The organism is Paenibacillus sp. NPDC056722 (genome assembly GCF_042790635.1).
Classification (GTDB): Bacteria; Bacillota; Bacilli; order Paenibacillales; family Paenibacillaceae; genus Paenibacillus_AQ; species Paenibacillus_AQ agri.
The window spans coordinates 694,873-752,543 of sequence record NZ_JBHTYV010000002.1; the positions used below are offsets into that span (position 1 = coordinate 694,873).

The 57,671-nt window shown below is 47.0% G+C and carries 53 protein-coding genes, 1 tRNA gene and 1 pseudogene (1 of these 55 running past the window's edge); 15 read left to right on the forward strand and 40 right to left on the reverse strand.

The features are described 5' to 3' along the window. The 4 genes and pseudogenes from ACFRAM_RS07420 to ACFRAM_RS07435 all read right to left on the reverse strand — a co-directional run. The coding region (locus tag ACFRAM_RS07420; RefSeq protein WP_379465270.1) for an NHL domain-containing protein at positions 1-2,166 on the reverse strand (2,166 nt) is incomplete at its 3' end. Positions 2,167-2,427: 261 nt separating this feature from the next. After that, positions 2,428-3,132 carry a response regulator transcription factor gene (locus ACFRAM_RS07425; protein ID WP_379465272.1) on the reverse strand — a complete coding sequence of 235 codons (705 nt, stop codon included), beginning with the start codon at positions 3,130-3,132 and terminating at the stop codon, positions 2,428-2,430. A gap of 7 nt (positions 3,133-3,139) precedes the next feature. Further along, positions 3,140-5,287, reverse strand: a complete 2,148-nt coding sequence (locus tag ACFRAM_RS07430; protein ID WP_379465274.1) for a sensor histidine kinase — start codon at positions 5,285-5,287, stop codon at positions 3,140-3,142. A gap of 353 nt (positions 5,288-5,640) precedes the next feature. Continuing rightward, a pseudogene (locus tag ACFRAM_RS07435) lies at positions 5,641-5,815 on the reverse strand (RNA polymerase subunit sigma-70); the annotation flags it as partial. Between the two features lie 267 nt (positions 5,816-6,082). Here ACFRAM_RS07435 and ACFRAM_RS07440 point away from each other — a divergent pair. Next, on the forward strand, positions 6,083-9,268 hold the full coding sequence (locus tag ACFRAM_RS07440; protein ID WP_379465275.1) for a pentapeptide repeat-containing protein: 3,186 nt from the start codon (positions 6,083-6,085) through the stop codon (positions 9,266-9,268). A gap of 558 nt (positions 9,269-9,826) precedes the next feature. On the opposite strand, the gene ACFRAM_RS07445 is transcribed toward ACFRAM_RS07440, so the two are convergent. From ACFRAM_RS07445 to ACFRAM_RS07465, 5 genes are all read right to left on the reverse strand, one after another. After that, a complete protein-coding gene (locus tag ACFRAM_RS07445) occupies positions 9,827-10,633 on the reverse strand; it encodes a PP2C family serine/threonine-protein phosphatase (protein WP_379465276.1) in 807 nt (268 codons plus the stop codon). A 46-nt stretch (positions 10,634-10,679) separates the two neighbouring features. After that, positions 10,680-11,012 (reverse strand): hypothetical protein, encoded by a 333-nt coding sequence (locus ACFRAM_RS07450; protein ID WP_379465278.1) that lies wholly within the window; start codon positions 11,010-11,012, stop codon positions 10,680-10,682. 34 nt (positions 11,013-11,046) lie between these two features. Continuing rightward, entirely contained in the window at positions 11,047-12,426 is a 1,380-nt protein-coding gene (locus ACFRAM_RS07455; protein ID WP_379465280.1) for an MFS transporter, read from the reverse strand. A 16-nt stretch (positions 12,427-12,442) separates the two neighbouring features. Next, a complete protein-coding gene (locus ACFRAM_RS07460; protein WP_379465282.1) occupies positions 12,443-12,955 on the reverse strand; it encodes a PadR family transcriptional regulator in 513 nt (170 codons plus the stop codon). Between the two features lie 339 nt (positions 12,956-13,294). Then, positions 13,295-13,876, reverse strand: coding sequence for a TetR/AcrR family transcriptional regulator (locus tag ACFRAM_RS07465; RefSeq protein WP_379465283.1), 582 nt, complete (start codon positions 13,874-13,876; stop codon positions 13,295-13,297). A 260-nt stretch (positions 13,877-14,136) separates the two neighbouring features. Between ACFRAM_RS07465 and ACFRAM_RS07470 the strand changes: the two genes are divergently transcribed. From ACFRAM_RS07470 to ACFRAM_RS07480, 3 genes are all read left to right on the forward strand, one after another. Then, complete coding sequence (locus ACFRAM_RS07470) at positions 14,137-15,336, forward strand: MFS transporter (protein WP_379465538.1); 1,200 nt, start codon at positions 14,137-14,139, stop codon at positions 15,334-15,336. A 296-nt stretch (positions 15,337-15,632) separates the two neighbouring features. Continuing rightward, positions 15,633-15,851, forward strand: a complete 219-nt coding sequence (locus tag ACFRAM_RS07475; RefSeq protein WP_379465285.1) for a PspC domain-containing protein — start codon at positions 15,633-15,635, stop codon at positions 15,849-15,851. 54 nt (positions 15,852-15,905) lie between these two features. Then, the gene (locus tag ACFRAM_RS07480; protein WP_379465286.1) at positions 15,906-16,589 is read left to right on the forward strand and encodes a PspA/IM30 family protein; all 684 of its coding nucleotides are present in this window, start codon (positions 15,906-15,908) and stop codon (positions 16,587-16,589) included. A gap of 214 nt (positions 16,590-16,803) precedes the next feature. Here the strand turns inward: ACFRAM_RS07480 and ACFRAM_RS07485 are convergent, their stop codons facing one another. The 14 genes from ACFRAM_RS07485 to ACFRAM_RS07550 all read right to left on the reverse strand — a co-directional run bounded on the left by ACFRAM_RS07485 (position 16,804) and on the right by ACFRAM_RS07550 (position 30,054). Then, entirely contained in the window at positions 16,804-17,499 is a 696-nt protein-coding gene (locus ACFRAM_RS07485; protein ID WP_379465288.1) for a DNA alkylation repair protein, read from the reverse strand. 54 nt (positions 17,500-17,553) lie between these two features. Beyond that, a complete protein-coding gene (locus ACFRAM_RS07490; RefSeq protein WP_379465290.1) occupies positions 17,554-18,171 on the reverse strand; it encodes a DNA-3-methyladenine glycosylase family protein in 618 nt (205 codons plus the stop codon). Between the two features lie 679 nt (positions 18,172-18,850). Continuing rightward, positions 18,851-19,750 (reverse strand): alpha/beta fold hydrolase, encoded by a 900-nt coding sequence (locus tag ACFRAM_RS07495; protein ID WP_379465292.1) that lies wholly within the window; start codon positions 19,748-19,750, stop codon positions 18,851-18,853. 331 nt (positions 19,751-20,081) lie between these two features. Further along, positions 20,082-21,419 carry an LLM class flavin-dependent oxidoreductase gene (locus ACFRAM_RS07500; protein ID WP_379465294.1) on the reverse strand — a complete coding sequence of 446 codons (1,338 nt, stop codon included), beginning with the start codon at positions 21,417-21,419 and terminating at the stop codon, positions 20,082-20,084. Positions 21,420-21,470: 51 nt separating this feature from the next. Further along, positions 21,471-21,947 (reverse strand): DinB family protein, encoded by a 477-nt coding sequence (locus ACFRAM_RS07505; protein ID WP_379465296.1) that lies wholly within the window; start codon positions 21,945-21,947, stop codon positions 21,471-21,473. Continuing rightward, positions 21,947-23,119 carry an N-methyl-L-tryptophan oxidase gene (gene solA, locus ACFRAM_RS07510; RefSeq protein ID WP_379465297.1) on the reverse strand — a complete coding sequence of 391 codons (1,173 nt, stop codon included), beginning with the start codon at positions 23,117-23,119 and terminating at the stop codon, positions 21,947-21,949. The genes ACFRAM_RS07505 and solA overlap by 1 nt, the downstream gene beginning before the upstream one ends. Before the next feature lie 2 nt (positions 23,120-23,121). Beyond that, positions 23,122-24,297, reverse strand: a complete 1,176-nt coding sequence (locus ACFRAM_RS07515) for an amidohydrolase (protein WP_379465299.1) — start codon at positions 24,295-24,297, stop codon at positions 23,122-23,124. Positions 24,298-24,348: 51 nt separating this feature from the next. Next, positions 24,349-25,365 carry an LLM class flavin-dependent oxidoreductase gene (locus ACFRAM_RS07520; RefSeq protein WP_379465300.1) on the reverse strand — a complete coding sequence of 339 codons (1,017 nt, stop codon included), beginning with the start codon at positions 25,363-25,365 and terminating at the stop codon, positions 24,349-24,351. Between the two features lie 12 nt (positions 25,366-25,377). Continuing rightward, positions 25,378-26,130: an amino acid ABC transporter ATP-binding protein gene (locus ACFRAM_RS07525; RefSeq protein WP_379465301.1), complete on the reverse strand. Its 753-nt coding sequence runs from the start codon at positions 26,128-26,130 to the stop codon at positions 25,378-25,380. Beyond that, positions 26,127-26,837 (reverse strand): amino acid ABC transporter permease, encoded by a 711-nt coding sequence (locus ACFRAM_RS07530; RefSeq protein ID WP_379465303.1) that lies wholly within the window; start codon positions 26,835-26,837, stop codon positions 26,127-26,129. Before ACFRAM_RS07530 ends, ACFRAM_RS07525 begins: the two co-directional genes overlap by 4 nt. Continuing rightward, positions 26,834-27,619, reverse strand: coding sequence for an amino acid ABC transporter permease (locus ACFRAM_RS07535; protein ID WP_066373331.1), 786 nt, complete (start codon positions 27,617-27,619; stop codon positions 26,834-26,836). The genes ACFRAM_RS07530 and ACFRAM_RS07535 overlap by 4 nt, the downstream gene beginning before the upstream one ends. A gap of 36 nt (positions 27,620-27,655) precedes the next feature. Continuing rightward, on the reverse strand, positions 27,656-28,519 hold the full coding sequence (locus ACFRAM_RS07540; protein ID WP_175371176.1) for a transporter substrate-binding domain-containing protein: 864 nt from the start codon (positions 28,517-28,519) through the stop codon (positions 27,656-27,658). A gap of 17 nt (positions 28,520-28,536) precedes the next feature. Beyond that, positions 28,537-29,043 carry a GNAT family N-acetyltransferase gene (locus ACFRAM_RS07545; RefSeq protein ID WP_379465305.1) on the reverse strand — a complete coding sequence of 169 codons (507 nt, stop codon included), beginning with the start codon at positions 29,041-29,043 and terminating at the stop codon, positions 28,537-28,539. 117 nt (positions 29,044-29,160) lie between these two features. Then, on the reverse strand, positions 29,161-30,054 hold the full coding sequence (locus ACFRAM_RS07550) for a LysR substrate-binding domain-containing protein (RefSeq protein ID WP_379465307.1): 894 nt from the start codon (positions 30,052-30,054) through the stop codon (positions 29,161-29,163). 265 nt (positions 30,055-30,319) lie between these two features. Between ACFRAM_RS07550 and ACFRAM_RS07555 the strand changes: the two genes are divergently transcribed. Then, positions 30,320-30,865 (forward strand): GNAT family N-acetyltransferase, encoded by a 546-nt coding sequence (locus ACFRAM_RS07555; protein WP_379465308.1) that lies wholly within the window; start codon positions 30,320-30,322, stop codon positions 30,863-30,865. Between the two features lie 223 nt (positions 30,866-31,088). Here the strand turns inward: ACFRAM_RS07555 and ACFRAM_RS07560 are convergent, their stop codons facing one another. Beyond that, complete coding sequence (locus ACFRAM_RS07560; RefSeq protein WP_379465310.1) at positions 31,089-31,412, reverse strand: hypothetical protein; 324 nt, start codon at positions 31,410-31,412, stop codon at positions 31,089-31,091. Then, positions 31,412-31,618 (reverse strand): helix-turn-helix transcriptional regulator, encoded by a 207-nt coding sequence (locus ACFRAM_RS07565; protein WP_379465312.1) that lies wholly within the window; start codon positions 31,616-31,618, stop codon positions 31,412-31,414. The genes ACFRAM_RS07560 and ACFRAM_RS07565 overlap by 1 nt, the downstream gene beginning before the upstream one ends. Before the next feature lie 205 nt (positions 31,619-31,823). Between ACFRAM_RS07565 and ACFRAM_RS07570 the strand changes: the two genes are divergently transcribed. Then, positions 31,824-32,477 carry a 3'-5' exonuclease gene (locus tag ACFRAM_RS07570; protein ID WP_379465314.1) on the forward strand — a complete coding sequence of 218 codons (654 nt, stop codon included), beginning with the start codon at positions 31,824-31,826 and terminating at the stop codon, positions 32,475-32,477. Between the two features lie 70 nt (positions 32,478-32,547). Here the strand turns inward: ACFRAM_RS07570 and ACFRAM_RS07575 are convergent, their stop codons facing one another. Together ACFRAM_RS07575 and ACFRAM_RS07580 are read right to left on the reverse strand one after the other, a co-directional pair. After that, the gene (locus tag ACFRAM_RS07575) at positions 32,548-33,504 is read right to left on the reverse strand and encodes a 3'-5' exoribonuclease YhaM family protein (protein WP_379465316.1); all 957 of its coding nucleotides are present in this window, start codon (positions 33,502-33,504) and stop codon (positions 32,548-32,550) included. A gap of 269 nt (positions 33,505-33,773) precedes the next feature. After that, on the reverse strand, positions 33,774-36,146 hold the full coding sequence (locus ACFRAM_RS07580; protein WP_379465318.1) for an FMN-binding protein: 2,373 nt from the start codon (positions 36,144-36,146) through the stop codon (positions 33,774-33,776). A 457-nt stretch (positions 36,147-36,603) separates the two neighbouring features. Between ACFRAM_RS07580 and hemH the strand changes: the two genes are divergently transcribed. Then, the gene (gene hemH, locus ACFRAM_RS07585) at positions 36,604-37,653 is read left to right on the forward strand and encodes a ferrochelatase (RefSeq protein ID WP_379465320.1); all 1,050 of its coding nucleotides are present in this window, start codon (positions 36,604-36,606) and stop codon (positions 37,651-37,653) included. Between the two features lie 55 nt (positions 37,654-37,708). Here the strand turns inward: hemH and ACFRAM_RS07590 are convergent, their stop codons facing one another. The 3 genes from ACFRAM_RS07590 to ACFRAM_RS07600 form a co-directional block, all read right to left on the reverse strand. After that, positions 37,709-38,161 (reverse strand): IDEAL domain-containing protein, encoded by a 453-nt coding sequence (locus tag ACFRAM_RS07590; protein ID WP_175371184.1) that lies wholly within the window; start codon positions 38,159-38,161, stop codon positions 37,709-37,711. Between the two features lie 265 nt (positions 38,162-38,426). Continuing rightward, complete coding sequence (locus ACFRAM_RS07595; protein ID WP_379465322.1) at positions 38,427-40,244, reverse strand: adenine deaminase; 1,818 nt, start codon at positions 40,242-40,244, stop codon at positions 38,427-38,429. A 216-nt stretch (positions 40,245-40,460) separates the two neighbouring features. Beyond that, a complete protein-coding gene (locus ACFRAM_RS07600) occupies positions 40,461-40,838 on the reverse strand; it encodes a PH domain-containing protein (protein ID WP_066373304.1) in 378 nt (125 codons plus the stop codon). A gap of 179 nt (positions 40,839-41,017) precedes the next feature. Between ACFRAM_RS07600 and ACFRAM_RS07605 the strand changes: the two genes are divergently transcribed. The 3 genes from ACFRAM_RS07605 (at position 41,018) to ACFRAM_RS07615 (ending at position 44,009) form a co-directional block, all read left to right on the forward strand. Then, complete coding sequence (locus tag ACFRAM_RS07605; protein WP_379465324.1) at positions 41,018-41,182, forward strand: hypothetical protein; 165 nt, start codon at positions 41,018-41,020, stop codon at positions 41,180-41,182. 94 nt (positions 41,183-41,276) lie between these two features. Then, positions 41,277-43,253 carry a ribosomal protection-like ABC-F family protein gene (gene abc-f / locus ACFRAM_RS07610; RefSeq protein ID WP_379465326.1) on the forward strand — a complete coding sequence of 659 codons (1,977 nt, stop codon included), beginning with the start codon at positions 41,277-41,279 and terminating at the stop codon, positions 43,251-43,253. Positions 43,254-43,535: 282 nt separating this feature from the next. Further along, positions 43,536-44,009 (forward strand): ASCH domain-containing protein, encoded by a 474-nt coding sequence (locus tag ACFRAM_RS07615; protein ID WP_379465328.1) that lies wholly within the window; start codon positions 43,536-43,538, stop codon positions 44,007-44,009. A gap of 93 nt (positions 44,010-44,102) precedes the next feature. On the opposite strand, the gene ACFRAM_RS07620 is transcribed toward ACFRAM_RS07615, so the two are convergent. The 3 genes from ACFRAM_RS07620 to ACFRAM_RS07630 all read right to left on the reverse strand — a co-directional run bounded on the left by ACFRAM_RS07620 (position 44,103) and on the right by ACFRAM_RS07630 (position 46,075). After that, a complete protein-coding gene (locus tag ACFRAM_RS07620; RefSeq protein ID WP_175371189.1) occupies positions 44,103-44,255 on the reverse strand; it encodes a hypothetical protein in 153 nt (50 codons plus the stop codon). Between the two features lie 206 nt (positions 44,256-44,461). Then, positions 44,462-45,079 carry an NUDIX hydrolase gene (locus ACFRAM_RS07625; RefSeq protein WP_379465330.1) on the reverse strand — a complete coding sequence of 206 codons (618 nt, stop codon included), beginning with the start codon at positions 45,077-45,079 and terminating at the stop codon, positions 44,462-44,464. Positions 45,080-45,121: 42 nt separating this feature from the next. Then, on the reverse strand, positions 45,122-46,075 hold the full coding sequence (locus tag ACFRAM_RS07630; RefSeq protein ID WP_379465332.1) for a TRM11 family SAM-dependent methyltransferase: 954 nt from the start codon (positions 46,073-46,075) through the stop codon (positions 45,122-45,124). Between the two features lie 333 nt (positions 46,076-46,408). Between ACFRAM_RS07630 and ACFRAM_RS07635 the strand changes: the two genes are divergently transcribed. Beyond that, complete coding sequence (locus tag ACFRAM_RS07635) at positions 46,409-47,764, forward strand: dipeptidase (RefSeq protein ID WP_379465333.1); 1,356 nt, start codon at positions 46,409-46,411, stop codon at positions 47,762-47,764. Positions 47,765-47,880: 116 nt separating this feature from the next. Here the strand turns inward: ACFRAM_RS07635 and ACFRAM_RS07640 are convergent, their stop codons facing one another. From ACFRAM_RS07640 to ACFRAM_RS07665, 6 genes are all read right to left on the reverse strand, one after another. Then, positions 47,881-48,162 carry a hypothetical protein gene (locus ACFRAM_RS07640; RefSeq protein WP_379465334.1) on the reverse strand — a complete coding sequence of 94 codons (282 nt, stop codon included), beginning with the start codon at positions 48,160-48,162 and terminating at the stop codon, positions 47,881-47,883. 938 nt (positions 48,163-49,100) lie between these two features. Beyond that, the gene (locus tag ACFRAM_RS07645; RefSeq protein WP_379465539.1) at positions 49,101-49,979 is read right to left on the reverse strand and encodes a cation diffusion facilitator family transporter; all 879 of its coding nucleotides are present in this window, start codon (positions 49,977-49,979) and stop codon (positions 49,101-49,103) included. A gap of 264 nt (positions 49,980-50,243) precedes the next feature. Then, entirely contained in the window at positions 50,244-50,669 is a 426-nt protein-coding gene (locus ACFRAM_RS07650; RefSeq protein ID WP_379465336.1) for a DUF1878 family protein, read from the reverse strand. A 193-nt stretch (positions 50,670-50,862) separates the two neighbouring features. Next, positions 50,863-50,936 (reverse strand) — tRNA-Gly (locus ACFRAM_RS07655). A gap of 86 nt (positions 50,937-51,022) precedes the next feature. Further along, positions 51,023-53,149 (reverse strand): putative bifunctional diguanylate cyclase/phosphodiesterase, encoded by a 2,127-nt coding sequence (locus ACFRAM_RS07660; RefSeq protein WP_379465337.1) that lies wholly within the window; start codon positions 53,147-53,149, stop codon positions 51,023-51,025. 251 nt (positions 53,150-53,400) lie between these two features. After that, positions 53,401-54,360: an aldolase catalytic domain-containing protein gene (locus tag ACFRAM_RS07665; protein ID WP_175371195.1), complete on the reverse strand. Its 960-nt coding sequence runs from the start codon at positions 54,358-54,360 to the stop codon at positions 53,401-53,403. Between the two features lie 186 nt (positions 54,361-54,546). On the opposite strand from ACFRAM_RS07665, the gene ACFRAM_RS07670 reads away from it, so the two are divergent. The 4 genes from ACFRAM_RS07670 (at position 54,547) to ACFRAM_RS07685 (ending at position 57,286) form a co-directional block, all read left to right on the forward strand. Next, complete coding sequence (locus ACFRAM_RS07670) at positions 54,547-54,789, forward strand: FeoA family protein (protein ID WP_379465340.1); 243 nt, start codon at positions 54,547-54,549, stop codon at positions 54,787-54,789. Then, complete coding sequence (gene feoB, locus ACFRAM_RS07675) at positions 54,786-56,798, forward strand: ferrous iron transport protein B (RefSeq protein WP_379465341.1); 2,013 nt, start codon at positions 54,786-54,788, stop codon at positions 56,796-56,798. Before ACFRAM_RS07670 ends, feoB begins: the two co-directional genes overlap by 4 nt. 60 nt (positions 56,799-56,858) lie before the next feature. Continuing rightward, entirely contained in the window at positions 56,859-57,038 is a 180-nt protein-coding gene (locus ACFRAM_RS07680) for a FeoB-associated Cys-rich membrane protein (protein ID WP_379465343.1), read from the forward strand. Positions 57,039-57,145: 107 nt separating this feature from the next. Further along, positions 57,146-57,286: a hypothetical protein gene (locus tag ACFRAM_RS07685; protein WP_175371199.1), complete on the forward strand. Its 141-nt coding sequence runs from the start codon at positions 57,146-57,148 to the stop codon at positions 57,284-57,286. A 108-nt stretch (positions 57,287-57,394) separates the two neighbouring features. On the opposite strand, the gene ACFRAM_RS07690 is transcribed toward ACFRAM_RS07685, so the two are convergent. Continuing rightward, positions 57,395-57,671: the 3' end of a leucyl aminopeptidase gene (locus tag ACFRAM_RS07690; RefSeq protein ID WP_379465351.1), read on the reverse strand. The gene runs 1,250 nt beyond the window's last position; 277 of the gene's 1,527 nt are visible here — the last part of the coding sequence; the start codon falls outside the window, past its right edge; its stop codon occupies positions 57,395-57,397.

A 57,671-nucleotide genomic window follows, 5' to 3' on the forward strand; every position in this document is an offset into this window, starting at 1 on the left:
CGACCATGTGACAGCCGCTGTTGCATGGTTAAATGTATTCGTTCCGTCAGCTTGGGTCGCGCCTGTCACCGGTACAGCTGTTCCGATGGTCAGATCGGTTGCAGCTATTGTATTTACCGCTGTCGTTGGCCAGGTTGTGACAATGGTTAGCGTATCGTTTGTTTTAACCGTACTTGATACCGTTGCTGTAAATGTGCCTGCACCTAAATGGGTAATTCGCCCGGATAAATCTTGCGCTCCGTTTTTCCCGTATGCATTAGCCGTTGCGTCAAACACATAGCCTGTATCGGCTGTAAGTACATATTTCGTTTTATAAGCTGTACCTGACAAGTAGGTTCCGCTTGCTGGCGCATAAGCCCCTCCGCTCGACCATGTGACAGCCGCTGTTGCATGGTTAAATGTATTCGTTCCGTCAGCTTGGGTCGCGCCTGTCACCGGTACAGCTGTTCCGATGGTCAGATCAGTTGCTGCTACCGCTGTAGTTCCTTTTTGTGGTAGTGCACTTACTTCGTTAGAGTAACCGATGGCGCCTGTAGCGTTGCTTGCTTGTACTGCAAAATAGTAAGTTGTTCCGTTCGTCAGTTCCACTGCCTTGTAGCTGTTGGTTGCTGCGCTGACGGTCGCAATTGGAATCGGGCCATAATGCCCCGTTGTCGTTCCCTGGTAAATATGATATTCAGCTGCTTCCGGCACACTGCTCCAGTTCAACGTCACCTGTCCGTTGCCAGCTGTCGCTGTCAGTTCAATCGGTGCAGCAGGCTGTCTCTCAACCTTCACGTTATACATTTGTTTCGATGTACCATCCTGCGCTATCACCTTGACTGTAATCGTGTTATCGCTCCCCACGTTCAAGTCAATTGCTCCCGATGCTGAACCACTCGTCACAGGCATACCATTTACGAATACTAATGAGCTGCTGTCGCTCACCGTTGGTGTTACCGTGATGCTGCTCACGCTGTTTGCTACGCTCGCCGTGTAGCTTTTCTCGCCCGGCACAAATGCCGGACTCAGTGTTCCGCTCGACAGCGTCAATTTGCTCAAGCTGGCATTGCTTGCTAGTCCCACCTTGCGAATCCGGTTATTACTGGAATCCGCGATATATACATTGTCATTTCTGTCTACAGCTACCCCATTCGGGTAATACAATTGGGCCGACGTCGCGGCTCCTCCGTCTCCTGAATAGCCAGCCTCCCCCGTGCCCGCCACCGTGCCCATGATACCGGTCAGCCTGTCTACTTTCCGAGTCCGGTGGTTCGTAGTATCGGCTATATATATATTACCGCTGCTGTCCACAGCTACGTCAGTCACGTTGCTCATGGTGGTTAGTGTCGCTGGTTGTCCATCTTCCGTAAAGCCAGTACCCCCTGTACCCGCCACCGTGCCCATGATACCCGTCAACTTATCTACTTTCCGAATCGTGTTGCTTCCATTCTCCGCTATATATAGATTATCGTCGCTGTCAAAAGCTACTCCTGACGGGAAGCTCAAGGGGGCCGAGGTCGCTGCTTCTCCGTCTCCTGAGTAGTCAGCAATCCCCGTGCCCGCCACCGTACTGATGATACCCGTCAACTTATCTACTTTCCGGATCCGCTGGTTATAATGATCCGCGATATACATATTTCCGTTGCTGTCAAAAGCTAGTTTCTCCGGGTAGTTCAACTGGGCTAATGTCGCCGCTTCTCCGTCTCCCGAATAGCCAACATCCCCCGTACCCACTACCGTGCTGATGATACCCGTCGATTGTTCTACTTTTCGAATCGTGTGGTTTCCAGTATCCGTTATATACAGATCTCCACTGCTGTCAATAGCTACTCCCATCGGTAAATTCAACTGTGCCGAGGTCGCCATTCCTCCGTCTCCCGAATAGCCAATAGTCCCCGTACCCGCGACCGTACTGATGTACCCCGTCGACTTGTCCACCTTCCGAACGACTGCGTTACTTCTATCCGCTATATACACATCCCCGTTGCTGTCTATAGTCAATCCACGTGGATCGTTCAACTGAGATGACGTCGCTGCCTCTCCATCTCCCGAATATCCGGCGGTCCCTGTGCCAGCTATTGTGCTGATCGTTGTACCCTCGCTTGCCGTGTAGGCAACAGGGGGCAAAGCTAGTAGCAAGGCTAACGACAAACTCATCATGCGCCTTATCATGCGCCTTTTCATGGGTGTTGTTCCTCCTAAAGTATGATTAATCATAGCAATTTTACTGGTTGTATTTTATCATGATAGTTTAGCCCATTAATGAAACTCAAAGAAAACTTTAAGTTCGCGCTAGACCTGTTCTTAACACTATAAGAATTAAGGAATGTCCTTTCGTAATAGTGTATAAAAAAAGCGTCGTAAGGGAGATATCCCTACGACGCTTTTTTAATGAATCCGATCTTAAGTTTAGTGGTAGCTGTGGCCACACTACCCACCTTAACACTATGTTCTCGCTTGCAGCGCCATTCTGGCAACCAGCATATATCCGGCCCCCCGCACCGTAATGATTCTCTCCGGATGGACAGGGTCAGCCTCGATTTTTTTACGCAAATTACTGATGTGTACAGCGACCGTTCTCGTATCCTCCAGACTCTCCATTCCCCAGATGATCTGAAACAACGTATCGACACTGACGACATTATTAACGTTTTGTGCCATATAGGACAGCAGACTGAACTCTTTTTTCGATAAAAAGACAGTTTTACTCTCTATGTTGACGGACTGTGCGTAGAAATCCAGCGTCAAACCCGGTAACTCCAGCAGTTGTTCCCTTCTGCCCGCCGACACTCTGCGAAGGTGAGCCTTGATCTTGGCCATGAGTACTCCCGGACTGAACGGCTTGGTCACATAATCGTCGCCGCCATAGGATAAAGCACTGATTTTCACCTCGTCTTCCTCACGACTGCTCAGAAACATGATCGGCGCATTCGTGTAGCTACGTGCGTTCATGCACCAATCAATGCCGTTTTCATTAGCCAGCAATACATCCAATACAATCAAATCCGGCTCGAACGATTTAAGCAGCTTCATCGCTTCTGCCCCGTTATGACTGTAGGAGGATATGTAACCCTCTCTCTCGCAATACATCTGAACAATCTCGCATATATGGGGATCATCATCGACGATCATTATTTTGTGAGTGTCCACCACACCGTCACCTTCTTTCATCTACAATACAAGGAAGTGATACGTAGAATACCGCCCCCGTCTTGCCGTCACTCTCTGCTTGAACCGTCCCTCCATGCGCTTGTACAATTTCCCGGCAAATCGCCAGCCCGAGCCCGCTACCCTCTATACCATTCTCCACGCCCGGCCGATCATACTTGTAATTACGATCAAAGATTTGCTCGAGCTGATCTGGAGGAATGCCCGTGCCAGAGTCTTCTACGCTAATTATCGCATAGCGGGTATCTTTCACCTTGTCCACAGCTAGCGCAATACGCACCACCCCACCTCTAGGGGTGAACTTCATTGCGTTCGACACTAGATTGAACAACGCCTGATCCAGTCTTTGCGCATCCATCTCTACAACAGGCAAGCTTTGTCCTTGATCTTCCACATCTCCGATATCCAGCATGAAATCCAACCCTGCGTCAAGTACAACCAGCTCATATTGTTCATAGAATTGGTGCAAGAAGTGAATCACATGAACCGGCTCCATTCGGTACGAGACTTGTCCTGTCTCCAAATGCGACAAGAAGGACAACTCCTCGATCATACGGTTAACCCTTATCGTGTTATCCCGGATATACTTCAGGTACTGTTCATTACTTTCCGGCTTGATCCTGTCCTGCACAGCTTCTACATACCCAAGCATGCTGGACAGCGGCATACGCAGATCGTGTGTAATATAGGCAAGAAGCTTTTTTCTCCCTTGCTCGGAGCGAAGTAACCGTTCGTATGAAGTGCGAAGACCATCATGAGCTTCGGATAAGGCAGTTGTGCGTTCCTGCACGGTCCGTTCCAAATTCATATTCATTTCGGTCAGCTTGTTGTTAGCATCCAGCAGCTCACGTGCAATCCTCTCTTCGTTTGATGCCGCCCTCGTAAATCTTGAAGAAAGCAGCATCATCTGTGCAATCGTAAAAATCAACAGACCAACAGGAGATGTATTTCCGATTAGTGACCATTCGTTATAATATAAAAAATCGTTGATGACAGTAGCCAAAGCAACCACCGATACCAGCAGGAAGATCAGCGCTCCCTCCATACGCCGCATAGCCACTCGGGCCAGTCCAACCATCAGATAAACCATATGCAGAACAATCATGACACCGATCAGCAGTAATAATTTTGTATATATAAGTGCAGGGGCCACCACAATAATTATACAGAATGCGCCGGTGGGGATTCGCGTGCTAAGATGAAACCAACGCGACACATAATTGGGAAAAATGCAATCAAAGTACATCGTGATGATATAAGTACTGCTGCAAAGAATCAGGTACTCCATTTTGAACTGCAATTCCCACGGAATAGCTGGCCACAATTGTGTGATCAATAGCTCCCCAACCAGCAAGGATCGGATACCGAACAACAGGGTGAACAGCCCAAAATACAATGTCGCCCTGTCTTTGAGTCGCAGGGCGAACAACAGCAGGTGATACACGCCAATCACTAGCAGGCTTGCAGTTACGAACATCTCGGCAGCAATTCTCAGATTGGTCTTGACCGTTAACACATCACTGCCACCCAGCTCTATATTCTTGGTGATGCCCCCTCGGGCATGATGGAAGTTGGCGACTTGCATTACAAGCTCTACCCTGTCATTCTCGGGCTGGAAGAACACCATCTTCGTTGCCAGATGCGGTGTCACGCTGCTCTTATCCTGACCAACCACACCAACTTCCGCCAGTAACTCGCCATTAACCCATAATTTATACGCATGAAAGATGGTAGGCAGCCGCAGAGCAAGCCGCTCATTCCTATCCTGCTCGCTAAGCTTTATGACCAACCGAAAGGTTGCAAAGCCTGTACCGTCCAGCTGCTGACCATCTAACTGATACCCTAGCCAGGAGCTCGGGATGCTGATCCAGCGGTCATGATTTCCGTCCCTTGCTAAGCGATTCTGTATTTCCTCAGGCGACAGTAGCTCTTTCCAATAGAACGTCCACTCCCCTGCTAACTTTACCGGATTCTCACTTACATGAACCTGCGTTAAATTCAGAATGCCTTTTTCACTTTTAAGCTTAGGGGAATCCGGAGCAGAGATGACGGCATAGCTTACAACCAAACCAACAACAACGGCAGCAGCTATATAAAATAAGATAGTACGAGAACTAACTCGGAGAATACCCCTCATTATGAAACCGACCCCAATCTACAAGATGCCCGACAAGTTAGTTCATTATCTAAACAATAACATCATTAAAGGGAAACATCTTTCTTTGAAAATGATATGGTTATATTTCTACGAAATTCGACAAATATCCTGCAATTTACTTGCAATCTTCTTCAAATTCGGTGAAAGTGACCCATAGGTAAAGAAAAATCCTTTACAATGGAATGGAAGGTAGTACCTGTCCATAATCCATAGAAAAGGATTAGCGCATGGATAATAATACTTGTATCGCCGCAAGCTCTCCGATGTCCTCTTAGAGGAAATATAATAATTATGTTCTCTAATCTCCCTGTTATATTATCACATTAGGAATACAAGTTGTGCTCAATCAACAAGTTACGGGCCTTGCATCCCCTCTGCCATCCACCCCAGGTACCGGCTTTCCTCTTCTTCGGTCAGGGGCTGTGGAAATGCGTTGTTCCTTACATACGACACCAACAGCGTCAATTCTTTGATCAACAGGGCAATTGTACTTATGATTCCGGGCAATTTGCGACACCTCCCGCACGTATACAATGAAACCGATCAGCAATGAGAACTACGGGTTCATGGTCCTTTTATTCTGTGTGGGCAGAGGCCTAGAAGTGCATGTACGCGGGAAATAGGTACGAGCTTTAGAATTTTATATAATTATTACTCATAAGCGAAAATATTAGAAGCTTAATAAAAAAATCAAGAAGCCAAAAAGATTGGAAGGATTATTTAAACAAATTATAGAATAATTTATGAAAAAACGTTTCAAGGAGAACAAATTCAATGATACCAACTTGGACAAAAGCTAAAATCAGCAATATCAAAGAAACTATACCACTTATATCCAAACTTACAGTCGACAACTTTAAAAACAGCTTTAATGAAAATGGGCAGACAGTACTAAACAATCTCAATGGCACTATAGGCATTGTCGTTAGATTGTTCGGACAACAACTCATTGATAAATATTTTGAGAAAATGATTGAGGAAAAGCTTAATAACTTTGGAATAAGTATTTACCTTAAAGCAGCTTTCGAGCAAGCTGAAGCCTCACTAATGAACATTGAACATTACAATTTAGACATTACATCAAGAAAAGAAATTGTGGAACGATTTGAAGAGGAATTTAGAAAGAAACAAGACACCATTGTAGATTCAGATTTAATCATTGATTTTACTCCTAAGCGACATCCTGCAGTTTGTATTGTACGAGAAGTGTGCGCCTCCATTCTTGAAGTGTATACTACTTCTGGATCAACTAAAAATGAGGCGGTAGACTCCTTTATAAAAGAATTTAATACAAATATAGAAGGCCGAATTATTTCATCTTTTGGGGAGGACTACGAAAGGCATCTAAGAGAAGTCGATGAAAAATGGACAAAAAGTACTGAGGGAAAATTATTAAATGATATGTTGAAATTGCAACGGATCGGGTTTGCAGAAAATGAAGATTTAAAATACCAAGAAACATTTGCTTATTGGAATAAAGTTGATGACTATAGAAACATAACTGATGAGACCAATCCATTACATATACAGATCTTTGAAAATAAACTATCTCCGATTGAAGATTTAATTAGAGAGTATTTTGATAAGGACGAAGAAACTATTGAAAAAACATTATTTATTCTGGCAGACTTCGGTAAAGGAAAATCAGTGTTTTTAAAACAAAAAGCTTATACACTTGCAAAAAAGTACGAACAATATGGAGATGGATTGATTCCGATCTATTTTAATTTAAGGGATTTTGATAAATATGATCAAAGTAGCACTTTTGGCATTATTAGTGATTATCTAGGTAAAAAATATGGAATCGATGTACAAAAAGAGGATTTTCAAAAAAATCGATATTGCTTTCTAGTTGATTCTTTAGATGAATGTGGCAATCTTACAGAAGAAAGAATTGATAGAGTTTTAACATCAATTAAGAAGATACAGAACATTAATATCACAAATTGTAGACATAATCGATTAATTATTACGTCTAGACCTATTGAACATGGATTACTAAAACATTTAAATTCCGGAAAACCATATATAATTAATAATTCAGAAAAAAGACCAATCAATTATTACATCTCCATATACGGCTTTAAAAAGGAGCAATTTAATGATTCACTTATTGATTCATTACGTAATGCATTGCCTTTAGATCCAAATGACTTTACCGACATTTCAAAAAAGATAGTACTATCTGTAATTCATGAACATGAAATTGATATATATCAAGAGTTTATTGATATTGATTTACTAACTACTAGTGAATTGAGAAGACCTATATTCAATTACATGATTTATAAACTCATCATCAGTAAAGCAAATCTCTCGTTTTCAAATAAAGTAGGGGTGTTTTTATCTTTTATTAATGTATTAACTAAAGAAGCTAAGTATATCGACGACATTCAAGATATCAATTTGAGAGATGAGTATAAATTTAGAAATATCCTTCATTCTACTGCCGCGCTGTGGATGTATGAAAACCATAAAAGTAATCAAGGATCTTTAAAGAAACAAGATATAAGTAATACTATTGAGGGTGCAATTATAGATAAAAATGATGCAGGAACATTAAGAAAGTACGAAGAAGTGGTAAATGTAGAATTTTTATCTCAGTCTTATTTTGGACAGAAAGGGGATACTTTTTACTTTCAACATCAATCTTTCGCAGAAATACTGTTAGCAGAATATTATTTAAAGCTTTTTATTCATTATGCATTAGATGAATCGTTAAGAATTGATGATGTGAGAGTACGTTTATTGTTAGGAAATCCTACCGAACAAACAATAGACTTTCTTATAGGATTATTAAATCTTTTAAGAGAAAGCGTTTCGGAAAAAGAACAACCAGACCAATCAATCATCCAAAAGAGGAAGTTACTTTTTCCAATGTTAGCATCACTCTGCACTTCTGATTATAGTAAGGGACTCTATAGTCAAGAATTAAAATTCACTTGGTTTAATAATTCCCAAATCAATAACAATACTACTGAGCCTCCGATAGATTTGCTAATTTCATGGGCCATAACAGATACAGTGATAGACAAGATCATTAAACTAGCATATAACATTATAAATTCTAATTCTAGGTATTTGTTGGCTAAAGTAAATTCAAACCATACCTCACTATATAATAATGAAGTAATTCAATTAAATAACGACATAAGCAATATCCCACCTGATATAGATCGATGGATATCTTTCTTAATAGGTAATCAGTTGTTTAATAATGAGAAAGAGATGATATTTTTCTCAGCTAATATTTCTGAAACAAAAATAATCTTCGACATGATGAAAAATTGGAACTTTTTTTTAGATACTTCTTCACCAGCATGGGGGAAAAACTTATTTAAAGGGATGAACATGCGTTACGAACCAACATTAGAAAATGACAAAGAATTTGATATTGTTAAAAACAGTACACAAGGTAACTCAATCGAAATAAATGGTATGGACTTTAATGGTATGGATTTTTCATTTTCAACACTCTCAAGTCTTTCGTTTAATCAATGTAATTTTTATAATTCATCTTTCATATCTGCTAAATTAGTTCACGTAAGGTTTTCATATTCAGATTTTGCTGAAGCATCATTCAGGAGCTCTACCTTTATTAAAACGTCGTTTAGTGCATCTAGACTACATTCGATAGACCTTGTTGATATTAAATTTGAAACATTAGCATTAGATATATGTGAGATTTTACAAGGTGTAATTTTACCACAATCATTGACTTATATCCTTAAGGGAAGCACCTCGGGACTTGTAAATTTTGGCAAGAAATCTTATATAGGAGATTTAGAGCATGACCCATTTGATATTACAAAAGAGATGTTTGATGTACTTAAGCCCCTGATTAAATGGATATTAACAAATGAGCACGCAAAACTTGAGGAAGTAAAACAGTGGTTTATATTTGAAAATAACAATGATAAAGAAATATTCCACGGACTATTAGACGGTATTAGTGTTTAGAAATTTATTCTCTTGCAAATGATTATCTTTTATATAAAAATCAACTTATTCCTAGTGGTATTTCTATTACGTAGAACTAAGATAGTTTTATAAATACGTTACTCAACGAGATAAGATTACAGAAACAAAATTAGCAATAACATTAATAAGGCTCTAATGCACAATGCGCATGAGAAACATTGAGCAAGATCACTAACAAACCTTCTTCCTGTCCTCGCCAAGTACCATTTTATAGCCATTGAAAAAACTAAATAAGCTGCTTCAGATTTTTACTACGGCGGCTTATTTAGCTTTTCGTTAATGTCGATGTTTGCTGCAAAACTCTCCTTTTTGTCCCGTCCTGATTTCTGATAAATTAAAGGCATAATTAGTTAAAAACATTAGTATGCCTCATGGAACGACTCAATATGCATCTTTTAAATTGAACCTAAAGTGAGAGGGATCTTTCTTCCACAGTTTAATTGTGAACGAATCCAAATAAGTATTCCCATTTTTTCCACTTATACATTCATTTCTAGAAACCTTGACCATCCCAATTCATGGCTCATCTTAAGCTCATCAATCACTAGACATAGCCATCGCCCAATCATTTCCATAATTCCATGCAACCAAAGTAGCACTATCCCTCCCCTGCCCAGCATGCACCTTCAACAACGCATTCTGAGTACATTTTTCAAGAGACTCTTCATTGTAAAAAGCATCGTATAACCCTTGCGGATTTTCGAATTCTCTTTCGCCAAACTCCAATGAACCATCCTTAGTCATTACGAGCAGGTTATGTCCTTGTCTTAGCTCCCGAACACCTGAAGAATAACAAGGCACCGGTTGATCAAACGTGTTCACGGACCCAATCCACTCATAGTGATTACGCTGATTCAGCAAATATTGCCCCCGGCCTGCCAGGTCCGGATGGAGCAAATATACAGAGTTGTCTCCCACAGAGAACCACCATAAGTAATTCTCCTTGCGGACGCACAGCAGACATGCCGTTTCACCCTCCACTTGCTGGCATTGGCTTCTAAAGGCTTCCGACTTGAACACAGACAACAAGAAGTCTTCTAATGTTTTAAAAGCTTGGTGAATGGGCAGGGACAGGCAGTTAATAATCTCGCTAACTTCGCGATCCATAGTCTTCATCAGCAGCTCTGCACTTTCCGCTGTCTTATGGGCATCCAGAAGCATAACAAACTCCCAGCCGCCATTCGGATCGCTTAACACGAGCACGCCATCTTCATTTTTATTAACTCCTGCTGAAGCCTTTCCGTCATAACGACCAATAACGATTTCATCCAATTTGATAGTTGTCGGCTCATCCAGAAACATCTCACTACTGCCCACCCAACTGAATTTATGTATGCCTGTCATCCTGTCCCCCCCCTTAATGATATATTTAGTTTTGTCCCTGTTGTTTTTATGAATCAACTTTTATCACTTCTTTTCTGTCCTTCTTATCCGCTTCTTTATAAAAGAAAGAAATCAAACTACATAATATAATCACAAAAAAAGCGATACCGTATAAACTTGAGAACGACTTAGAGATCTTATTCTGCGAGTACTGCTGAATGTCTGCGGCATAGGTGCTAACTGTGTTTTGAACTTCGGCAATTTTGTGATCTACATCCGCAGCGACTTGCTCTTTAATCGCTTTCTTAGTAGCATCATTTAGCGGTTTACTTGTGTCCAGTTGTTGACTAGCCTTCTGTACTTCTGCTTCAATTAATGCTGATCTTTCCTCAGGACTCATTATTTTTTTCTCATCATTAGAAGAAGCGTTTGTGTTAATTTTCTCGGATTCTAAATTTCTTTTGGTGTTCTCCAGTACGGGTCTCTTGCTGCTCTTTAGTAATATCCAGCTTTAGAATTTCCTTTTGGGCATGATCTAATATTTGAACTTTTGCATTGGCGATGTTGCTTGTCAGGGCGGAAACAAAAATGGCTACCGCTAGAACGATCCCAACCTGGCGCAGTACCCCAACCACACTCTGGGAAGCCGTAAGTAATTCGCCGGTAAAAGAAGATGCAGCCAGAACCGTAATCGGGCCTACAATGATCCCGTAACCAAATCCAAGAACCATACAAGCTATGATCAATTGCGTGTATCCATTAGATACGTCCAAATGATAAAGCATGTAGTAGGCAACAGCCATCGCCATAAAACCGGTGAATATAACTGCCTTTCTCCCGACTTTATCAACCAGTAAACCAGCAATCGGCGAAAATACAAAGATCATTGCGGATATCGGAGTGACTAATAGCGCTGCTCGCAGCTCAGATTCTCCATGAATCCGGTTCAGGAACGTCGGCAGGAGCACGGTAACCCCGATTAGAAAAAGGTTGCTGAACACTACGGTTACGGCTGAGGCATTAAACTGACGATCCTTGAACAATTTCAAGTTGATCATTGCATACTGACTTCTTTTTTCTGTGAAAATAAAAATGATGAATGAGACGATGGAGACTGAAAAAGTAGCAATAACCCTCATGCTCTCCCACCCCCATGAATTCCCTTGCGTGAGTCCCAACGTTAAGCTAAACATGAAACAGACACACCAGAAAGCACCCTTATAATCATTTTTGCTTTTGATTTTCTCTTCATTGTTGATGTTTAGACAGAATAAGGAGATCCCTATCGCAATGATGCTTAAAGGAACATTGATTAGAAAAACCCATCTCCAGCCAAGAAATTGTGTAATTAGCCCGCCAATTGAAGGTCCCAACGCCGCCGAAAGTCCTTGAGTTACACCTAGAATCGCGATAACTTTGCTTCTTTTTTCTATAGACACTGTAGATATACCAATAACCATACTAATCGGAAAAATAATCGCCGCACCAATACTCTGTATGCCTCTTCCGATAATTAGCAAATACACATCAGTGGAGAAAGCACAGACCAATGATCCTACGCAAAAAATGATAAAGCCTAATATGTAGATTTTATTTTTACCATAAATCTCTGCCAACCTGCCTAGAGGAATGGTCATGACTGCAAAAGTTATTGTGTATATATTCAGTGCCCAGGATAATTGGTTCAAAGTTACACCCAGACTATCCTGTATAACCGGCAATGTTATATTCATAATCGTCGTATCTAACATACATAAGAATATCCCCATGCACATCACAGATATGGTTAAAAAAAGATTGCTCTCCTTTTTCATAGAACCTCCTGTAAGGCTAACCCATCTCCACCAGTTTGGCCTGTAGCACCCCTATTTCCGCCTCGTATTGTGCAATGCCTATGTCATAGGATATTTTTTGGGTGTAGGTTAGTTTATCTTTCCACTTCAAATAATCTGTTTTTAACTGATCGATTTGCACTGTTTTTTGTTTGATTTCATCATTAATCCATTGAATTACAACCTCATGCTCAACAAATTCTCCAAAATACATTCGCATCAAAAAGTCAGATTGGCGGATTTCCGGCTGAACAGGCGAGATCAGATATTCATAGAACTCTTTAGTCCCCACTTCGGAGATTGAGAACACATTCCTGTTCGGCTTTCCTTCTTGAAAAACAACCTCCTTGTCAATCACCTTTTCCTTCTCCAGCTTCTTCAGGGTGGGGTAGATCATTCCATAAGTACCATTGAAGAAATGTGAAAAGATCGTCTTAAACACCTCATTAATTTCGTATCCGGTCCTCTTTTTCTTGTGCAGCAAGCCTAGAATAATGTCTCTTCCTTTCACAGCCCTACCTCTTTTCAGTCGTTATTGGAATATCGTTAGTATGTCTTGAGTGACTTTTTTCCTGATACGTAGCGGAGCATACATCCATACCACACCTAAAATGTTCCTTTATTTGGAATTATATAACTCTATATTCACATTGTAAATATAATTTATGTTAATATTTTTTTGTTTGAATAACTATGAATAATATTTGCCTGTGATTAATTCACTCACTCCTTCTGATCTGAAATTACCGCTAGCTTGATTACACTAAGAGCAGAATATCTCAAGAAACCAGGTAGTTTCCCCAAACAAAAAAGCCAACCTCGATGGTTGGCTCATTCACTTATACAATTTTTACTTAATCATCGTCAGTGCCATCTGAATGGCATTATCAGCAAAAGAGCGCTCCGGGCGCGCCTTCATCATCACCGTAAGCCCGATCAACGTGATAACCAGCCCCTGGGCCAGGGCCTTTATATTAGTATCACCCGCTAGCTCGCCTGAGTGTACACCCTGTTCTATTTTTTCCTGAAAAATTGTAGCCAGGTACATCTGATGTTCCCGCGTCAGAATCTCGAATTTCTCGTCATGGGGAGCAAGCTCCACCATCGTATTAATACAAAAACATCCCTTGCTGGGCCCTATTGCGTATTCCTCTTCCACGATCCCTTCGAGCAAGAAACGAAAAGATTCCTTGACCGTTTTCCCCTTTTGCAGCTTGGACCGGATATCGGATGCATGAAGCTGGGTATATTTCCGCAGCGCAGTTTCGAATAACTGCTTCTTGTCCCCAAACGCCGCGTATAGACTGGGGCGCTGAATACCCATTTCAAAAGTCAAATCATTTAAAGAAGACGCTTCGAACCCCTTCTCCCAAAACACCCGCATCGCCGCATCCAGCGCCTTCCCTTCATCAAATTCCCGCTGTCGAACCATATTCATCAACTCTTTTCATATCGTTCAGTATGTTATAATTTTAAAGTTTTAGATAAGGGTTGTCAAATTGAAGTGATTTACACAGTAAGAAACAGAGCAACCCCAATAAAACTGATACTAATTATTTTGATACTCCCTTTTAAGACAATTTAAATTTTACTGGATTCTTTTCATACTATTCAGTATATTATACTAATCAGTATAAATTAAAAAAGGAGAGATACTCTGTGAACAATCACATCTCTGATTCACAAATCCCCATGGCTGCCGATCATACTACCCCCTTACCTTCACACCTTCCGGCATCGGGGATGTCCCGCTCCGTAGCCTTGTTATTCGCCATCGCCTGTGGGCTAGCTGTCTCTAACATCTATTATGCCCAGCCGCTACTGGACACCCTGGCGAGTGAATTCTCCATCTCCCATGCTTCTATTGGAGTGGTTATCACCATTACCCAAATTTGCTATGCTCTTGGGCTGCTGCTGTTAGTTCCATTGGGGGATCTGCTGAACAGACGCAAGCTCATTGTGAGCCAGATGACTTTATCTGTATTGGCTCTTATCATCGTAGGATTCGCGCCTGGGATTAATGTACTCTTCATCGGTCTGGCCTTTGTTGGCCTGCTTGCCGTTGTGACACAAGTGCTTGTCGCCTTCGCGGCGACTCTGGCCGCTCCCGCTGAACGTGGCCGCATCGTCGGCCTTGTCACCAGCGGGATTGTCATCGGCATTCTGCTTGCACGTACGGTCGCAGGTGTGCTGACCGACCTTGCGGGCTGGCGTTCCGTCTACCTGTTCTCCGCCGGAATGATGGCCATTATTGCGCTGATCCTGCTGCGGATCTTGCCTTCGGAACAGAAACGCGCGTCATTATCGTATCCGCAGCTGCTACGCTCGGTTCTCGCGTTATTCGTGCAGGAGCGGATCCTGCGGGTCCGCGCAGTGCTTGCGCTGCTGATCTTTATGGCGTTCAGCATCTTGTGGACCTCTCTGGTGCTGCCGCTCAGCGCGCCGCCCTTCTCCCTCTCGCACACGGCCATCGGTGCCTTTGGCCTGGCCGGGGTCGCCGGTGCCCTCGCAGCAGCTCGGGCCGGGGTACTGGCCGACCGGGGATTCGGCCAGCGTACCACCGGGCTAGCGCTTATTCTACTGCTAGCCTCGTGGGCGCTAATTTCACTGCTGCACTACTCACTGCTCGCACTGCTAGGTGGTATTATACTTCTGGACTTGGCTGTTCAGGCCGTGCATGTTACCAACCAGAGCCTGATTTTCAACGTAAGACCCGAAGCCCGGAGCCGTCTCACCGCCGCATACATGATCTTTTATTCTATAGGAAGTGCTTCCGGCTCCCTCGCTTCGACCTATGCATATGCCCACGGTGGCTGGAATGCGGTGTGCCTGCTGGGCGCCACTGTCAGCGCCGCAGCCCTTCTATTCTGGGCACTGACCCGACGGGGTTGAAAATCCTGAAGGGGAGAACATTCTCACTTCACTACAAACTAAGCAGTTCCCATCCGGGGGCTGCTTTTTCATGATATCTCATCTTTTTTCATGCTCTATCATGACTATTCCCCCCTCTCCATCACGTTTTCCCATAGTATCCCCGTCTTTCTGCGGGAGCCTTCCCCGCCTTAGGTCGAGTGCATAAAACCGTCCTCAGGCTGTTTTGCGAACCTTCAAAAGATCCTACAATAAGTACATAAGCAAGCCGGTTAAACAAATTCAAATAAAACTCACCCAGGAGAGGAAGATATAGCATGACAAAATTATACCGTTCCAGAAATGATAAGAAGCTTAGTGGTCTGTGTGGAGGAATAGCCCAATGGCTTGGCATCGATGCGACAATCCTCCGGGTGATTACGGTAGTGGGTGCATTCTTCAGCTTTGGCACAGTCGCTCTGCTGTACATCATCTTGAGTATTCTGGTTCCCCAAGAGCCGTATGGCAACTTTTCTGATAAACACGATTTCTATTAATCCACTGTTGCCCTGTTCCTGTGAACCCAACCTAATTATGAGGAGAGATTACTTATGAGTATCCTGAATAGAATTGCAACCCTGACTAAAGCCGCCCTGAACGAAGGCCTGAACAAACTGGAGAATCCCATCCTGTTGACTGGACAATACCTGCGCGATCTTGAGGAAGAAATTGAAACCGCAGAACGTAATGAACGTGATCTGCAAGTCGCCGCGACCGTGCTGGAGCGTCGTAAGCAAGAGTACACGAAACTAGTGGAACAAAGTGAATCCGAGGCCCTTAATGCTATGGCCCAAGGCAATGAAGAAGCAGCGCGCCTGGCTGTGGTAGCCAAACTGCGGTACACCGAAAGCATTCAAGAATGTGTATCCGGTCTAGAGGAGACCCGGCAAACGCTGGCTACACTCGAAGCCAACATCACCAGAGCCAAAGAAGAACGCACTCGCCTGAAGGCCAAAAGAGCCGAACTCGCAGAACGTGCCCGCAAAGCATCGGAGACCATCCAATCCGCTCCCCGCAGCAATAGCAGCAGTGCCAATGACTATGGCAAATATGGCTTGAATGCTACTAACACGGCTTCCCGTGGATTCGAGCGTATGGAGGAGAAAATTAACGAGTGGGAAGTGCTGGCAGAACAATCCGGCCACATTGCCCGCCCTGCAGTAGATCCCAAGCTGAGCCAAGCCGTAGACCTCGAACTGGAACGTCTACGCAGTCAAAAGAACAACGGGAAATAAGGCCACAGTCAACTTAATACAGGCGACTCCATCCGATACTACAAACGAACCCCCACCCATCCAACTTCGGACTGGTGGGGGTTCGTTTCGTTCCGTTTTATATACTACCTATATTACTGTTGGAGCCTCACTGTTGGAGCCAAATCTCACTTTCGGCTTATGCTTAACTTGCCCTGTCATCCCGCCTAGATCCAAGACGATATGCAGCAGCCCTTCATCTGCGTTTCATACTCCGGATTATCTGCTTGTCCTCTGAGCTGACACGGTAAGATTCCGTAATTTTTTGCAGTGCTTTATTGAATGTGAAATCATCAAGGAAGTTATGCTTCAGATAAGTCATTACCCGCTCAGGATGTTTGACATAACAAACGGATAACGCCCAGGCCACAGCCATTTTGACATAATATCCTTCATGCTTGATTACATCCAGTTTCACTAATACCTGATCCATATCATCCGCTTCGACATAAAAATCTAATAACATAACCACTGCAAACCGGATCTCATATTCCTGATCGGATGCCAGATAAGGCTGGAGAAAGTCCCATACCCGGTCACGATGGCTGCTGGTGAACTTCAGTCCGATGCAGAAGCTGTCGCACACCGACCAGTTATCAATCTTAGGTACAAAAACGGCGATATACTTCAATATTTCTTCGATATCTGCATTCTTGCGGCTTGACGCGTAACCAATGACCATGCCCTGCAGCATGATTTCCTCAAAGTATTCACTATCAGCCAGCTCTAGATAGGCCCGCCAATCTCCCCGTGCAATCCCTTTTGCTAACTTACGAAGCTCGGGTAACCGAACACCCAAGATGTTGAATACATTCGGGATAAGCCCGGCAGAGAATTTTTGATAATCCGCATCGGTTAATAATAACAGCTGCTCCCTTATCGTTTTATCCATATTGAATAATCTCTTTCCTTCCTTCATAACATGTCTTGCATTTTCAATGCGCATCTATTCAAAAGAAAGCTCCCACAAGTAGATCGACGCTACAGAACCCCAAGGAGAATAACGCTTCCGGTATTGTTCAAACTGCTCCCGGGTGAGTGAATCCAGTCCGTACAGCTTCATCATGCCGCGCCTTATAGCGATATCCCCCCAGCTTACGATATCCGGGCGTTCCATGGAATTGATCAGCAGCATCTCTGCAGTCCATTGGCCAATTCCGGGCAATGCCGTCAGGCTGGCGATGACTTCCTGATCCGGGAGTTCACGCAGACTTTCCAAATCGAGCTCTCTCATCGCCACAGTACGAGCAATTGCCTCGATACAGCGGGCTTTTTTCATCGTCATGCCACAGTGCTGAATATCATCTGCCGTATATAGAAGCAGATTCTGCGGAGTAATCTCGCCAAGCTGTTCCTGCATTCTTCCCCAGACTGTCGCCGCCGCCTTCACCGAGATTAATTGCCCCACAATGGCATGCACCAGCGCAGCGAACAGATCCGGAATAATGACCCGTTCCACCCGGCCAAGCCGCTGCATTGCTGCTCCAAGTGTGATATCGGCTTGCCCCAGCGCCTCTATTTGTTCATCCCTATATTCGAAAATTTTGGTCACAACCGTTCCCACCGGCATTCCTCCAGTAAGTCCTTGCATTCGCTTTAAATGGCCTGCAGCACTACTATACCTTAAAACCGCCATTCCTGCTGATGCACTGGAATAAGAGAGCAAGATAACAAAACTAATAGCTGTATAGAACGCATTTAAAAAAACATAACCAAGAGAAAAGAAAGCTTATATAAGAAGGAACGAAGTGTAATTAGCGGCATTTTCGTACCTTAAATCCTCCGTAGCTAAGGGTTATTGAAGATTAAGTGCAATATTGTACCTTAAATCTTCCAGGATACCCCGTCCAGCGTGATTTTTCGAAAAATAAGATACAATAATGCCCTTATTTCCCTCATTTGACTATATTAAAGAAAAATAAGGTACAAAATTGCCGTTAGTTGCGAGGTGGTTCCTCTTTTTCACTGAATAAATGGTTAGTTAGAGAGGTGGCCCTCTTTTCACTGTTAAAACGGTTAGTTGGGGGCGGTACCCCCTTTTTTCATTGTTAAGACAACTGGTGAAGGGGGATATCCCGCTTCTACGCTTCTAGCGCTTGAAATCTGTCGACAGGTTATGTTCCAGTGCCTAGTTTTCCTGTGGAAAGCATTCAGGCGAGCGTTTTGCGTCTGCGGTTCCAAACTTCCCCGTTCGCTCATCTTCACTTTTTGTTAATTTCTTTTGTTCGGCTAAGATAGACTCATTATTTTGCAGAGTAAGGATTTCTTCCACCAAAATAATTAATAAGTTCTTTGTTAACACGATCTGCCTGCTCATGATTTATACCATGTCCTGCATTTGGAATGATCTTATATGTGATCTTGTTTCTTTCAAGCTCCTCAATAGCTCCTGGATAATTGGATAACCGATCATACTCCCCAATTAAATAAACCGCTTTCTCTTTCAAGATTGAAAGTTCATTCGCTGTAAATTTTCTATACTTATGAAACATCATCGACTTGTTGTTAAAATATTTAAGTAAGTATGTCCAGTGCGACATTAACTCCTCGTTCTCTTCAAATACAATTGAAGTATTAGGTGCGCATAGCTTTCTGAGCAGTTTTCTTGTTGTTTTGTCAGACGACGGCAGTAATGCCTCTGGTAGAAAAAGCATCATCATCTTTAGCATGCTCACCTTGATTCCACCCGCTAGCCCGACCATCTTATTGACCTTAGAAGGATTGGTGATTGTATAGTAACTGGCTAGATAAGCCCCATTGGAAACACCAGCGATGTTAATGGAATCAAACTTTAAATGCTGTAGTATTTGGTCAATCCATATCGCCTGATCAAAGGTTTTATTATAGTTGGTGTTAGGTTTACTTTTGCCTGGTCCTCCAATTGTATCGACAGCAATAACGTAAAAATGCTTCGACAGTTCAGAAATGTTATAAATCCACATCAAAGCAGAATTATCACCTACGCCATGAAAGAGCAGCAACGGAGGATGAATAGACTGACCGACAGTAATGATATGAGTTTGACCGTAACTAGTAGGGATATCCTCTTCTTGAACAGGTATTCCCCATTGATCGAGCAGTCTTTGATATGATTCGTGTACCAATACTTTACCTTCATCTTTTTTAAATGGATTTACTACCATGCTTTATACCATCCCTTTTAGAGCAAAGAAACGCTCGCTATTCTGTAGGTTTGATGAAACACCCTCTTAAAAATCCATTAAATACTTGGTAATTAAATAATACCCAATAATGGTTTTAAATTATATTTTTATACATTTAATCATATCATCTTCAAGACAGACACCCCAACATATATTATGTTAAAAGAAAACGTCGATCCGCCCTATCGGGTTGCCTTAATCGTCTCTGTAAATACGCAAGGGCAAAGCGGCAAATATGCCACCTTGCCCGAACAAAATCAAAAAAAGCCATGGTCGCCTCTGCGAAAGCAGAGCGCCATGACTTTTTTTATTAGATGCTGCCTGCGGTTTCCGAAGCTTTCACATACCGGTTCTCCGGTACCGGCAGTCCGAGGTTTCCACGCAGTGTGTCACTCTCGTATTCTGTACGGAACAGTCCACGCTCCTGCAGGATCGGCACGACCCGTTCCACAAATTGCTCCAGCCCGCCCGGTACAGATTCCGCGATCATAAAGCCATCTGCCGCTTCCGACTCGAACCAGGTCTGAATCTGATCCGCTACCTGTTCCGGCGTACCGATGAAGCTCGTACGCGGCGTAGCCGATTGCAGAGCTACTTGACGCAAGGTCAAGCCTTGCTCCTTGGCATCCTTCTTGATCTTGTCAGTCCCGCTCTGGAAGCTGTTTCTGCCCAGATCGCCCAGTTCAGGGAACGGCTCATCCAGCGGATATTGGGAGAAGTCATGATGCTCGAAGAATCGTCCCAAATAGTTGAGCGCATTCTCAATGGTTACCAGGCCAGCCACCTCTTGATATTTACGCTCTGCCTCTTCCTCCGTATCACCAATGATTGGCCCGATGCCTGGGAAGATTAACACTTCGTCCGGATTGCGGCCGGATGCTGCCACGCGGGCTTTGACATCACGATAGAATTCCTGTGCGGATTCTATTGTATCATGGCCTGTGAACACCGCATCCGCTTCCTGCGAGGCATAGTTCCGGCCAACCTCAGACGAGCCTGCCTGGAAAATGACCGGCTGCCCCTGCTTGGAGCGGGCAATATTAAGCGGCCCTTTTACGGAGAAGAACTCTCCCTCGTGGTTCAAGGTGTGCACCTTCTCCGGATCAAAGAAGACGCCGGATTCCTTATCGCGGACAAAAGCATCATCCTCCCAGGAATCCCATAGTCCGCGAGTGACTTCCAGATATTCCGTAGCAATCCGATACCGTTTGCTGTGGTCTGGATGCTCTTTTTTACCATAGTTCAGGGCGGAGCCTTCCAGTGGAGAGGTTACCACGTTCCAACCTGCGCGGCCACCGCTGATCACATCCAGCGATCCAAACTGACGGGCAACAGTGAACGGCTCGCTGTAGGAGGTGGACAAGGTGCCTACCAGCCCAATGTTGGTGCTGACGGCAGCCAATGCGCTGAGAATGGTCAACGGCTCGAAACGGTTCAGGAAATGCGGAATAGATTTCTCATTGATATACAGACCATCTGCGATAAAAATCAGATCCAGCTTACCTTCCTCGGCCTTCTGTACCCACGACTTGTAAAGCTCAAAATTCACGCTGGCATCCGGTTTGGCATCAGGATGACGCCACGTAGAAGTGCTTCCCCCTACTCCGTGCAGCAAGGCTCCCAGTTTCAATTGTTTTGACTTCGCCATATTCTCTCTCCTCCTAAAAATGTAGTGTGCAGAGCGCTAACCGTTACTGGTTTAAGATACCGCCGCTGCGGCGGCTCCCTTTTTAATCCGCTCAATCTGACCCAAATGCGTCTGAACATGGTTAGTAAAGCTGGTTACGATATCAACGATCCGCACCTTGTCGCCTTTGAAATTAATGCCACTTTTCTCCCACTCTTCTGCACTAAGCCGTCCAAATAGAAGACTGTTATACTGCAAAAGGCTACGGAAAAGCTCCAAACTATCTCCGGCACTGCCCGCATTGGCATGCTGGCCACTTACCCATGCATCCTGCCCGAATGCCGGGAGTTGCACCTTCGTATCGGCCAGAATGTCACGAATACGGAAAGAGATAACGATACTATGATCCGCCAGATGGGCCAGAACTTCTGTCACGCTCCAACTCTTCGGCTCAGCCTTCCATTTCAACTGTTCCTCGGTCAGACCTTCTATTGCTTGAACCAATTGCTGATGAGTGTTCAGGTAACCCTCTATATTCACAATGCTCATTATGTCCCCTCCAAAATAACATTGTCTTCCGGTTTCTTTCGCGTATCAAAACGCGATAACGAAAACGGTTTGATCTCATGGCGCGAACGCCCATCGATAGCGAGGTCTGCCAAAATTTCGCCGACCACACTGGAAAATTTGAAACCATGGCCCGAAAAGCCTCCGGCTAGCAGCACATGGCTGTGCAGCGGATGCCTGTCGATAATAAAATCCTCATCCGGCGAATGCTCATACTTGCATACCGCCCCTTTAAGCAGCCTTCCGGCTGCACCCGGCATATACTTCTCCAGCACGCGGCGCAGATCGCCTTCATCGCTGTCCTCACTGCCGAAGGGCAATAATGGCTCTCCCGGCTTCCATGTCAGCCCGGTATCATGCCGGCCAATCTTGAGACCCGCACCGCCGATACTCGGGAAGCCATAAAAGCCGCCTTCAGTCGTACCCAGCGTGAAGCCCGGGAAGGTTCCGGCATCAAAAGCCGGTGTACTTTCGAACCAGCCAACCACCTTGCGAACCGCCCGGATCGGCATATTGATAAAGGGCGACAACGACTGAAACCAGGCTCCAGCGCTAAGAATCACGCTGGCTCCGTGAAAGTCGCCATCCTTCGTATGGACGGTGACGCCACCCTCCGTGGCAGTCACATCCAGCACAGGTGTATTCACCAGCAGCTTCGCACCATGGGCTAATGCAAGCTGGCGATACGCAGTAATACAGCGTTCGCTATATAAATATCCTGCATCCGGCTCATACATGGCCTCGAAATGATCCGGTATCGTAAGTCCCGGCCAGCGGCGGGTAATTTCCTCCGCAGCAAGCCGTTCAACTCTCACCCTTCGCTGCTCCGCTTCATGAAGCCGGCCGCTGAAGGAATAGACAGAAGTGTCCGCGAGATTCAACACGCCGGACCTTACCAGCAGCTCCGTTCCGCTCTCTGCTTCTGCCTCTTCCCATAGCGTCTGCGCCCGGAGCGCAAGATCAATATAAGCAGGGTCTCCGCTATAAGCATGCCGGATCAATCGCGGCTCGCCATGATGGCTGCCCTCGGTATGCGGCGGATCGAACGCGTCAATCAAAAGCGTTTTAACACCTCTGCGGGCCAAATGATAACCGGCGCTCATTCCCATGGAGCCGGCGCCAACGATGATCACATCGTAGATCGGGCCACTCATGCTCAGCCTTGCGCTTCCGTGGACAGGCTCTCCAGATAGCGCCTCGCGACATCTGTGAAGAATCCTGCAGTAAGCGGCAGTGCCCGTTCATCGAGATTGAAGTCAGGATGATGCCATTCCCGGGTCCCGGAGGTGCCTACGAAGGCGAACAGTCCAGGGACGACTCGTTGATAAAAGGCAAAATCCTCACCCGCAGGTGAAAGCTCCGGCGTCACCGCATTCAGTCCCAGGGCAGCTGCCGTCTCATTGGCCAGCTGCGCCAGGGAATCATCGTTGATCGTCGGCGGCGGGCCCCCGATCCACTCCACAGTCGCCTTCGTTTCCAGCGCTGCTGCTATGCCTTCCGTAACTTCAACGAACCGCTTCAGAACCTTGGATCGCACCTCTTCAGTAAACGTACGAATCGTACCGCCGAGCACCGCCGTTTCCGGGATAATGTTCCAGGCGTTCCCGCTATGCAGCTTGGTTACACTGATCACAGCGCTGTTCAGCGGGCTTACATTACGGCTTACAACCGTCTGCAGTGCCGTAACGATTTGCGCCGCCGCTACAATGGGATCAATACCTGATTCAGGCACAGCCGCATGCGCTCCGGCTCCAGTCACTGTTATTCTGAATCCATCGGCGGCGGCCATTAATGGACCGCCTTTGATGCCGATCGTACCCACCGGCAGCTCAGGCTTGTTGTGAACTCCGAAGACGGCGCTAACGCCTTCCAGCGCACCGCTGTCTATAATCTGCAGAGCACCTTTGGCCTTCTCTTCGGCTGGCTGGAACAGGAAGCGAACCGTTCCTTTCAGCTCCTGCTCCTGCTCCTTCAGCAGAAACGCGGCTCCAAGCAATGAAGCCGTATGATAATCATGCCCGCAGGCATGCATCTTCCCCGGGTATACCGAGGCATACGGTAGCCCGGTCTCCTCCTGAATCGGTAAAGCATCGATATCGGCGCGCAGAGCAACTACCGGACCTCCTTGCAGACCGCCGACTTCAGCGATGACTCCGGTTTTCAGACCGTAATCTATAATTCTGATTCCTGCCTCTTCCAGCAGGGAGGTGATGTATTTCGTGGTTTCCACTTCTTCATGGGACAGCTCAGGATGCCGGTGCAAATGCCGACGGATCTCAATCAACTGTTCACTTATGGCCTCAGCCTTGGATACTGCTACTGGACTTGTCAATGCCCCTGCCTCCTTTCAAAAAACTATATTAAGATTATGCAGCCTGCACAGCTAAGCCTCAGCTGTCACTCCGGCCAGCGCTTCGCTCAGCAGTTCAAATGAACGCAGCCGCTTCTCGAATGGCTGCACATTTGTAGTTACAATGAATTCATCAACACCGGATGCTTGATGAAGGTGCAGGAGCTGTTCGCGTACAGTTTCCTGAGTTCCTTTCAAGATTACCGCTTCCTTCTCTTCAATTGTGTATTCTTCCTGGCTCTGACGGATAAACTCATCCGCCTGATCCTGACTGGCTACGGTCAGCGACTTTCCGCTGGCCAGATGAATTTTGTAGAGCTTCAGTGCACTGGTCAGTTCTTCCGCTTCTTCGGCAGTGTCGGCCACAACCACCGACAGCCCAATAATGGCTTGCGGTTGTTTTCCATCCGCGGTGTTAAAACCGTTGCGGTACGTCCGAATCGCCTCTAGCGCGACCTCCTCATTCCCGTTAATGAACAGGGAGAACACGTAAGGTAGTCCCAGCTCTGCGGCAATCTCCGCACTTGCCACACTTGCACCGAGCACATAAATCTCAGGTGGAGACGCTGGGATCGGACCTGCCTTCAAACCGAACAGCGGGTGATCTTCCTCAAGCGTGTTGTGTACATATTTCTCCAGCTCTACGATCTTCTCCGTCAGTGACGCTGTGCTGGGCGTTCCCTGCTGCAGCGCCTGTGTGCTGCGTGGAAGTCCTCCAGGTGCACGTCCGACGCCTAGATCGACCCGGCCCGGAGCCAGAGTGGCCAACACATTGAAGTTCTCCGCCACCTTGTAGGGGCTATAATGCTGCAGCATAATGCCGCCTGAACCGATGCGGATGCTCTCGGTCTTGGCCAAGAGATGCGAGATTAGCACCTCCGGTGACGAACCGGCTACCTGCTCAGAATCATGATGCTCTGATACCCAGAAACGGCGAAATCCCAGCCGCTCGGATAACTGTGCCAGAGCAATCGTATGATGAAGGGCCTCCTCTGATGTCTCTCCTGGATAGATCGGGCTTTGGTCTAATACACTTATCGTTATCGTCATGGGAAATACCTCCTAAATGGAATAATTGAGTTCCGGTGTAATTCGCTTCAGGAACTGCTTCGTTCGTTCTTCACGCGGGTGGTTAAAGACCTCACCAGGTGTACCTTCTTCAACAATGACACCACCGTCCATAAAGACCACATGATTCGCCACATCCCGGGCAAAGCCCATTTCATGGGTCACGACAATCATTGTGATGCCTTCCTTGGCGATTTTGCGGATAACGGCCAATACTTCTCCCACCAGTTCCGGGTCCAGCGCAGAGGTCGGCTCGTCGAACAGGATGACTTCGGGCTCTAGCGCTAATGCGCGGGCAATACCGACACGCTGCTGCTGTCCGCCGGAGAGCTGGCTGGGATAAGCGTCCAGCTTATTCCCGAGACCTACTTTTTCCAACAGGGCAATGCTCCGCTGCTTGGCGTCCTCCTTAGGAAGCTTTTTCACTACCAGCAATCCTTCCATCACATTCTCCAAAGCTGTCTTGTGCCTGAAGAGATTGTATTGCTGAAAGACCATAGCCGTTTTTTGCCGAAGCTGGTGAATATCCTTCTTCCGCGCATGTTTGCAGTTCACACTGAAGTCACCAATAGCAATCTCGCCATCACCGGGCTTCTCCAGGTAATTCACGCAACGCAGCAGGGTCGTCTTCCCCGAACCGCTGGGTCCAAGAATAACGACAACCTCACCTTTGGTCACCGTCAAATTAATGTTATTCAATACCTGATTTCGGCCAAAAGCCTTCGATATATTCGACAGCTTGATCATGCTACTCCACCTCGATTGTACAGATTGATCCGTTTTTCGATCACGGCAGTCAGACGCTCAATGAGCACTGTAAGTCCCCAGAATATAAGCGCCGCTGCGACATAGGCCTCAAAAAACTTCCAGTTCGTTGAAGCCACAATCTCTGCCTTGGCATTGATGTCCACAACCGATACGGTAAAAGCCAGCGTTGATCCGTGCAGCATCCCGATAACAGAATTGGACAGGTTGGGCAGGCTCGCTGCCAGCGCCTGAGGGAATACAATCCTCCGCAGTGCCTGAGGTGTAGTCATACCCACGGAATGAGCCGCTTCGATCTGTCCTCTATCTACTGCCAGCAGACCGGAGCGGACTACCTCGGACATATAAGCACCCGCAGTGATGGAGAACGAAATATAGGCAAACCCGATCATCGGCATATTAACCGACCGGAAGCTCCAGCCGAAGTAGGCCGACAGCCCGTCAATCAATACCGGGAGCCCAAAATAGATCAGCAATAAGTGCGTAAGCATCGGGGTCCCACGGATAAAGGTGACATACGCCACTGCAATCGGATAGAGGACAGGCACCTTATAAATGCGAATCAGAGCCACCGCCGTACCGATGATGAAACCAACCAGAACGGATACAACCGTGATATATAGTGTTGTTGGTACAGCGCCCAGCAGCTCCACGAAGGCGGTCCATATAAATGACGGGTCCAGCTTCACAGGCCGACGCCTCCTTTACCAGATTCCAGCTCGGCAATGATACGCCGGAAGGATTTGTTCTTTTGAATACCAAACGTTCTCTTCTCCGGGTTATCCCGCACCTCATGCCGCATCAGGCGACGTTCTGCCACGAGGAGCAGCTTCTCGATCGTAAAGCTAATAACCAGATAAATCAGGGCAAGCGCGAGATAAGCCTCGATAAAATGCTGTGTCAATGCGCCCAGCGTCTGCGCCTTACCCGTCATTTCCATAACCCCGAGCGTAAAAGCCAACGAAGTATCCTTCAGCAGTGCCAGAACGAGATTGGAGAAGACAGGTACGGCAATAGCTAGCGCCTGTGGCAATATAATTCTTGTAAATGCCTGAAAACCGGTCATCCCCGTGGCATATGCGGCCTCTACCTGCCCTTTATCCACGGCCATTACGGAAGCCCGAATCATTTCTGACATGAACGCCCCTGTATGCAGGCCATAGGTCAGAATGACAAAGAACAGTACCGGCGCCCGTGTGACATCAATATGGACAAGCTTCAGAATTTCAGGCAGCCCGTAATAGAACAGGAATAGTTGGATCAGCACCGGTGTTCCCCGGAAAAAGGAAATATAGATCTCTGACAAGTTCTTCAGTACAGGTACCTTGTACAATCGGGGAAGGGCCACGAAAAACCCGACAATGATTCCGGAGACCAATGCACAGACCACTATCAGAAGCGTGATGCCTAAAGTGGACAGCAGCTTCGGCAAAAACGATAAAACAAAACTTATATCAAACGGTGCACCCATGAAGACACCCTCCCTTCCCCTGTGTAGGGATGCTGATTAGTTTACTGTGTCAGAAGTCACGTCCGCACCAAGCCATTCCGTGCTCAGTTTTTTCAGTGTCCCATCTGCTCTCAGGTCCTTGATAGCTCCATCAATTGCATCGGACAGCTTCTGCTCATCTGCATCATCCTTGCGGAGAACATACAGAATGTCGGCAGAAGACAATCCATCGCCCACGGCCTTTAGCTTGCTCTGCGGGTCAATCACCGGCAGTACAAAATCCGCGGCAAGCGTTGCATCCACCCGTCCAGTGGTCACCTGATTGACGGTATCGTTAGCAGCACCATTTTGGTAAACAATATTGATGGCATTGTCATGATCCTTGTTATAGTTCTCCACGATCTGCGCCTGTGCACTGGTCGCTCCGACCAGGACCTTCTTGCCTTTGAGATCATCCAGTGTTTTGATAGAGTCGTTAGACTTATCTACTACGATCCGGTTTCTCCAGTGCCCATAAGCTTCTTTGTTGAACAGATATTTCTCTTCACGTTCCGGGTTCTTCTCCATAACGTGTGCTACCAGATCAATTTTCTTCGTTTCCAGACTCAGCAGCAGGTTGCTAAAGTCCATAGTCTGGAACTCGAACTCGTATTGCGGCAAATGCTCGTCGATAGCTTTTAACAGCTCGACATCAAAACCTGTTAGCTTACCATTCTCGTCAATGAAGCAGACCTTTGGAAATTTAGTGCCTGTCCCCACTATAATTTTGGTTACCGGTGTGTTAGCGGCCGCCTCTGTCTTTCCGCCTTCCGGTGCAGCAGCTGAATTTCCTTCCTTGCTGTTTGTGCTGTTGTTAGAGCCGCAACCCGTGGCCGCCAGTGCCAATACTAGTATCGATGTCAGTGCGAATGTCTTCTTCATCTTTATATCCCCTTTTATTAAATAGTCTGTTGTTTGTATTGGAGCGTTTTTTTCAAAAGGTACATCAAGCCGTCCCCGTCTCGTCCTTCCAATTCCATGAACCGTTCGTATCCGCGACGCTCATACATCTGGACCAGCCAGGGATGCTTCTTGGCTGTTGCCAGGGTCACGGCAGAGGAGCCCAGGCGGTCATGAATGATATGCTCTTCCACCCAATCCAGCAGCTTGCCTCCGTAGCCCTGCCCGCTGTAATTCGGATCGACGGCAAACCATTTGACGAAAGGGATACCAGTACGCTGACTAATCTCATCTCCTTTGGAGAGTGTGACTGTCGCCAGGATGGCTCCGTCCTTCTCCAATACGTAACACTCATTGAGCGTTACATTCTCCTGGACCAGGGCCAGGTCGGCGGTTGCTGCCGGCCAATGCAGCCCGAGCTCACGGATCAGATGATAGGCGCGATATATAATATCTACCAATTGCTCTGCATCCTTAAGATCTGCCTGCCGAAATACCTCGCTCATCCTCTGTCCTCCCCGCCTTCTTTTATTTTTATAATCCCCATCGATTTAGTAGTGATTATGTGCAATTAACTTTATCACTGCATGACCGTCATGCGCTAATAGAGTTTTTCTATTCATTTATACAATTAGTTGATTCTTTGGGCTTACCGCACCCTCTTCTAGCAATGTGGCAATGAATTCGGCGTTCTCACCATTCAGGGTGATGAGGCTGGTACGCAGGGATATACCTGCCGTCTCAGCAATTTGCACGGGAATCAGCTTTCCAGCAGCCACTTCCTCCTCTGTACTGAGAGCTGGCAAGAAGCAAATTCCCGCTTTCTTGATCACCAGCTTCTTCGCCGTCTCCAGATTATCTACTTGATACAAAATGTTCGGCGGCTGTTCCAGACTCTCAAAGACTCGGTGCAGCCGTAGCCAATCCAGGGACCCGCACTCGAAAAATACCAGCGGCTCATTGCGGATATCCTGTATCGAAGCCCGCCCTGCACCAGCCAAACGATGACCTTCATGAACATAGAGAGAGATCGGATCATCGCAGAACGGATAAGCTTGAAAAGCCGGATTCACAACTTTACGGATAAAAGCAAGATCAATATCTTTCGACTTCAGCTTCTCAATCAGATGCTCGGTGGAGGCTGTGGTCAGTTTAAAGTTCATATGTGGATAGCACTCTTTGAGATGAGGCAGTAGACGTGGCAATAAATAATTAGCCACCGATACGGTACTACCAATGCGCAGCTCGTTGGGAATTCTGCCTTTCGATTGAAGCTGATGCTTACCCTTCTGATAGGTTTGCAGAATTTGCTGTGCGTACGGAAGGAACTGTCTGCCTTTATCCGTAAGATGAATCACTTTGCCCAGCCGGTCGAACAATCTGCTATCAAGCTCCCGTTCCAGAGACTGAATTCGAGCCGTAACCGTAGGCTGAGAGATAAAAAGGACATCCGCTGCCTTGTTAAAACTGCCATAATGATTGATATAGACAAAGGCTTCAATATTTTCGATGTTCACTTGAGCTCCCCCATTCACGTTTTGCGATAATTTCAATTATTCCAATGGATTAACAATGAATTAAGACCGCAACGACCTATAGAGATTTTGTATCTATCTTAGTCATCCCTCATTTTTTTGTCAACGGATTTTCGTTTTGTCTTTCATTTCAAATTGAAATTTTCAATTTATTAATCAAAATTGTTAAATGCCACTTATATCTATCGGGATTTAGTATTATAATCATTTTTACAAAAAGAATATAGCCAAACAAAGGAGGCACCGTATGGGTCATATACATGAAGTGAGTATTCGTGAAGCCACAGCGCAAGATCGTGAGGCTATCGCCGAATTGATGCTGGAGGCTTACAGCCAATATGCAACTGTTATGCCGGAACTATCCTGGAAAGAATATAGCAACTCCATCCGGGAATCCGCCTACGGCGACCGACCTAAAGCACGGATCATTGCCGAAATAGATGGGCAGATTGTAGGCAGTGTGCAGTTGTTCCTCTCCTCAGAGGCAGCTTACGGCAAGCCTGAGCTGGGGATCGAATCCCCCATTATTCGCCTGCTCGCGGTTTCCCCCAATGCCCGGGGACGGGGAATTGCTACCCTGCTCATTCAGGAATCGATACGACGCAGCCTTGAACTTGGAGCAAGCACCCTAAATCTGCACACCTCCGATATGATGGCGTCGGCGATTCAGCTGTATGAAAAGCTGGGCTTCCAGCGAGCCTATGAGACAGATATTGACAACGGCGATCATCTCGTTAAGGGCTTCCGCCTGGATTTCGATCAGCTGCAATTCCAACAGAATGCCGTCTCTTAAGCCACACCTTTAGACCCAGTAATCAGAAACTATCCTGCCAGGGAGCATTTTTTCTGAGCGTCATTAAACACTGTGTCACATACACAAAAGGGTACTCCTAAGCCATTCAAGGCTTTATGGAATACCCTTTTTGATTATATAAACTGCTCATTTTTTGTATTTGCACTTCCATAACTAATCCTTGTATTAGGTAGATGACATGGTGATGGATCGGTTCCTGCTGTTACAACGATTTATCAAGGTACATCAAGGAAATTAATTCAACTGTATATTGTAGAAACAGTAACATAAATGCACCTAACACTACGTTCGAAACACTTAAACTAACTTGAAAAGGATTGAATAGATCTACAACCAATATAATAGCAAGTACTGTTGTAATTAAACCTTGGTACCAATATATCACTTTGTTCGCTTTAATCTGAATCAATTGCCAGCGTTCATCATTTTTATATTTTATACTTTTACCAAGCTGGTAAAATACATTACCAAAAAGTCCTATACCCAATGCGATCACCAAAACTAGCATCACTGTTTGACTAAACATTATTTAACATCCTCCTTTAATGTAAATACTTCATCAACAGATACATTAAATGCTTTTGCAATTTTGAAAGCTAGCTCCAGGGAGGGTGTATATTTATATTTCTCGATGGATATAATTGCCTGTCGCGACACCCCAAGAAGTTCAGCCAAATCAGCTTGCGTCCAATTCTGTACAGCTCGCAAAATTTTAATACGATTTTCAATCAATGTAATTCACCCTTTACTTAATGTAACTATCTGATTACATTTACATTGTAATTAAGTGGTTACATTTTGTCAAGTATTGGAAACAAACTATCAGGTTATTGAAGGATAGCATTTGAAACGGCCCGCCTTTTCTGGCAAAATTGAATCTATGACATGCAGGCACTTCGTGCAGGAGAGTCTACATAATAGAAAAGGGGCTTTACCCATGGATTTTACAGCAATCGATTTTGAAACGGCCAATGCCAGCCGATCCAGTGCCTGCGCACTAGGACTTGTAGAGGTTCGCGGCGGCCTCATTACAGCAGAGCACTCCTGGCTCATTGATCCGCAGCAGCGGTTCGATGGCTGGAACATCGCCATTCACGGCATTACCCCGTCTATGGTAGCCGGGCAGCCTACTTTTTCCGAGCTATGGCCTACGCTGGAACCACTGCTGCAAGGACAGATTATAGTAGCGCATAACGCTTCTTTTGACATGAGCGTTCTGCGGTATTGCCTTGACGGCGCTTATCTCGATTATCCGGTGTTTCAATATCTTTGTACCTATGTACTGGGTAAAAAAATGCTGAGTGATCTGCCCTCCCATAAGCTGAATGTGATCTCAGAGCATTTTGGCATTCCGCTCAAGCACCATGATGCTCTTGATGATGCCCGCGCGGCAGCTTCGATCCTGCTCAAGCTGATGGAACGGGAGGAGCAGCATGATCCGTTGCTTCTGGCCGGCGCGCAAGGTTATGCAAGCGGAACGATGTATCCCGGCGGGTACACGCCCTTCTCCGCTCCTAAGAAGCCGAAGAAAAGTGCGCGTAAGAAGGACAGTGTTGGCAGATCGGCAGCTTCGATCAATTCTTTTATATAAAGTTTTTCTATAGTTCCATATATCATCTAAAAAAAAGAACCCCTAAACATTCGTCGGGGGTTCTTTCTTATCAAATTTTCAACCGGTAAACCGCTTTGTTCTCCAGCCCTCGAATGAATGGTGTCCATTCCTCCGTCTCAGGCGTCGTATCCAGCGCATCTTCTACCATTTGCAATTTGGCATCCATCGCATCAATATGATGCAGGGCCACCGCTTCGGCCGTTTGCGGTTGAACAGGACTTCCCCATTCACCCAAATTATGGTGCGACAAGACTAGATGCTGTAGCGCCATCACCTTTTCTGATTCCAAGTCCAGACCTGTGCGGATCGCCGCCTCTGTAATCCAGTTGGAAGCCATGGAAATGTGGCCGATCAACTTACCCTGAACACTGTAATCCGATACGATCCCGAGCTGCGAGATCATTTCCTCCGGCTTCGCGATATCATGAAGAATGATGCCGGCTTTGAGCAAATCCGGGTTCAGGAACGGACGCTGCTTGCAGAGAAAGTCACCAATCTCCAGCATACGGACCATATGATAAGCAAGCCCGGCGAAATAGGCATGGTGATGCGTTTTGGCCGCCGGATAATGCATAAGTTTCTCTTCCACCTTGCCAACACAAAAGGATACAATGGCAGCGATATCTGGATCGGCAATACTATTCATCGCATTCTTGATTGTATGAATCAGATCTACGGGCCGGATCGGCGCAGAGCGGATAAAATCTGTCAGCGCTATGCCGTCGGCTTCATTAACCAGTCGGATCTTCGTAATCTTAACCTGTAGCTTCTCACGGTAAGTATGGGCAATCCCCCGAATCTTCACCAGCGACATTGGGAAAAAAGTTTCTTTGTCCGTCACGCTAACATCCCAGTACTTCGCGGTCAGCTGCCCGCTGGAATCGCCGAGAATAATATCAAAATAATCCTTTGGAGGAGTACCGTTTGTTTGTTTGACTGCCAGCTCCCGCAAGATATAATAGCCGACAAATTCATCCTGTGGAGCCAGTTGTTTAATAAGTGTCATGTTGAAGCCTCCCATTAATAACAAGCCTGGGGCCTGCTGTATATAATACTGTTAGACACTCACCTCCTGAAACCCTTTAAAACTATTATATTACCGTCTGCCTGCAAATTTGTCCAAAAGTTAAAGACCTCAGGATACAGCCAAATTCAGGGTCCCATTGGTGTGTGCAACTGTAAGTGAATCTGCAATATATAAACCAAAAAGGGCTGCCCAGGCCGCATTACTGACCTGAGACAACCCCTTGCTGCAAAATAACAATCAACTAAGCCTTATTTACCCGCTGCTTCAAGTGCTGATTTGATGGCTTCTATCGCCTTGGCGGATATTTCCTTCTCAGCGTCATTCTTACCGAACACTGCCGCACGGTATCCGTACTTATGCAGTCCCGGGGTCGACCCGCCCTCAATCTCAGCCTTTACTGCTCTTTCGGCTTCGGTCAATTGAGCTTCTTTTCGGGTATTGCCGTTATTATCGAGATAGTAAACCATCATTTTTACAGGAATGCCGTATTTGGTAGTTACCATCACATTCACAAGTTTGTCGTTGCTTACGCCGATAAAGATCCCATCGAAATAAGCAGCCTTTTCCTTCTCTACAACCTCCGCTTTACCATAAGCTCTGTCCACCGCAGCCTTCAGTGCTGTACTGCTGCTGGTTGCGCCAGAGATAGCATCCACATCTTGCACACCTTCTCTGGTGCCTGCTGCCAGGAACTTCTCAGTCAATTGAGGAATAGCCTTGACTACCTCAGGGTAAGCGGCAGCTCCTCTATCTACAAGATTCATCCCTACACGATAAAGAGCGATATCTACGATTTTTCCGTTACGCAGCGTAACATCAGCTCTATTGGAGCCTTTATCATACGCATCGCCGTAAGCGGTGAACTTACCATCTTTATATGCGCCTTGTTCTTTGGACGCATTATACAGCGCATCGGTCAGTGCAGCCCTTGCAGCTCCCGATAACTCTTCCTGGCCTGCGATGTCTGCCAGTTGAACGCCTTTAACCAGCAGGTCCGCTGTCAGACGGTCTACAACAGATTTCTGCTCAGCAGTTAATTTGTCATCGGCGATCAGCTTTTTGTCAGCACCGAACAGACTCAGTTTCACGCCGGTTACCTTATCTCCTGCAAGATCAACCAATAGGAGAAGCTTGGACCCGTTATCTACACCAGCAAATTTGCCGTCAAAATATTTCTCTTCGCCCTTATCTTTTAGCGCTTTCTCGAAGGCTCTTTCAATAGCCTGATTCCAGCCATGGCTGCTCTCAGTAGCTCCGGAGACCCCGTCAACCTTCTCATCGTAATTACTGATATAAGACCCGTTTGCCAGGAACTTTGCTGTCATTGGAGCGTTGGCTTTAACGACGTCAGCATAAGCGGTATTGCCTCTGTCAATCAGATTGGAACCAAGTCTGTATAGCTTCACATCTACCAGCTTGCCATTACGAATGATGACATCCGCTCTTTCTACACCGACAGTTCTCGCTGTTCCGTAAGAAGAATAGAATCCGTCGATATAAGCAGAAGAATTATTAATCTTGGCATTTTGCTCAGCATCCCAGAAAGCATTGACTGCAGCCTTGAAATCACCTTCCAATCCGGCAACAGGCTTGGCGGCTGTTCCGCTACCCAGCAGTGCAGGCGTAATCGCTGCTACAGTGGCTGTTTGTTCCGGTGTAAAAGCTTTCTCTTCCACAATATCGCCAGCACTGTTCAGCGGATATACCTTCACTGCTGCCAGTTTGTTCTCATCATAAGTGGAGAATACGGCGTATTTTCTTTCGGGATCAATCCCCATATGTTCGCCGGTAAAATATATTGCATCGTCCGGCTTCACCTTAAGTGCACGTTCAAAGGCTCTGTCCACGGACAATTTCCAGCCATCACTGGTCCGCGTTGCACCAGATACGGCATCCACAGCCGCGGCTTGGTCTCTTGTTTTGCCGAGCAGTCTTTCATGCATTAGCTTATAAGCCTGCCATACGCCGCTGTAATTGTAGCGAGCATCACGGTCAATCAAGCTCGGACTGGTTCTCATCAGCTCAATATCGGTAATCTTGCCGTCCTTGATGGCAACTTTGACCCCTTCTGTACCTTTGGAGTAGGCGTTACCATATGCCACGTAGATCCCGTCTTCATAAACGTTCTCTTGAACAGTCACAGGCTGCGGTGTTGCCACTGGTTTAGCAGTTGCTGTCGGAGCAGGGGTAGCAACTGGTTTAGCAGTTGCTGTCGGAGCAGGGGTAGCAACTGGTTTGGCGGTTGCTGCCGGAACAAGAGTTGCCGCAGGTTTGGTCGTTGCCTCAGGTTTGGCCGGGGTTGTCACGACCGGTTTGGCAGTTGCCACAGGTTTAACAGTAGCTTCTGGCTTTACAGTAGGCTGCGGTGTTGCTGCCGGTTTCTCCGTTGGTTTAGGTGTAGGCTTAACCGTTGGTTTTGGCGTTGGCTTGGCGGTTGGTTTGGCCGTTGGCTCCGCTTTAGGCGTTGCCGCAGGCTTGGCGGGCGCCGCTGGTGCTTCCTCCGAAGCTGCAGACACCGCGTCCACTTTCAGGTTCAGTGTCGGAACATGAAGTGTGTAAGCGAATGGCGACAACAGTAGTGCCGCACTGACAGTCAATGATATAAACTTTTGTTTTTTCAATCTGTATTCTCCTTTACCAAATCCCCAGTAGTATGTAGCTCTTTTATAAATAAATTTGATCATAGCGCTTTCATTGCTTTCTTATGAAGAACCCCGTGCTTCTCCAACTCCATAAGAGTCCATCCCCCCTCTCCAGTATTCGAATCGCATTATCCGCCGCCCACAAAAAATGTCTATTAGTACAAAGGTGAATTAATTCACATGTTTGGATAAAAGCCTCTCAGCGGCAATTTCTGGCTTGATGTTATCAGACTCCTCTCCTTGTTCTCTGTATATAAAATCACAGCCCCTATAATAAACATCACTATTTTCTAGTTATTTACTATTTATAGTTCTTTCCCTCTCATATCTTACATTTTCTTCTTGCTGTAAATTGCAGTGATTACACTAATTGTGCAATCCGTGTCAGGTATGCTATTTTAACTGGATGCCACGACGAAGGGAGTTGATCGACCCTGTGAACAAGCAACCACCCATCGGGGTCATTCTTGCTCAAATTGGAACACCATCCGAACCTAGTGCCACAGCAGTTCGTCCTTACCTGCGGCGTTTTCTGTCCGACCGCCGGATTATCGACTATTCCCCACTGCTCTGGCAGCCTCTGCTGCGCGGAATTATTCTGCGAACCCGACCCCGCCGCTCAGCGGAGCTATACCGGCAGATTTGGGGAGTCGACGGCTCGCCGCTGCTCACCCATTCCCTAACGCAGCAGTCTAGACTGCAACAACTGCTGGGCAATCGTTATCAGGTCGAGCTAGGCCTCGCCTACAGTGAACCAAGTATGGAGCAGGCTGTACACAAACTGGAAAAATCGGGAGCGACACGGATCATTATCGTTCCTTTATTCCCGCAGTATTCTTCGACGACCACCGCCTCCGTGTATGATGCAGCCGCCTTTGCTATACTTGGACGACGCAGCGCGCGTGGTCCGGCATCGAAGCGATTTGTACCCGCCCTCCGGTTCATGGAGGCTTATTACGATGAACCTGGTTACATCGCAGCCATGAAGGATCATCTCAATCGTCAATTGGAGGGGATGACGGACAAACCCGATTATTATGTCCTGACCTTTCACGGTATCCCGAAGCGGTATGCCGACACCGGCGATCCATACCCGGAACAGTGCAAGGAGACGGCAAGGCTGCTAGCTGAGGCCATGGGTTGGGAAGCAGCAGAATGGCAGCTTACTTTTCAATCCCGGTTCGGACGGGAAGAGTGGGTTGGACCAGCAACAGCAGATGTACTTGGCGAATTGGCGGGACGGGGAATACGAAGACCGGCTATTTTCTCACCAGGCCTCGTGACCGATTGTCTGGAAACCCTGCATGAGCTTGCTATAGAAGGACGTGAGTTATTTGTAGCAGGCGGCGGGCAAGAGGAGAACTTCACAACTTTTCCTTGCTTAAATACCGAGGAGGAATGGCTGTCCTTTCTGACCCATCAGGTGGAGCAGAACGCCCAGGGCTGGATAACGCACACAAGCCGCCCTACCGCAGATCATCTCTGATCCCGAAAGGACGGCTTGTACTGCCGGTAACGGCTCTATGGACTGGACGTCTTACTTAGACGCTCAGTTGCTTGTATTTGTCAGTTAATTCATCAAACCACTGTTTATCTTGCATAGACAAAGCCACGTCAATCAACTCGGCAATTTCACTCCGTGTAAGCTCAGGTGAATCGTTGAAGCAGATCTCTGCGGAGGCTTCGGCCTCCCCTTCCACCCCTTCAGCAAAATCGTAGGAAAAGTTCAGCTGGATCTCACTTTCCAGGAATTCATTACGGAGAAAATATAGCACTTCGCACATCAGAACAGGTCTGACTTGGTCTTCGAAGACACATTCCATCACCTTCGCCCAATATTGCTTGTTGCTAAGGTGCAGCTTGTCATTGGTCAGAAGATATTTCTCCCCTTGAAAATCATTGACAAATCTCAGCTCGAGCGGCTCCATTTTGAAAATACCGGCAATTTGCTTCATGGCAATATCCACAATGTCCTGCGTTCCTAATCTGATCATCTCTGATGCACCCCTTCTCTTTCAATAAATATCGTTACTATCTTTTGTTCAATCTATATAGTTAATGATTTTATACTATTTTTACAAAGAAAATGATTCAATTTTGTTATATTTGTTTAATATATATCCTTTTTATGAGCAGACACAGCCAAACTTATTAGTAAAAATAGAAAGAGCTGCCACAGTAGGACAAAACACCCTAAATGGCAGCTCTTTTTCGGTTATATCTGAATCATCACTCTATTAACGGAGCAACTGTTTCTATTTAATCTTGTACAAACAATGGCACCAGTTGTATACCGTCTTCCGGAGAAATCCGCACCAGGCCCTTATCAGAAATGCGGAGGGTCGGAATCACTGCCAGCGCAAGCAGCGACAAGGTCATAAAAGCATAATTCAACGTACAGCCCGCGTTATAGAGCGCAGTACTGATGGCCGCTGACTGGGCGGCAGCGATCTCGAACGGCTCGGCGGACATCAGTCCAGCGATTGCCAGCGGTAACAAGGTTTCTCCTGAAGCTGTGATTACCGCTACTCCCCCTTGTGCATCAGCGACTGCATTCGCGGCACGTGCCATGAGCTCGTCATCATTCCCGATAACCAGAACATTGTGGCTGTCATGGGCCACGGTCATGGCGATGGCCGCTGGTTCATGGAATCCGATTCCTTCCACAACTCCGACCGATTTATTGCCTGTCCCTTTGTGGCGTTCCAGAACAGCAATTTTACACAGTCCGTCGCCTTGACCCACTTGCAGCTTACCATCCTCGACGGGCAGGGTAAGAATGCGCTCGATGGTCTCTACATGGTTTTCCCGAACCTTGATAACCCGTGTGGACAATGTACCCGATGCTAGTGGAGCTGTGATGATAAAATCATCAGCAGTCGGGCGCTGCGCCAAGTGGACCGAAGCCCTTACTTCCGCCGGATAGGTGAAGGCAGGCAGCTGAGCTGTCATTACGCCATTCTCAGCCACTACGACACCTGCTGCGATAGTTAGCACAACATTAACATCTGCCAGATTGCCATCAAGCAAAATGATATCGGCACAGGAACCCGGCGTTATGGAGCCGATATCCCGGGCCACACCAAAGCGCTCCGCCGTGTTGATCGTCGCCATTTGGAAAGCCGTCACCGGCTTCACACCCTGAGCGATAGCATGACGCACCACAAAATCCATATGCCCCTCATCACGCAGGGATTCCGAGCTGCGGTCATCGGTCACGAGCATGATCCGGCGAGGATCAATCCCATGCTCCGTGTGAGCTGTGATCGTCTTCGCCACATCATGCCAGGCGGAACCGCGGCGCAGCTTGGCATACATACCGAGCCGGACGCGCTCAATAACATCCTCTGCTGTCACGCACTCGTGGTCTCCCGTGACACCTGCTGCCGCATAGACCGGAAGTCTCCAGTCACTGGACGGCCAAGTAAAGTGCCCGTCCACCTGCCGGCCAGCCCGCAGCGTAGCCTGGATTTCGCCCAGCATTTTCTCGTCACCATAGACAACGCCCGGGAAATTCATGACCTCGCCCAGTGCAATTACATCCTCGCCCCAGGTAAAAGCTTCTGCTACTTCCTCCGGTCCAATTGCCGCACCAGTGGTCTCAAACTCCGGTCCCGCTGCCGGCACGCAAGATGCTACCTGCATATACCCTGCCAGCGGCGTCCCGCGCAATTCATCCAGCATCAGCTTGATGCCTTTGAGCCCGAAAACATTGGCAATCTCATGGGCATCAAAGAAGCCACCGGTAGTCCCGAGCGGCAGCACCGCGCGGGCAAATTCCGTCGCAGTTAGCTGCGTGCTCTCAATATGGCAGTGACCATCAAGCAGTCCAGGAGCAATATATTTTCCATTCGCATCAATGACCTGTGTGTCTTCGCCAATCAAATGCGAGACATCCTTGCCCACATAAGCGATACGTCCACCCTGAATCCCTACAGACATCCCATCCAAAATTTCGCCGGAGATCACATTCACCAGCTTGCCGCCAGTAATCACCAGCGTAGCCGGCCGGTCACCACGGGCTGTTGCCACAAGCTCCGGTACACAATCTGCCAAAGGTTTTCTCTCAAAAGTCATGGTGATCTCCTCCTCGTTATTTATCAGCGTACCCGTAACTGATCTGCCCGTATTCTAAGAAAAACGGCTATCTCATCCCGAAAGGGACAAGAGCCGTTTTGCCGCTGGTGCAGACGTTTTGTTAAATTGTACATCGCCGATTATTCCCTGCTACAGTAGCAGGTTTGTTCCAACGATTATCTTACGTTCCTATCAGTACGTCAAGCACTCATAAAACTACTTCAAAATATACTGCGACAGGACCGACTGCACCTCATAAATATTAACGTTTTTGTTGAACGTCTTCTTAATAGGAATTGTGCTGCTGGAAATGTAGAGGCATAGCTCGGCATCCAGATCCAGATGTCCCGCCGTCTCAACGGAGTAATGGGAGATGCTTTTGTAAGGGACAGAATGATACTCCGTTTTCTTCCCGGTCATCCCTTGCTTATCCACCAGAATTAGCCGTTTATCTGTAAAAATAAACATATCCCGTACCAGCTTGTAGGCTCGCTCAATCTTTTCATCAAGGATCAGAATCTGACCGTATTCCTTGCGCACTGCCGCCAGATCCACCTGTGAAGCATTGCCCAATATTCCGTCAAAAAGTGCCATTGGCCCTTCCCCATTTCTGTCCTGTAATTTGACGACCGCCTTCCGTCATATACTCATATTATTAGAATTTTCGGCAATCATTCGAGGTAATAACCAGGAATATGCAATTTTAGGCTTGCTTATTTCAGACGAATTGATTACTATTAATGTAAATTTGCAAAAAAAGGAGGTGTGGTAGGATGGATCGCAATTGGACCAACAGTGTTATTAGCCGGCTGCCTTTGGCAATGGCTGGCATCGTTAATGAAAATGCCAACAACGGGAGAAGTCTGTCCATTTTCAAGAACTCAATAACACTACACAATTGCGAAATGCCCTTCCTGCCATCACCCGAACGGATATAATTATCGGAGATGACAAGACCGCGGGGATATTTCCCTGCGGTCTTTTTGTATTGGTGTAACGGCGGATGAAGGGTGTTCTAAAAGGAGAATACCCATGATTATTCAATGTCAAAATGTCCAAAAATACCACGGCGCTGAGCTCGTGCTAAATAGCGTTACCTTTGAAATTCGCCAAGGCGAGAAAATCGGCCTCATCGGCCGCAATGGCTGTGGCAAAACCACGCTCTTCCACCTTCTCAGTGGCGGAGAACGCCCGGATCAAGGGCAAATCTCAATCCGTAAAGGCAGCATCGTCGGCATGCTCTCGCAGATTCAAGATTTTCAGGAAAATGACACCGTGTATGACATCCTTCAGCGCAGCTTTGCCGAGACGCTGCAATGGCAGCATCGCTTGCGGGAACTGGAGCAAGAGATGTCTCTCTTGAACGCAGAAACCGATGAAGCACATTGGAACCGGCTACTTCGGGAATACGGCAGCCTTCAGGACAAGTTCGAAAATGCTGGCGGCTATGAGATCGAATCCAACATTCAGCGCGTGTCTGCCGGGCTAGGCATTCAACCTGAGCAGTACGACCGTCTCTTCACCTCCCTCTCTGGAGGGGAGAAAACCAAGGTCGGCCTGGCTGAGCTGCTCCTGCGTCGTCCTGATGTGCTGCTGCTCGATGAGCCAACCAACCATTTGGACATGGCGGCCATCGAATGGTTGGAGCAATTCTTGCAGGACTATGATGGCACCATTCTCGCGATTTCCCATGACCGTTACTTCCTGGATGCGCTGGTGAAGAAGGTGATCGAGATTGAAGATGGTGAAGCCATCACCTATCACACAAATTACAGTGACTATCAAAAAGAAAAAGAAACACGCCTGCTTCAGCAGTTTGCGGATTACCAGGAGCAGCAAAAGAAAATCAAACAAATGCAGGAGAGCATCAAACGCCTGATTGAATGGGGTAACCGTTCCAATCCACCGAACCCAGGCTTCCACCGCCGCGCTGCCTCCATGCAGAAAGCTCTCGATCGGATGGTCAAGGTGAAGCGCCCGATTCTGGAGCGCAAAACCATGGATTTGCAGCTGGAGCAGAATGACCGCTCCGGGAATCAGGCGCTCATCTTGGACCGGGTTGCCAAGTCTTACGGCGAACGCCTGCTGTTCAAGGAAGCCAGTGAAGTCCTGCGATACGGCGAAACAACAGCCCTCATTGGCGGCAATGGCGCAGGGAAAAGCACGCTGCTGCGAATGGTTCTCGGGGAAGAAACTCCGGACAGCGGCAGCTGTACTCTGGGTTCCCGGGCGGCTGTCGGTTACCTCGCCCAGGAGGCCGTTCCTGGTGACGGGGGACAATCCGTACTCCGGTATTTCCGGGAAGAAGCAGGACTCGAGGAAGGCGAAGCCCGCGGGCAGCTTGCCCGCTTCCTTTTCTACGGAAGCGATGTGTTCAAAGACATTGCGAACCTGTCTGGCGGCGAATGGACTAGGCTGCGGTTCGCGGTGCTGATGCACCGCCGTCCGAATCTGCTGATTCTCGATGAGCCCACTAACCATCTTGATATCGATTCCCGTGAAGCGCTGGAAGAAGCGCTAGAGGAATTCCCGGGAACCGTATTGGCCGTCTCCCATGACCGTTACTTCATTAACCGCTGCTTCCGCAAGCTGTGGTGCATTGAAAACGGCCGGTTCCATGTCTTCCAGGGGAACTATGAATACTATAAAGAGAAGCAGGCTGAACTAGCAGCCTCTACTGGTGTGTCGCAGCAAGACCTTACGGCAACAGGCAAGAATGCTGCTGGCTCGTCACAGCGAAATAGTACTGGATCAGCATCCAAGGATACTACCCGTTCCTCATCCAATAATGTCACTTCTCGCCCTGCTCGTTCTCAAGCCGCCTGGGAACAGGACATCGCTGCTGCGGAACAGGTACTCGGAGACATCGATGCCCGGATGATGGACCCGCTAATCGGCAACGATGCGACTGCGCTCACAGAACTCCAGCAGGAACGGGATGCTGCGCAGGAGAAGCTGGATGAGCTCTACTCTGCCTGGATGGAAGCCGCTGAAGGTGCTGTTGAGTAACACAGCAGCTCTGATTGCAATCTGACACAAGCCGCGGAGCACACTGTGTATTTAACGTGAAGTAAAGATGCTGAACCCAAACGTTGAAGCAGAGCGTTATTGGATGCGATATACGATAGATACAATAAGATATGATAAGAGGACGATATGGTACGATTCAATTCGATGCGATACGTTTCGATGCGATAAGATGCGATAAAAAGACGACTGCGAGAAGAGTCGTCTTCCCCTCATCTTTTGGCACACGGAAGGCTCCCTCTAAAAAACACTGGAGTGAATACTATGAATAACACAGAACAGATCGAGCAGTTTTGGAAAGAATATCTCCAGCTTCATCCCGGAGTGAGCCATTACTATGAAGCATGGGCCTTTGGCGATAGCCCGGAAATGGCCGACGAGCTTCTGGACCTCGTGCTGCGGGGAATCAAGACAGGAACATCCTCTAACTATGCAATGTATGAGCTTGAAGGGGGAACACCTCCTCGCGTTGGAGACCAAGCCATTCTCCTGAACGGGCTAGGTCAGCCGAAGGCGGTGATTCTAACCACGAAGGTGGACGTTCTACCGTTTAACGAGGTTAGTGCCGAATTTGCCTATACCGAGGGGGAAGGCGACCGGACATTGGACTATTGGCGTGCTGTCCATGAGGATTTCTTCTCTCGGGAGGCCAACTTCTGGAATGTAGCGTTTGACACCGGGATAATGGTCCTGTGTGAGAATTTTGAAGTTGTCTACTCACCATCCCACACCCTCTAAAAATACCAAAAAGGCTGCCTCTTCGGACCGAAGAGCGCAGCCTTTGTTATATGCGGCTAAAGTTATAGAATAAGTGTGTACTTTGTGCTGGTTCTAACGCCAAATGCCCATAATCCAGCCAAAGACCGAAATCCATAGCGGGATGCTGATTAGAAGGCCCCATAACAGCCCGGTAGCAATATTGCCTTCCGCAGGACGTTTCACACCCTCCTGTTGCAACGGAAGTCTCAATTCTTCTTGTTCCATGCGATCCCCTCCTAAAATATCTATCGTCACAGCAGAGGAAAAAATGTAGACCGCCTGGCCCAAAAAGTAAAAATTTTAGTCTTTTTTTAGATATAAAGGCTCAGCGGTTTTTTAAATTGTAAGTGCTTACATAATGGATATTAACCATTCTCTCCGGTATTCGAAACGTCTATACACCGGGAAGTCATACATTATATGCATGACTCCTAGTCCAAAATGACTGCCTTGTCGGGATTTTGCAAATATTCAAACATAGTCTGCAGTTGAGTCTTCGTATTCCGTTCTTCCGAAAGCTCTGGCAACTCGTCTACCCCGAAGAAAGCGACCCCACTGGTCTCCACTCCTACGGCAGCCTCACCGCCGGTAATTCGGCAGAGGATGAACAGCTTGTAGATATGGTAAGGTTCCGGAGGATGCTGATGAAACTTTTTATCCAGTACGGCCAGTAAGCGGACGGCTTCAGTCTGAAAGCCAGCTTCTTCAGCAATTTCCTTGACGACGACCTCACTCGGGGAAAGCCCAATATCAGCCCAGCCGCCGGGTAGCGCCCATTTGCCATCCAGCTTCTCACGAACGAGCAAAATCTTGTCCTCGCGGAACACTACACCCCGAATATCCACTTTGGGCGTGCAATAGCCTTCATCTCCTGCGAAAGCCAGTCTGATCTTCTCCTTGCTCTCAAAAGAATATTGGGCCAGAATATCCACACTCAGCTCACGGAGGGCCTGATAACGCTCAATGTCATACACATCTTTAGCATAAGCCAGACCTGTTTGAGCAATCGCCTGGATCTCTTTAGCCCAGGATAACCATTTCTGTTCCATGAATAATCCCTCTTCTCCTTGGATTCTTCCGCAGGGTACAGTCTATTGGCAGAGCATGATGTGACGGGAAAAGCCCGCCTTTTTAGCAATACAACGGTCCTTGATCGTGAATCCCGCATCGGTAATCATCTCATCCATGGCCTCAATCGCCACAATCACGGCACGGTCTGCAATCCGCCGAGCATTCGTTAGAATGGAGAATTGTTCTTCCGGTGTAATGCTGGAATACAGATTATAAGGCATGTCTATGAATGCAACGTCATAGTGGTCCTGAATATCAGCGATATCCCCCAGAGTAACTTCACTGTTATATCCAAAATGAGCAATGTTCGTTCTGGCTCCAGTGGCAATCATCGGATTGATATCCCGGCCGACAATATCGATACCCATAGATAAGGCCTCAACCATAACCGTACCAATTCCGCAGCAAGGATCAATCGCCTTAATGCCCTGCGGGTCTGGAATCCCCATGTTAATCGCTGCCCGGGCCACGCGTGTGCTGAGCGCAATGGAGTAGCTGCGGGGTTTTTTCATATGACGGAACCAATCCGCGTTATTCTTATGGTACGGCCCGAAGTACCAGCGTCCGCCCAAAGTGACAATGCCGTATACCAACTGCGGAGAGTTCACATCCGCTTCGCCTTCAATGCGCAAACCGATTTCCCGCTCAATTCCTCTGCGCTCATCATATTCGATTTTATTCTCAGCTGTCAGATCGTTGGTCTTGACGAAAATAACTTTAAACGTCTTCTCCCCTACCTGCACCTGTTCCGTTTGTTCATAGATCTCAGGCAAGCTGTCGCCCGCATACATAACATCAATCCGTTCCTTAACAAAAGGGCTGCGGCTGACGTCCACTTCAATATCACTGGCAAAAATAGACGGACCCACGTTCTGCCCAAACAAGCAGCGCAGCTCCATCGCACACAAGGACTCTTCATCCGCTGAGCTAGCGTAAGTATAGATAAATGCAGGTGTTTTAACCTCTTTATGCAAAATATTCCCATCCTCTGTTCATATAATCGTTCCTCTTACCTCCATGCAGCTTGTACAGCGCTTCGCCAATTAGGTTAACCCAGTCTATCATGGTTACTGCTTAGTAATCAATAATTGGGAGAGAACCGTCAAGGGGCGCTGCATTAAGGAAAAAAGGGCTGGCGGGCTCCATTTTGCAATCCTTTTTGCTCACTTTGGCGTTCTCCAGTATAATGTTTCCTGTAGCACGCATTCTAAGAACGGTAGTAAAGACTAGACTCTTGGTTGACTGACCCTCTGGCTAGACCTTAAGCCCGTCGTGCGGGCATACATTTTAAGGAGGTACATATCACTATGTCATACGAATCTTATTTTCAAACTCACCGGGAGGCACATCTCGATGAGTTAAAGCAGTGGCTTACCATTCCCAGCATCTCTGCCTTGTCTGCGCACAAGGATGATGTTCTGGCGGCGGCACACTGGCTGCTCGATACATTGAAACGGGCCGGGCTGGAGAACATTGAGCTTCATCCCACTGCCGGACACCCTGTCATATATGCCGATTACCTTCATGCGCCGGGCAAACCGACCGTCCTGGTCTACGGCCATTATGATGTACAGCCGGTAGATCCGCTGAACTTGTGGACGACCCCGCCTTTTGAACCGGAGATCCGCGATGGCAAGCTGTTTGCCCGTGGAGCAACAGATGATAAAGGTCAAGTCTTCCTGCACATCAAGGCAATCGAGGCCATCCTGAAGGAAGAAGGCACCCTTCCGGTCAACATCAAACTCTGCATCGAGGGCGAAGAAGAGATCGGCAGTGCACATCTCCCACCATTCCTCGAAGCTAACAAAGAAAAGCTCGCAGCAGATGCCGTGCTTGTCTCGGATACCTCTCTGCTTGAGCGCGGCCGCCCGGCTATCTGCACAGGACTACGCGGTCTCTGCTCGCTGGAGGTCACTGTAACGACTGCCCTGACCGATCTGCACTCCGGCTCGTACGGTGGTGGCGTTCCGAATGCTCTGCATGCCCTCGTATCGCTGCTGACTAGCCTCCATGACGATAAGGGCCGCGTTGCGGTTGAAGGCTTCTACGAAGGTGTTCCGGAATTGTCCCCGCTACTTCGCGAAGAGTTCGCCAAGCAGGGCGTAGACGAGAACAAGATCAGAGAAGGACTTGGACTGGATTCGCTGTACGGCGAAGAAGGATATAGCTTCGTAGAGCGGATTGGTGCTCGTCCTACGCTTGAACTGAACGGTGTATACGGCGGCTTCCAAGGCGAAGGCAGCAAGACGGTCATCCCTAAAGAGGCACATGCCAAAATCACTTGCCGTCTCGTAGGTGACCAAGATCCGCAGCACGCACTTGATGTCATCGAGGCTCATCTGAAGGCTAACATTCAAGCTGGTGCGAAGGTTCATGTGAAGCAAATGGAGAAGGCACGCGCCTTCAATAGTGATCCTTCACATCCGATTCTGCAAACCGCAGCTGATGCCTACGGTAAAGTGTACGGAACCCGTGCACTGTTCACCAAAGACGGCGGCTCCATTCCAATCATGGAGAGCTTCGCCCGCGTACTGGAAGCGCCGGTGGTATTGATGGGCTTTGGCCTTGACGACGAGAACCTGCATGCACCAGATGAGCATTTCAACCTGGAGAACTTCGATAAAGGTCTGCTGACCATTGTTGAGTTTTTGAAAACAGTATAAGGACAATAACGTTAAAGCCCGACCTCCCATTAAAAGAGGCCGGGCTTTTTTTTGCGATAACGAAGTGAATGATCATATGTACTTCAGAATCATATGTACTTCGGGAGCTTATCCCCTCAGTAAACCCAATGATGTATCAGCTTTTGGACCATATAAGCATATGGATTCACAGCAATTTTAGATATGGTAATGAAGAATGGGACAGGATCACTTATGCCAATATCAATTCCACTACTATGTGAAATTTCTGGCTGTTCGAGCCCATATTGTTCTGTCAGTCTATCTCTGGTTTCACTATCAATTACGTTACCATTCTGCGCATCAATGTAACCAGGTTGTCCGAAGACCAAAATTAGGGTAAGTAGGGCTATCAGTAAGGTTAAATATTTGTTTTTCATCGTATATCTCCTAGATTCATTCCTTTAATTGGAAGGGACACATCATTCAAGACTCTATTTTAGCGTTTTTGGAACAATGTGTAAATACTAAACACTACTATTTCCCCGTTCAATCCATTCGGAGCAAGGGGGACGTTTGGAGCTGCGGTCGCAAAACGCTCACCTGAAAGCTTTCCATAGGAGCTAGCACCGGAACATAGACTGTCGACAAATTTCAAGTGTTAGAGGCGATATATTTCCCTTCACCAGTCATCTTAAGTTAAAAAGAGCAGCAACCTCTCCAACTAACGGCATTTTTGCACCTTATTTTTCTCCAATATAGGCAAATGAGGTAAGTAAGGGCATTATTGTATCTTATTTTTCAAAAATGTACGCTAGACGGGGATTCTGTAAGATTTAAGGTACAAAATTGCACTTAATCTACACTAATCCTTGGCTGCAGAGGATTTAAGGTACAAAAATGCCGTTAATTAATTCGATACTTCTTATATAAGCTCTATTTTCTTAACTACTATATAAGCCGAACAAAAAAAGTAACAAAAAGCGAGAAGGAACAAAGGGGGAAATTGGGAACTGTAGGAGCGGTAGCGAACGCCTAAAAGCTGTCCGAAGGAAAGCCCGCAGCGGAAGATGGGCTGTCTCCAAACTTCAACTGCAAATAGATGTACAAATAGAAAGAAATCTGGAGACAACAGCAGCCGGAAATCCAAACATTCCGCAGTAGTGACGACTGAGCCTTACGTTTGGTTCTTACGTTCGGTTCTTACGTTTGGTTCTTACGTTCGTTCTTACATTCGTTCTTACATTCGGTTCTTATGTTCAGTTCTTACGTTTGTCTTATAGAGCACGTTATTCGTCAGATGGACCAGTCATTATGAACAGGCGGTAGAGCTTAAGACGGTATTGTCTCAGCGTTTAAACTGGAAGCTGTCTCTAAATTAAAGTGGTTGGCCGGCCAACCTTTCATGCTCTGGTTCAATGTGAATCATCACCTGGGCACGTACGAATGTTGCTTTAATGGTTTGTTCAATTTCGTCGCATAGCTGATGCGCAGTTTCAACATCCATCGTGGAAGGGATGACCAGGTGGAAATCCACATACTCTTCCGGACCCGATCTGCGGGTGCGAAAATCATGAAACTCAATATATCTCTCTTGGAAGGATTCAATGAGACGCATAATTTCATTCTCCTCTTCCTCAGCTAATCGCGCATCAATCAAAGGAGGAAATGATTCCTTGAGCAGCTTGAAGGCTTCTCTCATAATGTACAGGGCCAAAACAATCCCGATTACCGGATCCAGTATCGTCCATCCCGTGAGGGTAACCAATAATAAACTGAATGCAACGCCCAAAGATGTGAAAACATCGGTAAGCAGATGCAGCGCATTTGATTTCATCGCCACAGAATGAAGTTCTTCAGCTTTCTTCTTAACCTTCAGAGAAACCACAAAGTTGACGCCACCCCCAACAACCATAACAAGGATTCCCAAGAAGGGAAATGCGATTTCCGTCGGGTTCATTATTTTATGCACACACTCATAAATAATCCAGATCCCAGCTACAAAAATAAGTAACGTTTCAACTGTGCCTGAGATATTCTCTACTTTACCGTGGCCATAAGGGTGGCCTTTATCCGCAGAACGCGCCGAAATCCGCACCGAAATAAAAGCAATCAACGAAGCAACCAAATCCAGCGCGGAATGGATCGCTTCTGAAATAATGGCCACAGAACCTGTAACTATTCCGACAACAAGTTTTAACGAAACAATGAATGTGTTGCTAAGCACAGATAGGAAAGCCGTCTTCGAACCATTCAAGAGCTTCACAACCTTTTTCCAGGATTAAGTAAAACTTAACAGACAAATAGCGAGTGGGTCTAGAGAAACCTTGTTGTGAAACCACAATGAAGTATGCCCTAATTTAAAGTTTTTCCAATGGGAAAGAAATTAAGCAATACTCCTTTGAAAATAAAGCCTCATCAGACAGCGCTGTGTCACCAAAAAATGACATAATCGCTGACTCTCCATTCAAATATATGTGTACAAAAAGAGCCTGCCCTCTGAAGCTGCAAGCCCTTTTCCTTATTTCGTATTTAACAAATGATCACAAAGAGTGACATACATCCCTTGCATTTGGAGTGACTTTAAAAGATAAAGTGGATTAACATCGATCGGCGCTATTAATTTCACAAGTGATGCAAATTCCTCAAATGTTGGCGCAGAACCCTTTAGTAAGTAATCGTCAGGAACTGAAAATAGTTCATTGCGTCTTTTTATATCCTCTATCTTCTCCCGATGAAAGATATCCAGTTGCTCATCTCTTTCCGCAGTTTGCTCTGAAAGCCGCCGGTTTAAAATGTACAATACATCATTTAATGATCGGGTTTGCTTCTCCGTGAAATCATGATCGAGCAAGAACATGAAATAAGGATATTCATCAGAGGCAACCACCGTTCTTATTAGTTTGATCTGATATCTCAGAAGCTCCAGTTGTTCTTCAATGCTCATTGAATCTCCACCTTTATTTTAAATATTCGCCTGAGTCTATTTCAGAGAAATTACATTGTAATATTTAATGCGTTCTATTTATAACATGTGAAATTAAGAATATTAAGCAAAAACACTAAAGGTAATCTGACGATATCGCCTTATGCACAACAAAAAAACCCTTGCAGCGCAAGGGTTTGGGTAATTTAGATGTTGGAGCGGGTGATGGGAATCGAACCCACGCTATCAGCTTGGAAGGCTGAAGTTCTACCATTGAACTACACCCGCAACAGAAAATTTAATACAAGAGATATCTTATCATTCTTTAGCCTGAAATGCAATACTTGGATATGCCTAAGTTGAAATTTATGGAATCAGTGCGGCATACCCAGCATCGAGGACTGGAGAAACGAGACCTCGAACTCCGCCGCCCGGATCGGCTTGCTGAACAGAAAGCCCTGCCCCTCATGGCAGCGCTGCTGGCGCAGGAATTGCAGCTGCTCCTGATTCTCGACGCCTTCGGCGGTGACTTTGAGCTTCAGGTGGTGGGCCATGGACGTAATGGTCGAGACGATAGCCGCATTGTTGCTATCCTCCATCACTTCGGCCACGAAGGAGCGGTCGATCTTCAGCCGGTCAATCGGCATATTCTTGAGGTAATGCAAAGAGCTGTAGCCTGTGCCGAAATCGTCAATACTGATGAACACACCAAGCTCCTTGAGCCGTTTTAACTGTTCGAATGCTGTCTCCTTGTCCAGAGTCATGCTCTCCGTAATCTCAAGATCCACATAACTTGGGTCCAGCCCGATTTCTGATAAAATGCTGCCGATCTTGCCGGCCAGGTTGGGCTGCAGGAACTGGCGCATCGACAAGTTAATGGATACGCAGATGGGCCGGTAGCCAGCCTCCTGCCATTTTTTATTTTGCAGGCAAGCTGTCCGCAGCACCCATTCCCCTATCGGTACAATGAGCCCACTCTCTTCCGCAATCGGTATGAAATCGGCCGGGGAGACCAGCCCGCGCTTAGGGTGATTCCAGCGCAGCAGCGCCTCCATGCCCACAATTTCTTCCGTTTCAAGCTCTACCTGTGGTTGGTAAACCAGATAAAATTCGTCCCGCTCCAAGGCTCTCCGCAGATCATTCTCCAGCTTCAACCGCTCCTTGGCCTTCATTTGCATAGCTGGTATGTAGCGCCTTATATCTACGCCCTGCTCCTTAGCATTATGCACGGCCGTATCTGCATTCTGGATCAATTGTTCAGCCGTCTCTCCATCCCCCGGATAAATGCTTAGGCCCAGACTCAGGGAAATATGATATTCACTCGATTCAAGATTAACCGGCGTCTCAAACAGCCCCAGCAGCTCCCTGGCCCGAACCAGACTGTCCTCCAGGCTGGCCTTCTCCTTCATCAGAAAAGCAAACTCATCTGCTCCCATGCTAAAGAGCTCTTCATGGGACTTGACCTCGGAACTGATACGCTGGGAAACCATCTGGAGAAGCAGATCCCCGGCAAAATGACCCAAAGAGTCATTGATATTTTTAAAATGATTAATATTCAAGATGGCGACTGCGGAGAGACTCCTGGCCTCGTCCTTGTTCGTGTTCTTGATCATTTCTTCTACGCGCTGCATCAGACGGCGCCTGTTCGGCAGTCCCGTCAGGTCATCATGAAAAGCCAGATAATTGATCCGGGCTTCAATCTGCTGTTTCTCATGGAAGGGCTCTTCAATCGTCAGCCGATAAACCCCGGTAAGCAGGAAATAATAGGCCACGACTCCACAGATCATCCCGAACAGATAATCCACATCGCCGAGATGAAGAGGATACATATAGAACGTTTGCCCAAGAGCGAAGAAAATCAGCGCCCGGATGATGATCAACAAGGATGCGGATTTCTCCTGCTTGTCTGGAAAGAGTATAGCGACCACGCCGATCAAATAGAGAACAAGCACGGCAATATCTACAATTTGTTTCAACGTGCTCTCACCGGCATCCGTCAGCAGTTGAGGGAATATAGTTCTTCCGAAAAAAAATACACTCAGGGACAGCACAATAAGCACAAGAGACACCCGAAACACTCTGCTTTTATGAGAATAAGAGACGGCAGGAGCTTTTCTACTAAAAATAAACAGGATGCCAAGGGCACTGGCCAGACGCGATGAGGTCAGCAGCCACAATGATTCATCAGAGCTTATGTAGGAAGATATCCAGGGAATGCCGACAAAGCTGAGCGTATGCAGGAAATCAAAGATGCACACTCCTAAAAATAGCGCAGAGGCGTAGAGTCTCGCTTTGGACAATCTGTTCGAGAAAAATAGCCAGCCCTGTGCAAAAATTGCAAACCCGAAAGCAACACTGCAGCAGCCTGCAATAAGGTATAACGCTGCCAGCAAGGACCAGTCCTCATCCAGATTTAACGATGAATGAAAAATCTGAATCAGAAGGAACAGCAGCGCCCCCAGTATAGCCGCACGAATTGTTTTTTTCTCTTCTTGTCTCATAAGTCCCTCGCGTCCAAAAAATGATATCTATATTCATATCTAATGGAATGGATTTTTTTACCCTATTTATAAATATCGGTTGGTTGGGTCTATAAAGTTACAGCGTTCTTTCGACAATAAAAAAGTGTTATCGACAGGTATCCCCATTCTTCTACCTATATTTTTGCATGTTAACGAAGATGGATTTATCATTTCGCAAAAAAAAGCACCTTCCCCAAAGCGGGGTCAGTGCTTATAGCGAAAGCTGCCGTTTATTTTTCCCCAAAGGTAACTTCCGGTGTCGTGAGCTTGTCATAGAAATCTACCGATTTGTCCTTGTCTTCCGATGAACGGAGAGCCATGGCTGAGCGGGGATGCTCGTCAAGCGTACCGGTGATCATGTAAGGAATGATATAGCCCCACTCCTCTTTTTCACGCAGTGGAATCATCAGGCGTTCCACAACGTCCAGCACCGGGCGAAGTTTGTAATTTGTATTTTTCAAGTGAGTCACGAGCAGTTCTGTCGGGCAATTCCCCGCTGCACGTCCCATACCGTAGCAAGAAGCATCCAGCAGTTCCACGCCGTTCTCAGCAGCTACAAGCGTATTGGAGAATGCCAGCTGCAGGTTGTTGTGTGTATGAACGCCCAGACGTTTGTTCGGAAGATGTGTCTTGAACTTGTCCACCAGGTACTTCATATCATTGTGATCCAGGCTGCCGTAGGAATCTACGATGTACACTACATCAACAACGCTCTCGTTAATCAGTTCGAAAGCTTCCAACAATTCGTTCTCCATCACATTGGACAGCGCCATAATGTTGATAGTGGTCTCATAACCAAGATCATGGAAGGTCTGTACCAATTGCAGCGCCTTGTCTACATCTTTGCTGTAACAAGCCACACGGATCAGGTCGATCATGCTCTCGCTGCGGGGCAAAATGTCATTCTCATCCACACGGCCGATATCAACGAGCGCAGAGAGCTTCGTGTGCCCTTTTTGCGGGATTACTTTACGCAGGAAGTCATCGTCCAGGAAGCGCCAAGGGCCAGCGCCTTCGGCACCCTTCAGCAATTTGGGCGAATTCTTGTACCCGATCTCCATATAATCAACACCTGCTTCATTCAAGCCGGCGTACAATTGTTGAACAAATTCCACACTGAAATCCCAGTTATTCACTAGACCTCCGTCGCGGATGGTGCAATCGACGATTTTGCTCTGATTAGTCTTCACGATTCGTTCTCCCTTCAACTATGCAATCATGGATTATCGTTCAATAATACTTTAATGAAGAATAAAATGTAAAGATATTTTCCTACAGGCAACAATGACGAAAATCACAGAGTTTGCCCATGAATCATGCTACATTACAGAAAAAGACAACTGAGATTGATTATCAGTATCTTATGGAGGGTTCTTATGACTCTGCACCTCTGTTCTCTGCTTCAACTGCCAACCGGCTCTACCGGTTCCATTCATAAAATAGAAGGCATCAATCCCATCCTCCGTCGGCGTCTGGCCGATCTTGGCGTTCTGGAGGGTGTCCGTATCCGGCTTAAAGGAAAAGGTCCCTTTCTGGGACCCATCACCCTGGAATGCAACGGTCAACTGTTTGCCATCCGCCGGAAGGAAGCTTCCAGAATAGAGGTTAACCTCTCATGAGCGCTATCGCACTGGTCGGCAATCCCAATACCGGCAAGACCTCTCTTTTCAATACGCTGACTGCTTCCTACGAATATGTAGGGAACTGGGCGGGTGTAACCGTCGAGAAAAAAGTCGGCAGTCTCAAAAACGGCGCAGGCAAGCTCATCGACCTGCCCGGAATTTATTCACTCCACCCTCTCTCCCGTGATGAAGGCGTGGCTGCCCAATATCTGATTGAAGAATCGCCGGAGGCACTGATTAATATTGTCGATGCCTCCCAGTTGGAGCGTAACCTGTTGCTTACGCTCCAACTGCTTGAATACGGCAAACCCGCCGTGCTGGGTCTGAACATGATTGATGTGGCTACAGCACGCGGCATTCATGTCAACTACGAGGTCTTGCAGGACAGGCTTGGTATTCCTGTGCTTCCGCTGGTAGCGAGAACCGGCAAGGGATGCAAAGAAATTCTGAGTCTTCTTGGGCAATCCGCCGACATCCCGCCTGTCCGCTTCAAGCTTCATTACGGTGAAATTGCCGAAGCAGCCATTTCTTCGATAGAGCAGGAACTGCAACATATGAAGGATTTGCCGAACCACCGCTGGATAGCTCTACAACTGATGGAGCAGAATCCCGTTGTCTTAGATTTCCTGAAAACCCGTATGGATATCAGCAAGTTAGTGAAGCTTGGCGATGCCTGTCAGAGCAAGTTGCAACGAAAGAATCTAGCCTTGACGCTGCCCCAGTGGCTCCGTTCAGTCCGGATGGACTATATTCGCTCGTTATGCCTGGAAGTGCTGGACAAAGCAGATCAGAAGCCGCATAACCTCACCGAAAGACTGGATGCCCTGCTAACGCATCGCTTCTGGGGACTGCCGTTATTTATCTTCATCATGTATGCCTTGTTCAAGACTACCTTCGATTGGGTCGGTGGCCCGTTGTCAGATCTCGTGGACGGACTGATCTCGGGGCCTATCAGCGAAGGTGCCAATTCCTTGCTAGGATTCCTCGGGGCGTCCAATTTTACGCACGCGCTGATCGTTGATGGCATCATTGCCGGTGTTGGTGGTGTGATTGTATTTGTTCCACAGATCTTTATCCTGTTCCTGATCATTTCGTTTCTTGAGGATTCCGGCTACATGGCTCGGGTATGTCTGCTGATGGACAGTACCATGGAACGGATGGGGCTAAACGGTAAAGCCTTTATTCCTTTTATCATCGGATTTGGCTGTAATGTACCGGCCATCATGGCCGCACGAAGCATTGAACAGCCAAAGGACCGGATGCTGACCACGCTGCTTATGCCACTGATGTCCTGTTCTGCACGACTCCCGGTGTATGCGCTGTTTGCAGCAGTTTTTTTCCCGGGACGGCAAGCCTTTGCTGTGCTGTCGATGTATGTTCTAGGCATTGTCTTTGCGTTGATACTATGTAAAATATTCTCCAGGCTCCTCTTTAAAAATGAGTCCTCTGTCTTCATGATTGAGCTGCCTCCTTATCGGATGCCGCAGATCAAGACCCTGTCCCGCAGCACGTGGGAGAAGGGTAAAGGCTTTCTGCGCAAGGCCGGAACCATCATTCTGGCGGGTTCTGTTATCATCTGGCTGGTCTCCTATGCTGGACCTGGTGGATTCGATGTCGCGATGGATGACAGTTATCTTGCCAAATTCGGCGGTCTGATCGCTCCACTGCTGGCGCCGCTCGGTTTTGGCACATGGCAGGCAGGATCCACACTGGTTCCCGGTTTTTTGGCTAAAGAAGTTGTAGTCTCCACCATGAACATCATCTATCATGCCCCGGATACTACCGGGCTGGAAAACCAGATTTCACAAGTGTTCACACCACTGAGCGCCATCAGCTTCATGATCTTTATTCTGCTCTATATTCCATGTCTGGCTACTGTCGGTGTGATCAAGAAGGAGACAAATTCCTGGAAGTGGACGTTCTTTTCCATGGGCTATTGCCTGGTACTGGCCTACACCGTATCGTTTCTTGTTTTTCAGAGCGGAAGGCTGTTTGGGTGGTCGTAAGCTGAGAGATTTGTCAGATTAATCGAACCGCGAACAGCGGTAGAAGGCGGGGCAAAAAACATGATCAACGTTATCATCATTGGGCTTGTATTCGGCTACTCAGGCTGGATGATCTACCGTCATGTGCAGAAGGGAAAACAAGGCGCTTGTGCCGGCTGTGACAAAGGCAAGACCTGTGCTGCAGCTTCGCTTGACTCCCCGTTCTCCTGTGGGGGAGAAAGCGCCAAAGGCAAACACTGAGCCGTACGGAGGGCTGGTTTCCATTAATATCTTGGTTTAATTAGCTTCGGTCACGGGTATGTTTTTGTTATACACAGACTGCAGACTAGACCGAGGAGGTGCACACGATGGGTGCCAAAAGAACGTTATTTACTACCGCGGCATTAGGAGCTGTATATCTGTTGCGGAATAAAAAGACCAGAGACAAATTGATGGACGGCATTCAATCCGTTGCCGAGCAAATTCGTTCACGAAGACCCGGCAATTGATTTTGGATAGATCCGTTAAGAACGGAACAAAGGCAGTGCTTTCCCGACAAATCGGGAGGCACTGCCTTTTCTATCTGAAGTGAGCTTATTGTACTCCAGCTTACTGATCTAATCTGTTGCGCCGCCCTTTGGCAGCAATGCCTGGCTGAGCAGCCATTCCAGAAGCGTGCGCACCATAACGCCTGATGCCCCCTTAGGATTGATCCCGCGTTCTCTTGCCAAGAACGCCGTTCCGGCAATATCAAGATGCACCCAGGGTAGACCTTCGGCGAAGGTGCCGATAAACAGTCCGGCGGTCGTTGCGCCGCCATATCTTCCCGCACTGCCGCGGATATCCGCTACCTCGCTCTTGAGCATATCCCGAAATTCGGGATATGCCGGAAGC

Coding starts and splice junctions, on each gene's coding strand:
- ACFRAM_RS07430 (WP_379465274.1), bottom strand. CDS start 5,287: ATGAGGGGTATTCTCCGAGTTAGTTCTCGTACTATCTTATTTTATATA.
- ACFRAM_RS07440 (WP_379465275.1), top strand. CDS start 6,083: ATGATACCAACTTGGACAAAAGCTAAAATCAGCAATATCAAAGAAACT.
- ACFRAM_RS07445 (WP_379465276.1), bottom strand. CDS start 10,633: ATGACAGGCATACATAAATTCAGTTGGGTGGGCAGTAGTGAGATGTTT.
- ACFRAM_RS07450 (WP_379465278.1), bottom strand. CDS start 11,012: ATGAGTCCTGAGGAAAGATCAGCATTAATTGAAGCAGAAGTACAGAAG.
- ACFRAM_RS07455 (WP_379465280.1), bottom strand. CDS start 12,426: ATGAAAAAGGAGAGCAATCTTTTTTTAACCATATCTGTGATGTGCATG.
- ACFRAM_RS07465 (WP_379465283.1), bottom strand. CDS start 13,876: ATGGTTCGACAGCGGGAATTTGATGAAGGGAAGGCGCTGGATGCGGCG.
- ACFRAM_RS07470 (WP_379465538.1), top strand. CDS start 14,137: ATGGCTGCCGATCATACTACCCCCTTACCTTCACACCTTCCGGCATCG.
- ACFRAM_RS07475 (WP_379465285.1), top strand. CDS start 15,633: ATGACAAAATTATACCGTTCCAGAAATGATAAGAAGCTTAGTGGTCTG.
- ACFRAM_RS07480 (WP_379465286.1), top strand. CDS start 15,906: ATGAGTATCCTGAATAGAATTGCAACCCTGACTAAAGCCGCCCTGAAC.
- ACFRAM_RS07485 (WP_379465288.1), bottom strand. CDS start 17,499: ATGGATAAAACGATAAGGGAGCAGCTGTTATTATTAACCGATGCGGAT.
- ACFRAM_RS07495 (WP_379465292.1), bottom strand. CDS start 19,750: ATGGTAGTAAATCCATTTAAAAAAGATGAAGGTAAAGTATTGGTACAC.
- ACFRAM_RS07500 (WP_379465294.1), bottom strand. CDS start 21,419: ATGGCGAAGTCAAAACAATTGAAACTGGGAGCCTTGCTGCACGGAGTA.
- ACFRAM_RS07505 (WP_379465296.1), bottom strand. CDS start 21,947: ATGAGCATTGTGAATATAGAGGGTTACCTGAACACTCATCAGCAATTG.
- solA (WP_379465297.1), bottom strand. CDS start 23,119: ATGAGTGGCCCGATCTACGATGTGATCATCGTTGGCGCCGGCTCCATG.
- ACFRAM_RS07520 (WP_379465300.1), bottom strand. CDS start 25,365: ATGACGATAACGATAAGTGTATTAGACCAAAGCCCGATCTATCCAGGA.
- ACFRAM_RS07525 (WP_379465301.1), bottom strand. CDS start 26,130: ATGATCAAGCTGTCGAATATATCGAAGGCTTTTGGCCGAAATCAGGTA.
- ACFRAM_RS07535 (WP_066373331.1), bottom strand. CDS start 27,619: ATGGGTGCACCGTTTGATATAAGTTTTGTTTTATCGTTTTTGCCGAAG.
- ACFRAM_RS07540 (WP_175371176.1), bottom strand. CDS start 28,519: ATGAAGAAGACATTCGCACTGACATCGATACTAGTATTGGCACTGGCG.
- ACFRAM_RS07545 (WP_379465305.1), bottom strand. CDS start 29,043: ATGAGCGAGGTATTTCGGCAGGCAGATCTTAAGGATGCAGAGCAATTG.
- ACFRAM_RS07555 (WP_379465308.1), top strand. CDS start 30,320: ATGGGTCATATACATGAAGTGAGTATTCGTGAAGCCACAGCGCAAGAT.
- ACFRAM_RS07560 (WP_379465310.1), bottom strand. CDS start 31,412: ATGTTTAGTCAAACAGTGATGCTAGTTTTGGTGATCGCATTGGGTATA.
- ACFRAM_RS07570 (WP_379465314.1), top strand. CDS start 31,824: ATGGATTTTACAGCAATCGATTTTGAAACGGCCAATGCCAGCCGATCC.
- ACFRAM_RS07575 (WP_379465316.1), bottom strand. CDS start 33,504: ATGACACTTATTAAACAACTGGCTCCACAGGATGAATTTGTCGGCTAT.
- ACFRAM_RS07590 (WP_175371184.1), bottom strand. CDS start 38,161: ATGATCAGATTAGGAACGCAGGACATTGTGGATATTGCCATGAAGCAA.
- ACFRAM_RS07595 (WP_379465322.1), bottom strand. CDS start 40,244: ATGACTTTTGAGAGAAAACCTTTGGCAGATTGTGTACCGGAGCTTGTG.
- ACFRAM_RS07600 (WP_066373304.1), bottom strand. CDS start 40,838: ATGGCACTTTTTGACGGAATATTGGGCAATGCTTCACAGGTGGATCTG.
- ACFRAM_RS07605 (WP_379465324.1), top strand. CDS start 41,018: ATGGATCGCAATTGGACCAACAGTGTTATTAGCCGGCTGCCTTTGGCA.
- abc-f (WP_379465326.1), top strand. CDS start 41,277: ATGATTATTCAATGTCAAAATGTCCAAAAATACCACGGCGCTGAGCTC.
- ACFRAM_RS07615 (WP_379465328.1), top strand. CDS start 43,536: ATGAATAACACAGAACAGATCGAGCAGTTTTGGAAAGAATATCTCCAG.
- ACFRAM_RS07620 (WP_175371189.1), bottom strand. CDS start 44,255: ATGGAACAAGAAGAATTGAGACTTCCGTTGCAACAGGAGGGTGTGAAA.
- ACFRAM_RS07625 (WP_379465330.1), bottom strand. CDS start 45,079: ATGGAACAGAAATGGTTATCCTGGGCTAAAGAGATCCAGGCGATTGCT.
- ACFRAM_RS07635 (WP_379465333.1), top strand. CDS start 46,409: ATGTCATACGAATCTTATTTTCAAACTCACCGGGAGGCACATCTCGAT.
- ACFRAM_RS07640 (WP_379465334.1), bottom strand. CDS start 48,162: ATGAAAAACAAATATTTAACCTTACTGATAGCCCTACTTACCCTAATT.
- ACFRAM_RS07650 (WP_379465336.1), bottom strand. CDS start 50,669: ATGAGCATTGAAGAACAACTGGAGCTTCTGAGATATCAGATCAAACTA.
- ACFRAM_RS07660 (WP_379465337.1), bottom strand. CDS start 53,149: ATGAGACAAGAAGAGAAAAAAACAATTCGTGCGGCTATACTGGGGGCG.
- ACFRAM_RS07670 (WP_379465340.1), top strand. CDS start 54,547: ATGACTCTGCACCTCTGTTCTCTGCTTCAACTGCCAACCGGCTCTACC.
- feoB (WP_379465341.1), top strand. CDS start 54,786: ATGAGCGCTATCGCACTGGTCGGCAATCCCAATACCGGCAAGACCTCT.
- ACFRAM_RS07680 (WP_379465343.1), top strand. CDS start 56,859: ATGATCAACGTTATCATCATTGGGCTTGTATTCGGCTACTCAGGCTGG.
- ACFRAM_RS07685 (WP_175371199.1), top strand. CDS start 57,146: ATGGGTGCCAAAAGAACGTTATTTACTACCGCGGCATTAGGAGCTGTA.